Below are 57,671 nucleotides of genomic sequence, written 5' to 3'. Positions count from 1 at the left end.
CTGAAAAGTTGCCTAAGGTTACAATAAGCCAAAGGGACTTTTGCATTATGGTCATGAAGTTGTCCTATAAAATAATAATAACGAAATTAACTACCATGTTAGATAATATCACTATTTACTTATTGTTTAATAGCGAATCAGCTAGGCGCTCGTTTTTTATTATAAATAAAAAAGCAATGGCGTTAGTCTCTATATTTGCCACTTAGGGTATTAAACCAATTATGCCCAATTACCCACTTTTACCTGAGGTTTTAAGAAGTTCGCCAATATTAAGCTTAAGTATGCTATTATACCATCTCAACAAGAGTTCTTCTTGCTAGATAGTTTGATAACTTACTCGAACTTTCTACTTTTATTGGTGTTCTATTCACCTGGGCATTTTGTTTATCCTAACAAATACTGTCTATATTTATTACTGTGCCATCAATTATCCGATTTGGCACATATCACTGCGGAAATTTATCACGGGCCTGTTTAGGTCAAGCCGATATTTTCTTCGCATTTAGTCGTCGTGCTGGTTGCATTACCTAAAGCACGATTAAATTCCTTTTAACTGGAGTAACAATGAGTTTTAGAGTTGCCATTTTAGGTGCTGGCCCGAGTGGTTTGGCGCAATTACGAGCGTTTGAAGCAGCCCGCGATGCTGGTGCTGCTATTCCTGAAATAGTTTGCTATGAAAAGCAAAGCGATTTAGGTGGCATGTGGAACTACACATGGCGCACAGGCCTAGACGCTTACGGCGAACCTGTCCACGGTAGTATGTATCGTTACTTATGGTCAAACGGCCCAAAAGAGTGCTTGGAATTAGCCGATTATAGCTTTGAAGAGCACTTTGGTCGCCCTATTCCATCTTATCCTCCTCGCCCCGTATTACGTGATTATATTATGGGCCGCATTGCTAAGAGCAATATGCGACAATACATTCGTTTTAATACAGCAGTGCACTGGGTCGAGCATAACGAGGCGACAGATAAATTCTCTGTTACGGTCAGGGATCTCAAAAAAGATGAATTGAACACCGAAGAGTTTGATCATGTTATTGTGGCGACAGGGCACTTTTCAACACCTAATGCTCCCTACTTTGAAGGGCTAGAACAGTTTCCAGGCCGTGTTTTACATGCCCATGATTTTCGTGATGCCTGTGAATTTGCAGGTAAAGACCTATTACTTATCGGCAGTAGTTACTCTGCTGAAGACATAGGTACTCAGTGCCATAAATACGGTGCTAAATCAGTCACCTTTAGTTACCGTTCAAGCCCAATGGGTTTCGACTGGCCTGAATCTTTTAGTGAAGTACCTTTATTGACAAAAGTTATAGGTAAAACAGCACATTTCAAAGATGGGTCTAGCAAAGATGTCGACGCGATCATTTTATGTACTGGCTACCAGCATCATTTTCCATTTCTCCCCAACGATCTGACCTTAACAACACATAATTGCTTATACCCCAAAGGATTATATAAAGGGATTATTTCTTTAGCGAACCCTAAACTAATATTCCTTGGCATGCAGGATCAATATTACACTTTTAATATGTTCGACGCGCAAGCTTGGTATGCACGCGATGTAATGCTTGGCCGGATTTCACTGCCCAAAAATGATGAGATGCAAGCTGATAGTAAACAATGGGTTGATCGCGAATATAAGCTGGTAAATGCTGAAGATGAAATTGATTTCCAGGCAGCTTACATACTCGATTTAATCGCATCGACTGACTACCCAGCCTTTGATGTAACCCGTGTTGCAGAAATTTTCAAACAGTGGGGTCACGACAAAGAAGCTGACATACTCGGCTATCGCAACAAAAGCTACCGCTCTACATTAACCGGCACTATGGCGCCATGTCATCACACACCATGGATGGAAGCAATGGATGACTCTCTTGAGGCTTTTCTTGGCGATGGTAAAACCCCAGCAGTAAAAGAATAGTACCAGCCCTTTAGCACCTCCCCAGTTGGTAGCAAAATGCTGGGGGGTGCGCTGCTAGCAGATTTTAATAACGTTATTTTTTAATGGTTCTATTTAACATTTTTCTCATAAAAACTTTCAAAAAATCAACTACAAACCTCCAGTTCCATTCGTTTATACAATAACGATTATCAAAGTGCAAAGCAGAAAATCAAATATGGTTGTATAGTGTATAAAGTGTGCTCTATAGCTTAGACCAACCTGTATACTTTTAAGGAGCGATTATGCCACAGTATCTTTAGCGCAATTAATGAAGTGATGCCAATAAGCAAACTGTTTTATGTCGCCCTATCAAATTTCGATCTTGTTATGCTAGTGTAGCTTTATAAGCTTAACCTGATGTGTTTATTTATATAAAATGGAGAGTAACTCATGCCCAATTCAATTCAATGTTTGAAGCAGCTTAAAATTAATGGTGAAACTTGTAATTATTATAGTTTTGATGGTTTAGCTGATAAATATGATCTTTCACGCCTTCCTTTTGCAGCCAAAATTCTCTTAGAAAATTTATTACGACACGCAGATCGCGACTTTGTTCAACAAGCCGATATTGAAACTTTAGCTCAATGGGATGTAGAAAATTGGCAAGACACTGAAATTGCTTTTGTGCCCTCCCGTGTTATCTTACAAGATTTCACTGGTGTACCTGCTGTAGTTGACCTAGCAGCGATGCGTGATGCCATTGTAAAAATGGGCGGTAAAGCAGAAAAAATTAACCCGTTAAACCCGGTAGAGCTGGTCATTGATCACTCGGTGATGGTCGATGTCTTTGGCCAAGCCGATGCAATGGAACAAAACACCGCTATTGAATTTCAGCGCAACCGAGAACGATACCAGTTTTTACGTTGGGGACAACAAAGTTTTGATAATTTTAAAGTAGTCCCTCCTGGTCGCGGTATTGTTCATCAAGTTAATCTTGAGTACTTAGCGAGAGTAGTATTTAAAAAACCCGATGAAAATAATTTACTTTACCCAGACACTTTAGTTGGCACTGACTCACACACCACCATGATTAATGGCTTAGGTATATTAGGCTGGGGAGTTGGTGGTATTGAAGCTGAAGCGGCTATGTTAGGCCAGCCTGTCACTATGCTATTACCTGAAATTGTCGGCTTTGAATTAACGGGTAAACTACCCGCGGGAACTACTGCGACTGATTTAGTATTAACGGTAACAGAGCAATTACGTGCTGCTGGCGTGGTTGGCAAGTTTGTTGAATTCTTTGGCTCTGGGTTAGATCAACTTACCTTAGCTGACCGAGCAACCATTGCCAATATGGCGCCTGAGTACGGCGCAACTTGTGGAATTTTCCCCATAGATCACCAAACGACCGACTACCTAAAACTAACAGGTCGCGACTCTGATCATATTGAACGTATTGAATCTTATTTAAAAACCATGGGCATGTGGGGGCTTGAATCTCAGCAAGGTGCGGTTTATCACAGTCAATTATCATTGAACCTTGAACAAGTAGTACCGTCAATTGCTGGCCCCAAACGACCACAAGACCGAATTTCACTTGACCAAGCTGGTTTAGCTTACCGAGACTGGTTAGCTTTACAGCATGGCGTTAAGCAAACAGACTCGGGCGATAATGCAAACCTAAATGAATGTAGCTTTGAAAGCGAAGGCGGCTCTCCTTCACCACTGCAACCTACAAGCTATGGTGACGCTGGCGTACCTTGTCAATATAACGGTGAAGACTTCATCCTAAAACATGGCTCTGTTGTGCTTGCTGCAATAACCAGCTGTACCAATACCTCTAATCCTTCTGTTTTAATTGCCGCTGGTTTATTAGCTAGGAATGCCAGACAACGAGGACTTAACGTAAAACCTTGGGTTAAAACCAGCTTAGCACCCGGCTCGCAAGTGGTTACCGACTATTTATTTAAATCAGGCTTAAATGCAGATTTAGACGCATTAGGTTTTCAATTAGTAGGCTATGGCTGTACTACCTGTATTGGTAATTCAGGCCCTTTACCAACCGAGATCAGTGAAGCGATTCATCAAGGTGATTTATCAATTACCTCAGTATTATCGGGCAACCGTAACTTTGAAGGGCGCATTCACCCCGAAGTACAGGCCAACTATTTAGCTTCTCCTCCTTTGGTTGTTGCTTATGCTTTGGCTGGTAATATGAAAATAGATATGACTACTGAGCCTTTAGGTAAAGATAGCTTAGGAAAGCCCGTTTATTTACAAGACATTTGGCCTGATAGCCAAGAAATACAGCAGGTTATCGACAATGTGATCAACAGTGATATGTTTACCTCTCGGTATGCCGATGTTTATAGCGGTAATGAAGACTGGCAAGAAATGCAAATAGTTCAAAGCCAAAAGTATGATTGGCCAGACTCTACTTACGTTAAACTTCCGCCATTTTTTGACAATGTTTCAGCCCAAATACCTGACATTAAACCGATAGCGAATGCTCGGTGTTTATTAAAACTTGGCGATAGTGTCACCACTGATCATATATCACCTGCTGGTTCAATTGCGCTCGACAGCCCTGCTGCTGAATACTTGCAAGGTGAAGGTGTTTCACCGAAAGATTTTAACTCTTATGGTTCAAGACGTGGTAATCATGAGGTTATGATGCGCGGCACCTTCGCCAATGTACGTTTACGTAATTTATTAGCACCCGGCACAGAGGGCTGTTGGACACGAATGATGCCAACAGGCGAACAAATGAGCGTATTTGATGCTGCGATGAAGTATCAACGAACAAATGTTGCGTCAATTGTATTGGCGGGCAAAGAATACGGCACCGGTAGTTCACGTGATTGGGCTGCTAAAGGCCCTGCTTTATTAGGCGTTAAAGCTGTTATAGCCCAAAGCTATGAGCGTATTCATCGCTCAAACCTCGTTGGTATGGGTATATTGCCTTTACAATTTATGCCGGGTGACAGTGCTGACTCCTTACATCTGACCGGCGAAGAAGAGTTTAGTATTCCAGCAGTAAGCAAAGGGCAAAAAACAGTCGTTGTGTCTGTCAAGTCTGAAGGTGGCAGCGAACGTTCATTTGAAGCAAACATTCGAATTGATACACCAAACGAGTTTAGTTATTACCAACATGGCGGTATATTGCACTATGTACTGCGTAATTTAGCTAGCTCGCACTAGTCGAGTTTTAGTCATTATTATAGCAACGAGACGATCACAGTTGCTTTGTCACAGTTGAGAGGGAGCAGGTCTCTGATGGTTGACCTGCTCCTTACTCCATTTTTACACGTGTTTGCATTAGGTTTAAGTATCATAAGCGTTCCGTTAAGCCAATATACTTATCAATGTTATTACGCGAATAAATTATAGGTGAGCAATATGTCAATATCCCCCAAAAATAAACATGTTTTATATGGTAGCGAAACAGAAAAAGCACTGGCTAACTTCCCCCTTAGCGAGCTAAAAATGCCCCGAACATTTCTCTGGGCATTAGCAACTATCAAAGGTGCTTGTGCACAAGCAAACTTAGAGCTAGGGTTGCTGGATAATGACAAATCTGTGGCGATTCAACTGGCGGCAAAAGAAATTGCTGATGGCCTGCACGACGATCAATTTCCGGTAGATGTATTTCAAACCGGCTCTGGCACAAGTAGCAACATGAATGCTAATGAGGTTATTACCTCGTTAGTTAAGCTAAATAGTCATGGCCGACTTAATGTTCACCCAAATGATGAAGTGAACCTAGGACAAAGCTCTAACGATATTATTCCATCTTGTATACATATAAGTGCAGCAAAACTTATAGCTGAACATTTACTACCTGCTTTAGCGCACTTAAATAACGCCCTAAATGAACAAGAAAATGAGCACCGTAACACCATTAAAACGGGTCGCACCCATTTAATGGATGCAATGCCTTTGAGCTTCGCGCAAGAAATAAGCGGTTGGAGTGCGCAAATTAACTTTTCGTATGAACAGCTTAAAAAAAGTTTAACAAGCCTTAGAAAACTTGCCATTGGTGGTACTGCAGTAGGCACAGGTGTTAATACGCATCCGGCGTTTGCCGCTATTGTCACTCGGGTCCTAACCGAAAAAACAGCATTAACCTTTACCCCTGCTGACAACTACTTTCGGGCAATTAGTGCTCAAGATACCGCGGTGTATGTAAGCGGTATACTTAAAACCACAGCGGTAAGCTTAAGTAAAGTGGTTAATGATATACGCTGGCTCAGTAGTGGCCCGTTAAATGGATTAAATGAATTACATTTACCTGAATTACAAAAAGGCAGTAGCATTATGCCAGGTAAAGTGAACCCAGTACTCCCCGAAGCGATATTAATGGCTTGTACACAGGTAATTGGTAACGACACCACCATAACGTTAGCAGGACAGTCTGGCAACTTTCAGCTCAATACCATGTTACCTTTAATTGGTTATACTTTGGTGCAAAGTATTCAACTATTGCACTCAAGCAGCACCGAGCTTGCTAATAAAGTTATCAATGATATGTCGGTCAATCATACGATGATCACACAAAATTTAGCAAAAAACCCTATTTTAGTAACGACACTAGCCAACTTAATTGGCTATGACAAAAGTGCAGAAATTGCTAAAAAAGCATACTCTGAAAACAGAACCGTATTAGAAGTAGCATGCGAATTAACTGAGTTAGATGAAGTAACGCTAAGTAAGCTATTAGATCCTAAGCGGTTAACAACTAACAACTGAAGCTAATAGATCAACCTTCTTACTTAGAATATAAATATTTCAAATAATAGTGGGCGATACAGGGCTTGAACCAGTGGCTCGGCGCGGGTGTAAAGAGTAGAAGGTGCTTGACCTTGATCTTACTCACAATATAAATATTTCAAATAATGGTGGACAATAATATTGGTGGACGATACTGGGCTTGAACCAGTGGCTCGGTGCGGGTGTAAAGAGTAGAAGGTGCTTGACCTTGATCTTACTTACAATATAAACATTTCAAATAATGGTGGACGATACTGGGCTTGAACCAGTGACTCGGCGCGGGTGTAAAGAGTAGAAGGTGCTTGACCTTGATCTTACTTACAATATAAACATTTCAAATAATGGTGGACGATACTGGGCTTGAACCTGTGGCCCGGCGCGGGTGTAAAGAGTAGAAGGTGCTTGACCTTGATCTTACTCACAATATAAATACTTCAAATAATGGTGGACGATACTGGGCTTGAACCAGTGACTCGGCGCGGGTGTAAAGAGTAGAAGGTGCTTGACCTTGATCTTACTTACAATATAAACATTTCAAATAATGGTCGACAATAATATTGGTGGACGATACTGGGCTTGAACCAGTGGCTCGGCGCGGGTGTAAAGAGTAGAAGGTGCTTGACCTTGATCTTACTCACAATATAAATACTTCAAATAATGGTGGACGATAATAATGGTGGACGATACTGGGCTTGAACCAGTGACTCGGCGCGGGTGTAAAGAGTAGAAGGTGCTTGACCTTGATCTTACTCACAATATAAATATTTCAAATAATGGTGGACAATAATATTGGTGGACGATACTGGGCTTGAACCAGTGGCTCGGCGCGGGTGTAAAGAGTAGAAGGTGCTTGACTTTGATCTTACTTACAATATAAACATTTCAAATAATGGTGGACGATACTGGGCTTGAACCAGTGGCTCGGCGCGGGTGTAAAGAGTAGAAGGTGCTTGACCTTGATCTTACTCACAATATAAATATTTCAAATAATGGTGGACGATACTGGGCTTGAACCAGTGACTCGGCGCGGGTGTAAAGAGTAGAAGGTGCTTGACCTTGATCTTACTTACAATATAAACATTTCAAATAATGGTGGACGATACTGGGCTTGAACCAGTGGCTCGGCGCGGGTGTAAAGAGTAGAAGGTGCTTGACCTTGATCTTACTTACAATATAAACATTTCAAATAATGGTGGACAATAATATTGGTGGACGATACTGGGCTTGAACCAGTGGCTCGGCGCGGGTGTAAAGAGTAGAAGGTGCTTGACCTTGATCTTACTCACAATATAAATATTTCAAATAATGGTGGACAATAATATTGGTGGACGATACTGGGCTTGAACCAGTGACTCGGCGCGGGTGTAAAGAGTAGAAGGTGCTTGACCTTGATCTTACTTACAATATAAACATTTCAAATAATGGTGGACGATACTGGGCTTGAACCAGTGACCCCCGCCTTGTAAGGGCGGTGCTCTCCCAACTGAGCTAATCGTCCATATAGGATATGAATCTAAGATGTGCTTTGAAAATTTTGATATTGGTGGACGATACTGGGCTTGAACCACTGACTCGGCGCTGGTGTAAAGAGTAGAAGGTGCTTGACCTTGATCTTACTCACAATATAAATATTTCAAATAATGGTGGACGATACTGGGCTTGAACCAGTGACCCCCGCCTTGTAAGGGCGGTGCTCTCCCAACTGAGCTAATCGTCCGAAGTATTAATATAACTTCCATAGGTATACGTGGCGGAGTGGACGGGACTCGAACCCGCGACCCCCGGCGTGACAGGCCGGTATTCTAACCAACTGAACTACCACTCCGCAGTATATACTTACTTTTGAGTTTAAAACTTTAATAAAAGTCTACGGGACTCAAACCCGTGCAACAAATATATGTGGCGGAGTGGACGGGACTCGAACCCGCGACCCCCGGCGTGACAGGCCGGTATTCTAACCAACTGAACTACCACTCCGCTGTATATATTTACTTTTGAGTTTAAGACTTTAATAAAAGTCTACGGGACTCGAACCCGTGCAATAAGTATAAGTGGCGGAGTGGACGGGACTCGAACCCGCGACCCCCGGCGTGACAGGCCGGTATTCTAACCAACTGAACTACCACTCCGCAGTATATACTTATCTACAAATAACCATTAAAAATGCAATGGTGGACGATACTGGGCTTGAACCAGTGACCCCCGCCTTGTAAGGGCGGTGCTCTCCCAACTGAGCTAATCGTCCGTCTCTGTGGTGGCGTATTATAGGCAGATTCAAATGACTGTCAACATAAAAGGTACTAAAATCGCTAGTTTTTTAAAAAAAGCTGATCGTTTGATTTATTTTTGCGCATAACGGTGTTTTTGTCTGCGTTAGGACGTAAATAAAAACCTTACTTGTAAACAAATCCTGTTAAAAGGTGAATTAACATAAACACAGTGATAAAATATCACTAATTTTTGACCTACTTTGTTTCTAGGCTGCTATTCCCTGTTGCCTAATATTTTGATATTGAGAATTTTATGACTTTAACGACTCGTTTTGCTCCTAGTCCTACCGGCTATCTTCATGTTGGCGGTGCCCGTACTGCTTTATATAGCTGGCTTTATGCTAAAAAAAATGGCGGCGACTTTATTCTTCGCATTGAAGACACTGATTTAGAGCGCTCAACTCAAGCTTCAGTTGATGCCATTATGGATGGTATGAACTGGTTAAATTTAGAATGGACACACGGTCCTTACTTTCAAACTGAACGTTTTAGTCGCTACAAGGAAGTTATTGAGCAATTGTTAGCATCTGGGCATGCGTACCGTTGTTACTGTACACCGGAAGAAGTTGATGCTATGCGTGAAGAAGCAAAGGCAAAAGGCGAAATTGAAAAATACAACGGCATGTGGCGTGACCGTACTGATCACCCTGAAGGCCAACCTTATGTTATTCGCTTTAAAAACCCGCTTGAAGGTGATGTTGTCATTAAAGACATGGTAAAAGGCGATATTACTATTAGCAACGAACAACTCGATGATTTAATTCTTGCGCGTACCGATGGCACACCAACATACAACTTAACGGTTGTAGTAGATGACTGGGACATGAAAGTATCACATGTTGTACGTGGTGATGACCATATTAGTAACACGCCCAAGCAAATTAACATTCTTGCTGCATTAGGTGCTGATATTCCAGAATATGCACATATTCCCATGATTTTAGGTGATGATGGTAAACGTTTGTCGAAGCGTCATGGCGCTGTCAGCGTAATGCAATATCGTGATGACGGCTATTTACCTGAAGCGCTTTTAAATTACTTAGTACGTTTAGGCTGGTCTCATGGCGACAAAGAGATTTTCACCCGAGATGAAATGATCGAGTTATTTGATTTAAAAGACTGTAACCGTGCACCCTCCGGCTTTAATACCGACAAACTTATTTGGGTTAATCAACATTACATGAAAACAATGTCGCCAGAGTATGTAGCTGAGCACCTTGCTTGGCATATGAGTCAGCAAGGTATTAATACTGAACACGGCCCTGCCCTAACCGATGTTGTTAAAATTCAAGCCGATCGCGTTAAAACACTAAAAGAGATGGCTGAAATATCTCGCTATTTCTATGAAGATTTTTCTGAACTTGACCCTAAAGCAGTCAAAAAGCACTTGCGTCCTGTGGTGAAAGAACCATTGTTACTTGTTAAAGCAAAACTAGCAGCATTAACGAATTGGCAACCCGCATTAATTCATGCCGCAATTAATGACACTGCTACAGAGTTAGACGTAGGTATGGGTAAAGTGGGCATGCCATTACGTGTTGCTACAACAGGTGGTGGTAATTCTCCTTCGCTTGACGTTACCTTAGCGTTACTTGATAAAGAAAAAGTCCTTGCGCGCATTGACCAGGCTATAGCCGTTGTTGATGAACGAATTGCAGCAGGTTAATTGGTTAATTGGTTAATAAAAAGGTTTACTTTAAAAATTAGCTTAATGGCTAGGAGAAACGAGTGCAATTTAGTGATTTTGGACTAGAAAGACGATTAATGAGTACAGTAGAGCATTTAGGTTTTACTGAACCGACAGAGATTCAGCAACAAGCAATTCCTGCAGCAATAAATGGCCATGATTTAATCGCTTCGTCAAAAACTGGCTCTGGCAAAACGCTGGCATTTATCATTCCTGCTTTGCAACGCTTAACGAAAAACCGTGCTTTGTCCAAGCGCGATCCTCGCGTCGTTATTTTAACGCCAACACGAGAGCTCGCTAAACAAGTATTTAGTCAACTTCGCTTATTTACAGCAAATACGCAGTTTAAAGCAGTATTAATTTTAGGAGGTGAAAACTTTAATGACCAAGTAAAAGTGTTAGAAAAAGAGCCTCACTTTATTGTTGCCACGCCAGGTCGGTTAGCTGACCATTTAAGCCAAGGTCACTTTTATTTGAATGGCTTAGAGCTATTAATTTTAGATGAAGCCGACCGCATGCTTGATCTAGGTTTTAGTAAAGAACTCAGCCAAATAAATCAAGCGGCTAATCACCGTAAGCGCCAAACGCTATTGTTTTCAGCAACGCTTGATCATGCACAGGTAAATGAATTTGCTACCGAGTTACTGACAAAGCCAAAGCGCATTGCCATTAATGCCGGCCATACTGAACACAAAGATATTAATAAGCGTTTTTATCTTGCAGACAACTTAGCTCAAAAAGAAACGCTATTACAGCACTTTTTAGCTAAAGAAGTAACACAGCAAGTCATTATATTCACAGCAACCCGCAGTGATACTGAACGTTTAGCTAAGCTGTTAACAGAACAAGGACTAAATGCGGTAGCGCTAAGCGGTGAGCTAAGCCAAAACCAACGTAACCAAATAATGGACAGTTTTGCCAAAGGGCAACATAAAATATTAGTGACCACAGACTTAGCCTCACGAGGTCTGGATTTAATCAATGTTTCGCATGTTATTAATTTTGATATGCCCAAGCATACTGAAGAGTTTGTGCACCGTATTGGCCGCACAGGCCGAGCTGGAACAAAAGGCGATGCGATCTCGTTAGTTGGACCTAATGACTGGTTAAGTTTTAAGAACGTCGAAGCTTTTCTTCAACAAGAAATTAGTTTTACTAAGGTAAAAGGCGTAAATGTTAAATTTAAAGGCTTAAAACCCAAAAAGGCGACTACAGTGAAAGCTAAGCCGACTATTAGCCAACCTAATAAGACAACAGATAAAAAGCCAAGAAAAGTTATTAAAAAAACCTTTCTGGATTTACAAGATGCTGGCGCTATGAAAGTTATTAAGCGTAAAAAAGCATTGGCACCAACTGAAATTGAAGACAGCACTAAAAAAGAACAAGATTAGTGCTTAATTTTTAATGCGAAGCTACATAAACACTAGGGTTAAAGTTTATGTAGCCTTTTTACTCGCTTACTTTACTTTGCTAGTTTTACCTACATGTTAAGTGCTAGAGAAAAGCATACTAGTAAATAACAAATCTGCCCGTTACACGACGATAACGCTCGTTACTTAGCTTATCGCACCAAACAATACCTAGAGACCCAACGACCATAATGATCTATACCCAAAGTATTTTCTCTTTATTGCCTATAGCACTGCATATTACCGCCCCTATATTTATTTTAATTGCTTTGGGAGGGTGGTTATTTCATATTAAATTTATTAACCAAGAGTTTATTCGTATCTCTTCTAAGTTTATCTTTAATATCGGGTTGCCTGTTATATTATTTACCAGCACAGCAAGCCATGATTTTAACCAGCTTATTAATTTTTCACATATTACTCTATTACTATTAACAACATTGATTGTGTTTTTTTTAAGCCATTTTACTGCGAATAAATTTATTAATGCAAAACGCGATAAAGGGGTTTTTGTTCAAGGTGCTTTTAGAGGTAATTTAATCATCATAGGGTTAGCCTTATGTGCAAATGCTTACCCCGAAAAAGGTATAGCAATTGCCACCATACCTATGGCAATCACTATTATTGTTTACAATTTATTGTCTATTATTACGCTTAACAATAGCTTAAACAAGCATAATGGCTCTGTTAAAAACAGTATTAAAGATATTATCAAAAACCCATTAATTATGGGGATAACAGTAGGCCTGTTAGCCAACCTAGCGGGCTTCTCTGTACCAGAGTTAGTCACACAAAGTAATCAGTACATTAGTCAAATGACACTGCCTCTGGCGCTTATAGCCATTGGTGGCGCACTAAATTTTACACAGCTAAGGGAGAATATAAAGCCCGCTTTCATGGCCAGTATGTGGAAAATAATGTTAAGTCCTATTGTTCTCGTTACCTTATTGTTTTTTATTCCTACAGACCCTACTGCTGCTGGTGTCTTGTTTTTACTCACTGCATCACCTACCGCAACGGCTAGTTTAATTATGGTAGAAGCAATGCACGGAAATTCAGATTTAGCCGCTAAAATAATTATTCTATCAACCTTAATGTCATTGCTCACGGTAACCATAGGCTTTGCTTTATTAATCTCTACTGGGCTAGTCGCTGTTTAATATATCATAGACGACTACAGGGCCTTATAGAGATAGAATAATAATTTGCACTGCATAAACAGACGCTCATCAATAATTCTACCATTCTAACAGCATAACCAACAAAGCAAAAAAAACGCGCTAACTTGTTACCAAGAAGCGCGTAAAACATGAAATATTAAGGGAATAACATTACTATCAAGTAAGAGTGTACTTTTCTTATTAAGTTCAATTTAATTTTGTCTAAAGACAAACTATATTTGAAACTAAGCGCAATTAGGTTCATATTCAACGCTAATCGTTGCTCGTGTATTATATTTAGCATAGACATAAAAAAACCGCCAAACCTTATTTTAAAGGCTTGGCGGTCTGCTTTGTTCTTGTTAACTATATTTAGTGGTGCGGATGGGGGGACTTGAACCCCCACGACCTAAGTCACCAGCCCCTCAAGCTGGCGCGTCTACCAATTCCGCCACATCCGCGATACTAAATAGAGAAATATTTTACTAAGTTAATGTTAATGCTACTGTGGTATATCACTATCATTATTGTTAACACCGCTTTCATCAGCAGCAGGCACATCAGAGTTGTTACTCATAGTGGCTTGTTCAGCACTTTCTGTGTCATTTGGAATAGTATCTGTGGCGACACTTTGCTCACCTACTGGTTGGCTTAAGTCATTCCATTCTTCAACAGCATTGGTGCGATTAGCTGTCAAGTTACCTAACACCAAACTAATAACAAAAAAACCAATCGCTAACCATGTGGTTGCTTTAGTTAAGAAGTTACCTGAGCCACTTGAACCAAACACTGTCGCTGATGAGCCAGCACCAAACGATGCCCCCATATCAGCGCCTTTACCTTGTTGAATTAATACTAAACCAATTAAAGCTAAGGCTATCAGTACATAGGCTATAATTAAAACTTGATACAACATTTTTTACTTTCCTTTCGCTGCTGAGCAAATTGCTTTAAATTGCTCAACTTGTAAACTGGCACCACCAATAAGACCACCGTCTATATCAGGTTGTGCGAATAATTCTTCACAGTTTGACGCATTCACGCTGCCACCATATAACAATGGCACTTTATCCGCGACAGTTTCATTAGCTTGTGCTAGAAATTGACGAATAAATTGATGTGTTTGCTGTGCCATCTCATTTGACGCTGTTTTTCCTGTACCTATAGCCCAGACGGGTTCGTAGGCAATGACAACATCAATAAATTTTTCTATGCCTATTACATCAATAATGGGTTGCAACTGCGATATTAATACTTGTTCTGTTTGCTCGGTTTCGCGTTCTGTCTCACTTTCACCAATACATATAATAGGTGTTAAGCCTGCATTTAATACGGCATTGACTTTATGAGCAACTTGCGTAGAAGTTTCATGATAATAACGTCTACGTTCAGAGTGTCCTATAATAACAAATTCTACAGATAATTCCTGTAACATTTTTGTAGAAATTTGCCCTGTATATGCACCACTTTGATGTTCACTAACATTTTGAGCGCCAACACGAATAACATTACCTAAATTATTCAATTTAGTTTTAGCAACAAATTCAGATAAATAAGGAGAACTAGGGCAAATAACCACGCTAACATTATCTTGTAGTTTAACGTCAGTTAATCCAGAAATCATAGTGTCAACTAATGCTAAGTCACCGTTCATTTTCCAGTTAGCTGCAACGATAGCACGCCTAGTCATATATTATCCCCTATCCACTTTCAAGTGCATTGTAAATCAAGCCGCGAGATATTAACTAACCTGAGTTTAACTTACAAGTATTAAGTTTAAATCAATGTATGATCAATTAAATATTTTAATAAAACGCTGCTTTTTACAACAAAAACATTAAAATTAAGTAATACTAACTTGCTAACTTAACCGCATTTGCAATTTCATTTGCCAACGCTGTTACTTCTTCTAGGTCAGCACCTTCAACCATAACTCTAATTAAAGGCTCTGTGCCTGATTTACGCAATAATACGCGACCACGACCTGCTAATTGAGCATTAGCTTTATCAACTGAGGCTTGGACGCTTGGCGAATTTATAGGATCACTATTACCAGCAAAACGTACATTCACTAACACCTGCGGTAGCATCACCATACTTTGACGAAGTTCAAACAGTGATTTGCTTTGTTGTTTAAGTGCGGTCAACACGTTCAAGGCGGCAATAATGCCGTCTCCTGTCGACGTATGGTTTAAGTTAATAATATGCCCTGAGTTTTCAGCACCGAGCTGCCAGTTCTTTTCGCGCAGTAATTCCATCACATATCTGTCGCCAACATTGCTACGCGCAAATGGTATATCAAGCGCTTCTAAAGCTAGCTCAAGCCCCATATTACTCATTAACGTACCAACCACACCACCTTTTAAACTACCTGATTTCAAATCGTTATAAGCAATAATATAAACTATTTCATCGCCATCTAAGATATAACCGGTATGGTCAACCATCATTAAACGGTCTCCGTCACCATCAAGCGCAATACCCAAATCAGCTTTATGTTCAACAACGGCTTCACTTACCATGCTCATTGATGTGGCACCACAACCATCATTAATGTTGGTCCCATTCGGAGATGTGCCAACTTCAATCACTGTTGCGCCTAACTCACGAAACACATTAGGCGCAATGTGGTAAGTAGCACCATGAGCACAATCAACAACTATGGTTAAGTTTGCCAGCGATGCTTTACTTGGAAAATTACTTTTACAAAACTCTATATAACGCCCTGCTGCATCAGCAATTCGGTTAGCTTTACCTAAGAGCGCTGACTCAACACAAACCATAGGTTTATCAAGTTCCGCTTCGATAGCGAGTTCAACATCGTCAGGTAGTTTTTTACCGTCTTGTGAAAAGAACTTAATGCCGTTGTCATAATATGGGTTATGAGAAGCACTGATAACTATACCAGCCTCTGCCCGGAAAGTTTTTGTTAAATAAGCAATCCCTGGCGTAGGCATGGGGCCTAGTAGACCAATATCAATACCAGCCGCTGAAAAACCGGCTTCTAAGGCAGATTCAAGCATATAACCTGAAATACGTGTATCTTTGCCAATTAACACTTTTTTAGTGCCTTGGGCTGCCAATACCTTCCCTGCGGCATAGCCTAATTTCATCACAAAATCAGGTGAAATTGGGCTTTGCCCAACCAAGCCACGTACACCATCGGTGCCAAAATATTTACGGTTTGCCATTGTTTTTTCCTTTAATATTGTTCTTTTGGTCGTTAGCTCACACTAAGCTAAGCCCTGACCAGTTGCCTATTCAGTGTGATGGGCAACCGCGGTTAAAATTTTTATCGCATCAACAGTTTCTGCAACATCATGTACGCGTATTATACTCGCACCTTGTTGGACAGCAAGAATTGCCGTCGTTAAACTTCCCGCTAAACGTTGGTCAACCTCACGATTAAGTAAATTACCTATCATAGATTTACGTGACGTACCGGCTAGCAAGGGTAAATTAAACTGTTTAAATAATGCAAATTGCGCCAGTAGTTGATAGTTATGCGCTAGCGTTTTACCAAAGCCAAAGCCTGGGTCTAAAATTAGGCGTTTTTCATTGATGCCTTTTTCTTTACAACAGTTAATACGCTGTGTAAAAAACGCAACAATGTCGTTAATAAGATCAGTATAGTGAGGGTTCTCTTGCATTGTTCTTGGCATACCTTTCATATGCATTAAGCAAACTAAAACATCACTTTGGGCAACAGTGTCAAGGCAGTCCTTGTTTTGCAGCGCTCTAACATCGTTAATGATATCTGCGCCATTAACGATAGCTTCACTCATGACTGCCGCTTTACTGGTATCAATAGAAACAGGGATATTAAAGCGTGATTTGATTGCACTAAGTAACGGAATAACCCGTGCAATTTCATCTTTTTCGCTAACGTCACTCGCACCTGGACGTGTGGATTCGCCACCAATATCAATTATATCAACACCACTATTTATCATTAATTCAACTTGCTTTAATGCAAAATCAATGTTGCTAAACTTACCACCATCTGAAAAAGAGTCAGGGGTTACATTTAAAATCCCCATCACTTGCACACGCTTTATTTGTTGTAAAGTGGCTTGTTGAGATGGTAATGAAGCACTTGAGTGACTCATTTTTGAGTTAATTATATTTTTGCACATAAAGTTACAACTAGAAGTAAAAAATAAAGCCCCGGTAGTTCACTTTAACTAAGTAAACATCGAGGCTTGTAGATTAACGTTGAGCCACTAATTATTTCGTGGGTGTATCACTTGCAGGTTCTGATAAGTCAGGGGTTATGCCGGCTTCAGGCTCTACTGCTTTTTTAGCTGAGCCTCCTTTACTTGAGCCCGAATTAGAATCTGAACTAGAATCACTATCGTCCCAATCAGACGGTTTTCTTACATCGACCCTAGCCATTAAGTCATCAATTTGCAAGGCATCAATGGTTTCATATTTCATTAATGCATCTTTCATTGCATGTAAAATATCAAGGTTGTCTTTTATTAATTTTTCAGCGCGGTCATAATTACGTGTAACAACTGCTTTAATTTCTTCATCAATTAATTTAGCCGTTTCATCCGACATATGTAATGACTTTGCTGAGGTACGACCTAAAAACACTTCACCTTCTTCTTCAGCAAAAAGCATTGGCCCTAATTTTTCTGAAAGCCCCCACTGTGTTACCATTTTACGGGCAATATTAGTAGCACGCTCAATATCGTTAGAAGCGCCTGTTGACACTTGATCACTACCATAAATAACTTCTTCAGCAATTCGGCCACCATAAAGGGAAGACAAGTTGCTTTCTAGGTGCTGTTTTGAATGACTAAACCTGTCTTGCTCAGGTAAATACATAGTAACACCAAGCGCACGACCACGAGGTATAATACTCACTTTATAAACAGGGTCATGGTCTGGCACTAAACGGCCTACAAGTGCATGACCGGCTTCATGATAAGCTGTCATTTCTTTTTCTGACTCGCTCATTACCATGGTTTTACGTTCAGAGCCCATCATAATTTTATCTTTTGCTTTATCAAACTCATGCATACCTACGGTACGACGTGAAGTTCGAGCTGCCCATAATGCAGCTTCATTAACTAGGTTGGCTAAATCGGCACCTGAAAAACCGGGTGTACCACGGGCAATAACACTGGCTTTAACATCGTCACCTAACGGTACTTTACGCATGTGTACTTTTAAGATTTGTTCACGGCCACGGATATCAGGTAAGCCAACGGTTACTTGACGGTCAAAACGGCCTGGGCGCAATAACGCAGGGTCTAATACGTCAGGACGGTTAGTGGCTGCAATAACAATAACGCCTTCATTGCCTTCAAAGCCATCCATTTCAACTAACATTTGATTTAATGTTTGCTCTCGCTCGTCATGTCCGCCGCCCATACCTGCGCCACGTTGGCGACCTACGGCATCTATTTCGTCAATAAAAATAATACAAGGCGCTGCTTTTTTAGCTTGATCAAACATATCACGTACGCGTGATGCACCAACACCAACAAACATCTCCACAAAGTCTGAACCAGAGATGGTAAAGAAGGGTACTTTAGCTTCACCTGCAATGGCTTTAGCTAATAAAGTTTTACCTGTACCTGGTTGACCTACAAGTAAAATACCTGAAGGAATACGACCACCTAACTTTTGAAACTTGGTGGGTTCTCTTAAATAATCAACTAATTCAGCTACATCTTCTTTGGCTTCATCACAACCAGCAACATCAGCAAATGTTGTTTTAATTTGCTCTTCACCTAATTGACGTGCTTTTGACTTGCCAAATGACATAGCACCTTTACCGCCACCGCCTTGCATTTGGCGCATAAAGAATATCCAGACACCAATCAGTAAAATCATCGGGAACCAAGAAACAAAGATTGTGGTTAAAAAGCTAGTTTCTTCGGGGAGTTTCCCTTTTGCGCGCACGCCCTCTTTAACAAGGTCGTTAATCAAATCACGATCGTAACCACCTGGGATTGTGGTCGTGTATGCTTCGCCACTACGCTTTTCACCCGTAATAACACCGTTTCTATCTACGTTTGCCTCACGAATTTGTCCTTGGCGAACATCAGTGATAAAACGCGTGTAGTCCATTTGTGTTTCGTCGGCTGTATTAGGAGAAAAACTCTGAAAAACAGACATTAAAACAACGGCTATTACTAACCATAAAATAAGATTTTTTGCCATATCGCTCAACTTAATGACCTCGTTGGGGGGTGTAATTTAATATAAATTGGCCAGAGTTAGTTCCAACCTTACCTGTTATGTTGTGTCTAATTTACTACAATTCAAGCTTAGTCGCTAATTAACTTTAGTCGGTACTTATGCCCTGCCCGCATAAAGCGGTATGTGCAACTGAAATTAAGCTTGTGTATCACTCGATATATCTTAACGTATCTAATATAAATAAAGTAGAAGCAAACTGATATTTACTTGCAGTTTTATCCATTAAACCCTGTCGCAACTAGATAGACTTCACGTGAACGTGCACGTGATGATTCAGGCTTTCGGGTTTTTACTGTTTTAAACACACTGCGTGCTGTTTTCATAAACTCTTCAAAGCCAGCACCTTGAAATACTTTAACAACAAAGGCACCATTAGGCTTTAATACTTGGTGACACATATCTAGCGCTAATTCTACTAAATACATGCTGCGGGCAGAATCAGCACTTTCATTACCTGTCATATTGGCGGCCATATCTGACATCACCACATCAATAGTCTTACCGTTTATTCTTGTTAATAATGCCTCGAGTACAGCTTCTTCTCGAAAATCACCTTGCAAGAAATCAACCCCGACAATCGCATCCATTGATAAAATATCACAAGCGATCACTTGCCCGTTGTCACCTACTGCTTTCACAGCATATTCAGACCAACCGCCAGGGGCTGCGCCTAAATCAACTACTTTCATACCTGGTTTGATTAGCTTGTCTTTGTTGTTTATTTCTTCAATCTTAAAAACAGCACGAGAACGTAAACCCAATTTTTTTGCTTTTTTAACGTATTCATCTTCAAAGTGTTCATCAAGCCAGCGTTGTGAACTATTAGTGTGTTTTTTCTTTATTGGGCCTTTTGCCGTATTTTTTGCCATTTTTTACCCTAAAAAGCGCTTTACCAACGATGGATACTTATTATAACAGTTTACTGCGCTTCGCTAAAGTGAGTACGCTAAAGTAAGTACTTGGCCTAAGGAATTGAATTGATATTCCCCCTTAGATAAGGGTAAAATAGCGATAATTCAAGCTAACCACTATCGAAATTTTTTAATGACTATAAATAAGAAACAAATACAATATTTAAAAGGTGTTGCTCACCCACTAAAACCTGTTGTTTTACTAGGAAACAATGGCTTAACTGAAGCTGTTGTTGCCGAGATTGATTATGCGCTGAATCATCATGAATTGATTAAAGTAAAAATACCAACAGAAGACAGAGAAACAAAAGGCTTAATTGTTGATGCTATTTGTCGTGAAACTAAGGCAACAAAAATACAAGTGATAGGAAAAACTCTGGTAATCTACCGTCAAAGTGAAGAGAAAAAAATTCGTATCCCTAAATTATAAGTTTTATTGTACTCAACTCGTGCCGTTATGTTACTTAGCACTTGTACATAAGTGGGCTCAAGCATAAGTTTGAGCACTAAAAGCTGAGTGTTAAATACCTTCTGTAATTGTTCCAATAATTAATAAAAAACCCAGTATTAAATTAATGTGTTTTATTAAGTTAATACTGGGTTTTTTAGTGTTATGTCACACTGGCAGTCTACTTAATGTAATGGCTAACTAGCGTTAGCCATTGGTAAGCCCGTCTTAATAAACCAGCGACTTACTGAGATATTTTAGCCCAGGTATCACGCAAGCCAACCGTTCGGTTAAAAACAAGCTCCCCTGAGTTTTCAATTTTATTGTCTAAACAAAAGTAACCTTGACGCTCAAATTGAAATGCTTGCTCTGGTTTTGCATTGTTTAATGATGGCTCTACTTTTGCGTTATTAATTGTGACCAAGGACGTTGGGTTAATCACCTTTTTAAAGTCATCTTCTGCTGCTGGGTTTGGCACAGTAAATAAACGATCATATAAACGTACTGTAGCATCAAGTGACTTGTCAGCGTCTACCCAATGAATAACACCTTTGGGTTTAGTGCCGTCTGTTGGATTTTTGCCTAAAGTGTCTTCAAGGTAATTACAGTAAACCGTCGTTATGTTGCCTTGTTCATCTTTATCACAGCGCGTAGCGGTTACTACATAGGCACCACGTAAGCGCACAGCTTTATCTAGCACTAGGCGTTTATATTTTTTATTGGCTTCTTCTTTAAAGTCTTCTGCCTCAATATAAAGCTCTCGGCTAAATGGTACAGTACGAGTGCCTTGTGTGTCGTCACTAGGATGATTTTTAACTGTTAATGATTCTGTTTTGTTTTCAGGGTAATTTTCTATCACTAACTTAATAGGGTCTAAAACGACCATAGCACGTGGTGCATTATCATTTAGGTCTTCACGAATACACGCTTCTAATACGCTCATTTCAACGGTATTTTCCATTTTGGTAACACCAATGCGTTTAGCAAATTCTCTCATTGAAGCAGGTGTATAACCACGACGTCTAAAAGCAGTGATGGTCGGCATACGCGGATCGTCCCAACCATCAACCAGCTTTTCTTCTACTAGCGTATTTAATTTACGCTTACTCATTAATGTATATTCAAGGTTTAAACGCGAGAACTCATATTGATGCGGCTTACTCTCGACAGAGACATTATCAATAACCCAATCATATAAGCGACGGTTGTCTTGAAACTCAAGAGTACAAAGTGAATGAGTAATATTTTCAATCGCGTCTGATAAACAATGGGTGAAGTCGTACATTGGGTAAATGCACCATTTATCGCCTGTTTGGTGATGATGCGCAAAGCGTACACGGTAAATAATAGGGTCGCGCATACACATAAAGCTCGAGCTCATATCAATTTTAGCGCGTAAAGAACATTCGCCTTCTTTAAATTCACCATTACGCATTTTCTTAAATAATGCTAGGTTTTCTTCTACCGAAGTATCACGGTAAGGGCTATGTTTACCGGGCTTATTTAATGTGCCGCGGTATTCCCGCATTTCATCGCCATTTAAAAAACAAACAAATGCTAAGCCTTTTTCTATTAGTTCAACGGCAAAATCATGTAGTTGCTCAAAATAGTCTGAAGAATAACGAACCTCCCCTGCCCATTGAAAGCCTAACCACTGCACATCTTTTTGAATAGCATGTACGTAGTCAATATCTTCTTTTTCTGGGTTTGTATCGTCAAAACGTAAGTTGCACAAACCATTGTAGTCTTGCGCAATACCAAAGCTTAAGCATATTGCTTTTGCATGGCCTATATGTAAAAAGCCATTAGGCTCAGGTGGGAAGCGTGTTTGCACTGAAGTATGCTTGCCGCTAGCAAGATCAGCATCAATAATTTGACGAATAAAGTTTGTTGGGCGGTTTTCAATTTCCGACATTCACAGAGCCTCTAAAGAAAAATAATAACGTAATTCATTTCATTATATCAATAAAAAAGGCCCTAATGAGCCTTTTATTATAAATAATTAACAAGGCTACAGTTAATTTTTTAAAATGCTGTCAATCGTGCCTTGTGCTAAACCATGATAACCCGGTCTTGCTGTTTTATAGACCTTAAGCGCCCATGCTTTTCCTGATACTGTTTGTGTGAGTTCTTTATATAAAGGGACTATTAATTTGCGACGACCAATCGAAATTAAATATTCAGACATAGCAGGATAAACAACATCATAGCCAGCACGTATTGATAATAAATACCAAGCATGAGCAATTTCAGTATTTTGACTATGCGTTAAATTAAAGACTTCATCAAGTGCCGCCATGCGTTGAGTGCTTATATTGGTTGGTAAATTATTAATAAAATGTAACCACTCGTGCAAGGTCCAGCCCGCTGTTGGTAATTGCGCTAAAGTGGTATTATCTGCTAACCAAGTTGCTATTTGCTGGTCAATAATATTAAACGCATTAGACGTTGGCTTAGGTACTGTGTTTGGCAAGCCTTGCCCGTAAATCCATTCATTAATTTCGGCATCACTCACAATATTGGGGAATTTATGTGTTAAATTTTCTTTCAAGTATTTAATAAAGTTGGCCGTACCAAGGCTTTCAAAGGCATGGTTGTCAAAATACTCTGAGACAAAGGCGTCGAAGCGATCACGGCCAAACTGTTTCTCTAAATAGATCAAAAACAGTTGGCCTTTGGTATACGGCACACCAGAAAAAGCATCGTCTGGATCTCGTCCTTTCAAGTCAATATAAAGCTGTGTATCAGCAGGTGGTAGTTGAGCAACTTCACTCTTTATATCTTGTGCATCAAGCGCCTGTTCCATAACAGCCCTTTCTGTACCAAAAACGGCTTCCATAATGCGGTTTTCAACATAACTGGTAAAGCCTTCATTTAGCCATAGGTCACGCCAGCTTTCATTGGTCACTAAGTTACCAGACCATGAATGTGCTAATTCGTGAGCAATTAAGTTGACTAAGCTTTTATCACCCGCAATAACGGTTGGAGTGATAAAGCTTAAACGCGGGTTTTCCATACCACCAAAAGGGAAACTTGGGGGTAATATCAATAAGTCATAACGACCCCAACGGTATTTGCCATACATTGCTTCAGCTTTGTTGATCATTGCTTGGGTATCGTCAAATTCGGCCACTGCCGCATCTAAAATATAGCGTTCAGCATAAACACCTGTTTGATGACTCATTGCTTTAAAGTGTAAGTCACCTACTCCAATAGCAATTAAGTAAGCGGGAATCGGTTGTGGCATAGAAAAGAAGTAGTCGCCATCACGCTCTGTGTTAGGTTCATTATTAGCACTCATTACGGCTAACAAGTCTTTGTCTGTGGTTATTCTAGCGGTATACGTTAGTCGAACACTTGGCGTATCTTGAATAGGGATCCATGAACGTGCATGTATTGCTTGATTTTGGCTAAACAGAAAAGGCTTTTTTTTGCCCGCAGTTTGTTCAGCTGATAACCATTGTAAGCCAGACGCTTTTTCTGTTGAATTATAATAAACACGTATTTTTTTTGCTTTAAATGGGGTGTCTATGGTCAACTTTGCCCCTAACACAGGGTCACGCTTAGCTAACTTAAAGTTAACGTTTTTCCATTGGCCTTGGTTGGTTTGTGCCAATACGCTATCAACCACTAAATCACGGGTGTCTAAAATAACCTTTTGGGGTTCATCTGTTAGCCATTCTAATGACAATTGGGCAAAGCCCGATAACATTTTTTGTTCAAAGTCGACGGCTAAGTCTAAATAAAGGTGTGTAGTGACCACTTGATCATAATTAGCATAAGTATAAGTATCATTTAATGGTGGCTTTTTTGCTGCTGTCGCTACTTGCGAAATTGTTAATATTGCTATCAATATAAAGCGTTTAACATTGTTCATTTAGATTACCCTAAAACACAAAAAAAATAGGCTTGTAGATTACTTCGAATCAACAAGCCTATTCAACTCATTCGTATTATTTATCTGTGTAATAAACTAAGAATACATAAAGAAATATTTACAGTACTTATAATTTTTGCATTTGAATTACTACGCGGCGGTTTTTACCACGTCCAAGGGTTGTAGCATTAGAAGCTATGTGTCGCTTTTCCCCATAACCTTTCGCTTCAATACGGCTGGCATCAATGCCATTTTTAACAAAGTAATCACGTATTTTATAGGCGCGACGCTCAGATAACTTAAGGTTTGGCCAACGACCGCCATAGCTATCAGAGTAAGCATCAATCAACACCAACTCAAGTTCAGGGTCTAAACTCAAATATTCTTTGATCATATCGATACGTCGTTGTGATGCTTTAGTAAACTGATCACTATTAGATTGATAATTTAAAACCGTGTAGGCTATATCATCAAAACTATAATTTAATAACCCTGCTACACAGGAAACAAAGTTTTTATAAGCACTTTTAAAGCGTGCCGTTGATAACCCCACAGAAATCTTGTCTTGCTCACTGTGCCAATCATTATAATAAAATGTTGGGCTCATACCTCGCTCTAACTCATTTAGCATTGCCCAAGCCACTTTTTTAGGTAGACTAGGGTTAAACTGCTTATGCAATTTCATGTCTGCCAGCACTTTACCCCCATGACCAGGCCGCCAGTTAGGTGATTCACTGCGAACTTGCGCAAGGGAATAATTGTCAGGTAAAAGCAACATATCAAGTTCAAATTCCATATTTAGTTTACGGCTTGCTTTAGCTGAAAAACGTGCTTGCCCATAGTTAGGAATTTGATGTGCTAATGTGCACTGTAAACGAGACTCATCTGCCAGTTGCCACTTTGAGCTGCCAAGGTCTGCACTATATTGGCGAATATTTGCCTGTGTTTGATTGGTTACAAGGCTAAAAAAAAGCGCCACTGAAACTGCCATAAAAAATGATGGTGAGAATAGTAATTTATATGTATTTGAAGCGTTTGTTTTCATAATATTTATTACATAATTAATTAGTGACAACCCTTGTATCGCCTAGCACTCAAATAACTTTAATATTTTATCGATTATTTTCGCTTTCTTGTACTCTGTTTATGCTATTAGTTTAATGATATTGAGGCTAGTTTGACTAACATTATAGCAGTTAAACTAGCTATCACTCTCTTTTTACACACCTTTAACTTTCTTCTCTACCTACTTTATTTAAACCACGCTATTGGAAAACCTGGTCAAATCGATGCTCTCATCAATTAAAGAACTGCCATATAATTAATGAAGTGGTGCTTGCTATCGTGTTTAATGTATTTTTCTGAGATAATTGCGCTAAAGCATTTCTAAATGAGTACAGTTGATAATATGCCAGACACAGTAGAAATAAAAGCAGAACAAGAAACTGAAGAAATAAACAAGCCATTATTAGCACAGCGTTTTCGTGGTTATTTCCCCGTTGTTATTGATGTTGAAACGGGAGGTTTTAACGCGCAAACCGATGCACTATTAGAAATAGCCGCGTCGGTATTAACGCTAGATGAAGATTCTGGCAAACTTTCAATTGACGAAACAATACAGTTTAATGTTCACCCTTTTAAAGGGGCTAACTTAGAACCTAAAGCGCTAGAGTTTACCGGCATTGACCCCACCAACCCATTGCGAGGCGCAGTTGAAGAAGAAGAAGCCTTAAAAACTATATTCAAGTTAGTGAGAAAGAAAATGAAAGCTGCTGGGTGCCAACGCGCTATTATTGTTGCGCACAATGCGGCCTTTGACTTAGGCTTTTTAAACGCTGCCACAGCGCGTAATAATATTAAACGCAGTCCTTTTCATGCTTTTGTAAGTTTTGACACCACCACTTTAGCAGGATTAGCGTTAGGGCAAACTGTTTTAGCTAAAGCTTGTGAGGCGGCTCAAATTGAGTTTAATAACAGTGAAGCACACACTGCGCTTTATGACACAGAAAAGACGGCTGAGTTATTTTGTCATATTGTCAATAAATGGCAGAGCTTAGGTGGCTGGCCATTAGCGCCGGCAGTGAGTGATGAATAGCAAAAAAACGGTAAAAAAAAAGCTAACGTCAAAAAACGCTAGCTTTTTATTAACAATTCAGTACATCCCTAATGGGTTAACAAACTGAATTACACATTAAGGTTGTCAGTGTAATATTAAAGTTTATCAGCGTTATCTGTTAGGTAAGAAGCAACGCCTTCTGGAGAAGCTGTCATACCTTTGTCGCCTTTATTCCAACCGGCTGGACACACTTCACCGTGTTCTTGGTGGAACTGTAATGCATCAACCATACGTAACATTTCGTCTACGTCACGGCCTAAAGGTAAATCATTAATCACTTGATGACGAACTACACCTTCTTCATCAATTAAGAAAGAACCACGAAATGCAACGCCTGCTTCTGGATGTTCAACATCATAAGCTTGACAAATTTCATGTTTAGTGTCGGCAACTAAAGTATATTGTACTGGGCCAATACCACCTTCGTTAACTGGGGTGTTACGCCATGCGTTATGTGAAAATTGTGAATCAATTGAAACACCAATCACTTCAACACCACGGCTTTTGAATGCTTCGATACGGTGGTCAAAAGCTAATAGCTCTGATGGACAAACAAAAGTAAAGTCTAATGGATAGAAGAACAATACAGCTTTTTTACCTTTTATAGTTTCGCTTAATGTAAAGCTATCTACAATCTCACCACTACCTAATACTGCCGCTGCTGTGAAATCTGGTGCTTGACGACCAACTAATACGCTCATTTTATGCTCCGTTATTTTTGTATAAAGCTATTTAGATAGCTTTAACGATGAAAAATTTATTGTTAGATTTACTACTTCACTACCAATGTAGTGATAATTTAACAAATATCAATTGCACTGCTGATATTTATTTTTACTCTTATTCAGCACTTGGCTGTTCAGAAGTGTTTTTAGCACTTGCTTCTTTTACTAAGGTTTGTAGCTCACCTTGTTGAAACATTTCTAAAATAATATCACAACCGCCAACTAACTCACCTTCAACCCAAAGCTGTGGAAAAGTTGGCCAGTCTGCAAATTTTGGTAATTCAGCTCGAATGTCTGGGTTTTGTAGAATGTCAACATAAGCAAATTGTTCACCGCATGAGATCAACGCTTGAGATGCTTGTGAAGAAAAACCACAGCTTGGTAATTTGGGTGAACCTTTCATGTATAGTAATACGGTATTTTCGCTGATTTGCTCTTTAATGCGTTCAATAGTTTCCATGATAACCCCTAAAAAATAATTAGTTCTAAAAATAATACTCATTACACTGAGTTGAATACACTGAGTTGAATTTTTAGTTAAACTTGCATTGAAAATATAGTGGTGACGAAATTTCACTTTTCAATTCAATATAATAAATACTTAAAAAATAAGTTTATATACTTGAAAAGCTAGTAAGTAGTCCCTATATCTATACATTAGTTATTCAAGATAGTATAAACTTAATACTTGAGTATTTTACTCAAGTTTTATTGGAAAATATACCCCTATTCACGAATAGACTGTAACTTTAAAATAAAGAACTTGGAGAGCACGATGGCTATTGAATTACCTGCATTACCTTATGAACAAAATGCCCTAGAACCGCATATTTCTGCAGAAACCTTATCATTTCACTACGGAAAGCATCACAACACTTACGTAGTAAAATTAAATGGTTTAATTGAAGGTACTGAATTTGCTTCTAAATCATTAGAAGAAATAGTTAAAACGTCTTCTGCGGGCATTTTTAATAATGCCGCTCAAATATGGAACCATACTTTTTACTGGAATAGCTTAAGCCCAAATGGTGGCGGTGAACCAACGGGCGCTTTAGCTGACGCTATTGTAGCAAGCTTTGGCTCTTTCGCTGACTTTAAAGCGAAATTTACTGACAGTGCAATTAATAACTTTGGTTCAAGCTGGACTTGGTTAGTAAAAAATGCTGATGGCAGTTTAGCCATTGTTAATACATCTAATGCTGCAACACCATTAACTGATGAAGGTGTTACACCATTACTTACTGTAGATTTATGGGAACATGCTTATTACATTGATTACCGTAACTTACGTCCTAAGTACATGGAAGGTTTTTGGGCATTAGCTAACTGGGATTTTGCAAGCGAAAACTTTTCAGCTTAATAGCAAAGCTTAAAAAATTTAATAAAAAACGAGCTGTAAAGCTCGTTTTTTATTTCTTTTACTCAGGTTAGCCAGATAACCTAGATTTGGGTTAACACTTGTACTTTAACAACTATTGTTTTGATTTTATCGTTGGTTATGCTTGGTATCAATTGACAACGAACGTAACGGTTTTAATCTTCCGTTAGCTCTTTAAGCACATCAGCTTTTAGTTCTCCCCAAAGCTTCCCAGATTCAACACCGTATTTTCGTACCGCAAAAATGGCTTCATCAAAACGGTTTTCTTGCGCTAGCTCTATTAGTTTTTGGTAGTAGGCTCTAGATATTTCTCGCCCCGTTGGGTGGGCAAAGTATAAACTACCAATGCGTGAATATAGGCCTCTAAAGCCATTTAAGATAAGTAAGTATATTGCGTTTTGTGAAGCAACGACGAGTTCTTTATTTAATTTATAATCAAATTCAGCAAATGCTTCACCACTGTCTTCAACATCAAGGTAAGCACTTAATAATTCGATCGTTTTTTTAGGATTGTTTTTAATAGCGCCACGCACATATATCGCACTAATATTGGTGCGGGCAGATAATAAGTTATCGACTAAATCTGGCACGCCTTCTTGGTCGAGGTGGGCTAATGTTTCTAAAATGTTTAAGCCTGATGTTTCCCAGAAGTTATTCACCTTGGTGGGTTTACCATGCTTTATTGTTAGCCAACCATCACGTGCCAAGCGCTGCAGCACTTCTCTGAGTGTTGTTCTGGTAACACCTATCAACTCTGATAATTCTCGCTCTGCTGGTAAAATTGAGCCAGGAGGAAAACCGCCATTCCAAATAGATTCAACAATATATTGCTCGGCAAATCCGGCAGGGCTTTGAGCTTTTATAACCATACTTGGTAACGACCTAAAAAAAATTAAGGCACTGATTGTACCAGAAGAATATTTTGGTACAAGCCCAATAACAGGCGATAATGTAAACTATACATAAAAAATAACAAATAATTGCTTATTTTCTATAATGAACCATTATTGCGCCAGACACTTTACCCACAGTTAAGTCTTTAATGAATTCATAGTTTGCGCTTTCAAAAAAAGCCCTGAATTTTCCTGAAGTCGCATAAACTGCTACCCCTTGACTGTCACTATGTTCTTTAAGAACAGTATTGACTGCTGCCATTAAGTAATGACCAAAGCCATGATGTTGATGTAAAGGGTGGACGGCAATAAAAGCGAGCATATGAAATTTTTTTAATGGGACTGCTGCAAGTACTGTTTTTTCTTTTTCGATCATTTGCTTAGTACTTAAATAACCCGCAGTAAGTAACATTTTAAGGCGCCAGTGCCAAAACCTTTCGCTGCCTACACTATCGTCAGGGCTATTTAAACAAGCGACACCCACCATAGAATCACCAAGATACAACCCTATGATAGGCTGTTCTGCTTGCCAGAAAGTATTTAGCTCTTCTCTGATAGCCGCTCTTAGCCTTTGTTCATACCCCTCTTTGTCACTGTTAAATATCTCTAAAAATACGGGATCGTCATGATAAGATTGAAACAGCAACGAGGCTGCTAACTTTAGCTCTTTTGCACTAAGGTAGGCTGCTCTTATATCTCGTTCGTTATCTGGCGAAACAGTCTCAGACATAGTAGTTCTCCAATAAAATTACATTACTTGTTAAAACACATATTACCTTAACAGCTTTTTTTAATAATAGGGCAATATAATTAAATACTAAAAACATAGCTAAACTTAAACAAGATGATGCTATTATCGGCTAAAATAGTAGAAAATAATGTATCAGCGATGACAATAAAAGATGAAATATTAATTTTAGCAAATCAAATTGCCAATAAAGGCAATAAACCAACAGTTGCCTTGATCAAAGCGAAATTAACTAAAAGTGTCCCCTTACCCACGATTATTGCAACATTAAAGGTTTGGCAACATGAGCCTGACTTTGCCCTTTTACCTGAAACTAAGCAGGGTAATCTCTCAAAACAAACCAGCAATGACTCAATAGCACCAAGTAGCTTTGTAGATGAGTTACCAAGCGAGTTGCTGGAGATGAAAAATGAATTGATGAGTATGAAAAAAGAAATCCTTGAAGTAAAATCACTTGTTACGCAATTAGTAAAGCAACACACTGTTGACTAACCGATAAGTGATAGTAAGTGAATATTTATGCTAAATTAACATTAAGGCGATACTAGTTATCTTAGCTTGCGCCTAGCTCATGAGTATTCACCTTAAAAAGTGTCGTTACTCACATACTGGTGTTAGTTGAGTAATAAACTCACCAAGGGTGTCAGCTAATTTTTTATGCGGCTTACAGCCGACACGCTCTACCCAGACTGCGCCGGTATTATTGTCAAGAGAAATAATAATATCCTCTTCGTCTGTCACCGCAAAAAATATAGTTTCTGTTTGTTTTAACCGCCGTTTCATTAAAATATGGCCAATTAAATTTTCTTGTAAGCGTTCAAAATCAGCTTTATTCCATGCAAACAATAACGACAGCCCGCCTTCTTCACATGTTGCTGTAAGGCTGTCGCTAAAAAATGTAGTAAAGTACGTTTTAATATCTTGATGTAAGGTTATTGCTAACGCAGTTTCTACGTTATCAAAACTTAACGCTTGTTCAACCTCCATATTTATCGGTTGCCAATACACCTCTCCCGGTAATAACTTTGTTGTGTCTTTCACGTTAGAAACTTCACAAGGCGAAGGCCACTGTGTGTCGTGCTCTATTTTAGGTAAATGCGAATGCCTATTTTGGTATTGATTGACGTATTCTCTAGAGAATTGCTGCAATATTTCGACTAAACCGGCTTTATCTTGATTTGATGATGTCATCTAATTCAGAGATCCTTTAACATAGGGTATGAACATTTTCATAGCATAAGAAAAAATATGGCAACCTACCAAAACTCAAAAGAACTTAGCAATCTAACGCTTGGTAAAGCGACCGAATATTGTAGTGAATATAACCCAAATTTATTACAAGGGGTACCAAGAAGCTTAAATAGAGATGAATTATCACTAGCGCCCGACTGTTTGCCCTTTATTGGTGAAGATGTTTGGTATGGCTATGAATTATCGTGGTTAAACAACAAGGGAAAGCCTATAGTGGCCGTAGCCGAGTTTCGTTTTGCCTGTTCTAGCCCCAATTTAGTTGAGTCTAAGTCATTTAAATTGTATTTAAATAGTTTTAATCAAAGTAAATTTGCTAATGTTGATGAAGTGCAAAACATACTGGTCAAAGATTTATCGGCGACTGCTGGCACACAAGCACAAGTAAAGCTATTCTCAGTTGAAGAGTGTTCCGCGCTAACGATTAATACTAATAAGCCAGACGTTATTTGCATTGATGATGCAGATATCACTGTAGATAACTACCACTATAACGCAAAACTGTTGAGCCAAGCACAAAAAAACATTGTCGATAGCGCCCCTACTGCCGATGTTGTTAGTGAAAACCTTGTTAGTCATTTACTTAAATCAAACTGCTTGATTACCAACCAACCAGACTGGGCAAGTGTTTATATCAGCTATAAAGGACGGCCAATCGATCACAGTGTTTTATTACAATATTTAATATCGTTTCGCCAACATAATGAATTTCATGAGCAATGTGTTGAGCGAATTTTTTGTGATTTACAACAATATTGCCAGTTAACAGAATTAACGGTATTCGCCCGCTATACCCGCCGTGGCGGTCTAGACATAAACCCCTTTAGAAGTACTCATATCAGCTCTGCTCCAGCAGCAAGAACATTAAGGCAATAGGGCTTTTGTTTCTCGTTAGAGGTAAGTGATTAGCTTTGCTTACTTCTAACTTGTTATCAGTACTTTTAAGCGTTGACTTAGCCTACTCTGACTCAAGGCTCAACTTTTATTCTCAACACAGATAGTTAGCATTATTAAGCACCACCTTTTGGGAAAGCCACTCCTGTCCAGTATTCAAAGAACGCTTTTTGCACTTTACTTGCATTAGCTAACGGCATAACCCTTAATTGTTTTTTTGGCTTATTGGCTAAGGTTATTTTCTTAGTTTCTAACTTATCTCGGCGAAAAAAGGTGACACTAACTTGATCTTCCGGCTTATAGTCATTTAACCTGTTTGCTAAGTGTGTATTTGCTATGCGCAAACCATCAACAGCCACAATAATATCACCTAAGGTTAAACCGGCCTGCCAAGCAGGACTGTTTTTTTCAACAGCGAATGTGCTCAGTCGCACCACGTGCTCCACTCGTTGCATGTACCATAAATACATAACGCTTAAAGGGAGTATCATCCCAAATATATTTACTTTGCTGCACTAACGTTTTTAAATCAGCCACGATTTTTGCACTGTTATAATTGCCTTCACCCCAGATAACTAACTCATAATTACGCCCTTCTACCGAGAATTGATGATGCTCGTTGAGCCCAGTTTCAATGGGGGAGTCCACTAGAATGTCATAATTTTTAGCAATAAATCGCTGTATATTGTTGTTGCGTTGTTTACTGCTTGGTTTTTTACGTATATTTTGACTACTTTCAAGCCCAGAAACACTGCGCCAATTCGCAGGAACCTGCAAGTCGACAATATGCTTTGTATCACGAAAAGCGTCGTGATACATCACCACCGCTGAAGCATCGAGAAAAGCATGGCTGTCATCAATATGGCGAGTTCTCAGGGCTAACTCATTAGCATAGACCTGATAGCTCAACTGAACTTTTTTATTTAGCGTACCCCGAACTTGCCAAGTGTCTTTATCTACTTTATCCCACTGTAGTTGATTACCATTACCATCCATAGCTGCAAAACCACGAATACCATTGGCCAGGTTAAGTATCTCATAACGTCCTGTCCGCCATGCAGGCAAATGAAAACTCGCGCGTTCTGTAGCTAAACTGTCAAATATAATATGTACTTTTGCGTAATGATGTTGGGGTTCGTCAATCGTGATAGCAACGAAAACACTCGCGTATATATTTGTAGAAACCAAGCTGCAAACAACGGTTAAAAACGTTTGTAATAAAAGAGATTTTTTAATCATTTTCAACTAAACTTCCTTTAAGGTACTAAACGGAACTAGGACGGAACGCGATAAGGTTAAGCTTAGCTAACTTACTAAAAATAAATTAAGTCAACTCAACAATAAAGTACGACTAAACCACTAGATTTACATTTTAGTCATAACGACCAAGAATACTGTTGATAACCCTACGCGTTATACTGTAAATTATGAGCTGCATAAGTAATCACCTTGGCTGCTAGTTGTGACTAGATAAAACATAAGGAATGCCCTGCAAAATGATACCTAAAACTGTTGCTGATAAAAAATCAAAAACATTACAAAATCGACTTAATGCAGCAATAGCATCTAGAGCTTCGCTTGAGGAAGACTTTAAAGCGCAGTCAACTATGTTAATTGAGTTTATTAATAAGTTATCTCAAGTGTTAAAAGGTATTGACTTAAAACTCGATAATCGTCTGGCGCAACTGCGAGGGTTATTTGCTAGAACAGCCCCTGTATCTGATGTTGAATTAAAGATTAATGAAATATCTAAGTTATTACAAAAACACACTGCAGCCAACGAAATAAACATTACTCGGTTGCATACACAGTTTAATAATGCAGGCCAAAACTTACAAAAAATAACGGGGTTACCCAATAGTTTACGAAGAGATTTACGTGAATTATTAACTGAAAACCAATCAACAAAAGAAAGCGTAACCCAATATGCTCCTCTGTTTAGCCAGCTACTAAACTTTTACCACTTAACGTTGCAAACAAAGCTTAATACTAGCGATAATAATCTAGCAGCGCAAAAAAAAGCTAATGTAGCAAAGAGCGCTTCATTGCCTGAGCATACTAGCGCTAGCGCTGTAAACAGCAAACTGATAAAAGAAATATCCTCATGTTTAAGTAAGTTACCATTATCAACTCAGCACACGAAAGAGTTATTAGCCATCAATAAAAAGCTGGTAAAAGATACAAAAAATGATGATGTATTACAAAGATTTATTGAAATATTTGACATAATCGTTGCCGACTTACAAGATGAGAGAGACCACGCTAAGAACTTTTTAAATACATTAAGCGAAACACTAACAAGGGTGCAAGATGCCGTAAAAAGCACGTTATCAACTTGTGAAACTGCGAAAAACACTAACGATAAAATTAATCAAACCCTGCAAGGGCAGTTGCTTGACATGAGAACCTCAGTTAAAGAAGCGCTTTCTCTCTCGCAAGTAAAAGTTGATATTAATAGCAAAATAAGCAATATAGCCAAAACATTAGAAGAGAAAACCAAATTAGAGCTAAATAACCAACAAGTATTGTCTGAACAACTCCATGATATGGCTAAAAAGGTTGAGCAGCTTGAACAACAAAGTAAAGAGTTTGAAAGTAAGCTAGCCGAACAACAGCGTAAGAGCATGCAAGACTCTTTAACTAAGTTAAGTAATCGTGCAGCTTTTGACGAATACTTCACCCAGTGTATGGTGAGCTACCACCATAAACCTATTGATTTAGCTATAGCTGTGATGGATATAGACGACTTTAAGGGTATTAATGACACCTACGGCCATACAGCTGGTGATAAAACCTTACAAGTTATTGCCAATACTATACAAAAGAAAGTAAGCAAAGGTGTCTTTGTGGCGCGCTATGGTGGTGAAGAGTTTGTACTGATCTACACAAACCATAAAGAAGCTGATTTTATCAATGAATTAAACGTATTAAACAAGAGTGTTGCCCGCTTACCGTTTAAGTTCAAAGAAAATAATGTCAGTATTACCTTATCTATCGGTGCTACGCATATTAACCCAGAAGACAATATACATACCGCATTTGAACGCGCTGATGAAGCAATGTACAAAGCGAAAACACAAGGAAAAAACCAAGTTGTTTATTTTAAATAACATAACACGCGTTATTAAAACTTGGTTTAATATTCACTCTACAAAATAAAGGAGTTCCCCATTCAAACTCAACTAAATCCTGTCGGAAACATGAACATTCTGTCACAAGCAGAGGTTGACCAATTACAACAATCTTCAGCTAGTGAACTTTATAACCTTTATCGAAACTGCTCGCTTGCCGTGCTCAATGCTGGCAGCCACACTGACGACGCGGAGCTAATATATCAGCAACACAAAGCGTTTACTATTGAAGTGCTCAGGCGTGAGCGTGGGGTTAAAATAGACTTAAAAAACCCTCCTGAACACGCGTTTGTTGATGGTAAAATAATACGGGGTATACGTGAACATTTATCAGCTGTTTTGCGTGATATTTTATTTATCCATAACCCTTATCAGCACATGCATTGCGCTCCTGACTCACTAACGGATGCTACGTTTGGTATTCTTCGTAATGCTAATGCTATTTTGCCAGAAACAGAGCCTCGTTTAGTAACCTGCTGGGGCGGACACTCTATTCCTGAAAACGAATACAAATATACCAAAGCTGTTGGGTATCAATTAGGTTTACGTCACTTTAATATTTGTACCGGTTGCGGGCCAGGTGCTATGAAAGGCCCGATGAAAGGCGCAACGATAGGCCATGCGAAACAACGCAACAAAGAAGGCAGATACTTAGGTTTAACCGAGCCTAGTATTATTGCTGCAGAACCACCTAATGCGATTGTAAATGAGCTAATTATAATGCCTGACATTGAAAAACGTTTAGAAGCGTTTGTGAGAATGTCACATAGCATTATTATATTCCCAGGTGGTGCTGGCACCGCTGAAGAACTATTATATATTTTAGGCATTTTGCTCAACAAAGAAAATAAAGACCAAGTACTCCCTATTATTTTAACGGGCCCTGAGAGCGCTAAGGAATACTTTAACGAAATAGATGCCTTTATTGGCGCAACCTTAGGTGAAGAAGCACAAGGTTTATATAAAATTATAATTAACGACGCTGAGCAGGTTGCTCAGTCTGTAACAAAAACGCTTGATAGTGTGCTGACATATCGCAAAGAAACTGGTGATGCTTTTCATTTTAACTGGTCTTTAGTGATCGAGGATGACTTTCAACAACCCTTTGAGCCAAGCCATGAGAATATGAAAGCATTAAATATAAGTCACGACTTGCCTACCGCAGAGCTTGCGGCAAATTTACGTAGAGTCTTTTCAGGTATTGTTGCGGGCAATGTTAAATCTGAAGGAATAAAAGCAATTAGAGAGCATGGCCCTTTTCAAATATCAGGTGACAATAACATTATGGTATTAATGGATAAATTACTCGCCTCTTTTGTCAGCCAAGGGCGGATGAAACTACCTGGTAGTAACTACGTTCCTTGTTATCAAGTATTAGAGAGCTAGGCATGTCTGCTCACTTGGTGTTAATTGACGCGCTAAATTTAATCCGCCGAATTTATGCGGTACAAGAGCGTCCATTTGTTCAGAGCCAACTTGACGGTGATTTAGCAGAAAAAACACAACAACAGGTTTTATTTAATACGTTACAAGCCTGTAGTAAAGCGCTAGAAAACATACTCAACGCCCAGCAAGCGAGTCATGCGCTTGCTGTGTTTGATAGCCAAAACCCTTGCTGGCGTTATACCTTATACCCTGATTATAAAAAAGGTCGCAAAAAAATGTCTGTGCATCTAGCAAATGCACTGCCAAGCATACAAGATGCCTTTTTTAACCTTGGTGTAGACTCATTACTTTCTGAAGAAGATGAAGCGGATGATCTGATTGCGACTATCGCAACTAAAATGGCGTTGCACGGCCAAAACGTGACTATTATTTCTACTGACAAAGGTTTTTTACCCCTATTAAGCCCAAATATTCATATTTATGACTATTTTAACCGCCGCTATTTAGATGAAGATTATGTTAAAGATAAGTTTGATGTTAAACCAACACAACTGATTGACTTATGGACATTAACTGGTGATAACACCAATAAAATCCCCGGTGTTATGGGTATTGGTCAAATCACCGCGGCCAGTTTACTTAATGAATATGGCTCTCTTAATGCGCTATTAAGTAGTGAAACATTAAAACCGACAATAAAAGAGAAGCTCGCTGCCAGCGGTGAGCAAATAACACTCAGTAGAAAACTACTCACACTTAAACAAAATATTCCCCTTGGTTTTAACCTGAAGGATATTAGGTTAAAACCAGCAGCTCCCAAAGACGAAAGCCAACAATTAACAGCATTATAAAAAAACACCAAGGCGGCATAATGAATAAAAAAATTTTAACGCGCATATTTATTGCGTTGGCTGTTTACGGTATTTTTGTGTTATTGGTGGTGTCATTCTACGACGACAGTCCCAACAAAATGCAATGGGAAGATAGAGAAGCTTACAACAAACAGTTTATAGCTAAATTACAGCTTGACAACTTCACTTTTGAACAGGCATTAAACCAGCTTGGTAGCCCTGACATTACGGAAGCAAGAAAAAGTGGCAATAATTATTTTCAAGTGATGTTCTATCGCACCCAACACGTTAAATCAGACGGAATAACCACCCAAGAAGAGTGTACTTTTTTATTCTTTGTTAACGGCGTATTGAAAGAGATAGGTTTAGGCAGTAATTACCCTAAGCACTGGGCTATTATTGACCGCCATCAATAATGGAAGGCAACGCTGCTTAATGCAAACACAAACAACAGTGTTAAATAAACCTAGCATTAAAACAACTTATTATGCTGCGTATATGAATAATTATCTTAGCATTCAGTAAGTAAATATTACAAATAAAAACACCGAATACGTAACAGCGTTACTTACATGATATAAAGCACAGCATAAATACTAGATCAATAGCCTTTTAGTGCCTCCTTGCCTAGTATTGTACAAAAACATTACTTTATTAACTATAGTTAGTTAAGTAGCCCCCCTTTTTACCACAAGGCAAAAACACATGACCAAACAAACTATTACTGTGATCCCTGGCGACGGGATTGGCCCAAGCATTATTGATGCAACAATTAAAGTTTTAGATAAGGCCGGTTGTGACTTTACTTATGAATTTGCTGATGCTGGCTTAACCGCATTAGAAAAACATGGTGAGTTAGTACCACAAGAAACAATGGATCTTATCGAAAAAAACAAGATCACCTTAAAAGGCCCATTAACGACCCCTGTTGGTGAAGGCTTTACTTCAATTAACGTAACTTTACGTAAGCAGTTTAAGTTATACGCGAATTTACGCCCTGTATTATCATTTAAAGGGACTAAAGCGCGTTATGACAATATAGATATTCTCACCGTTCGTGAAAACACCCAAGGCATGTATTCCGGCGCAGGCCAAATTACCTCTGAAGATGGTACGCATGCAGAAGCAACAAGTATCGTTACCCGTGATGGCGCAGAAAAGATTTTAACCTTCGCCTATGAAACAGCTCGTAAAGAAGGCCGCAAAAAAGTAACCGCAGTACATAAGGCGAATATTTTAAAATCAACCTCTGGTTTGTTTTTAAAAGTAGCGCGTGAAGTTGCGGCGCGTTACCCTGATATTGAATCAACCGAAATGATTGTTGATAACTGCTGCATGCAATTAGTGATGAACCCTGAACAATTTGACGTTATTGTTACGACTAACCTTTTTGGTGATATTTTATCTGATCTATGTGCTGGTTTAGTCGGCGGTTTAGGTATGGCTCCAGGTGCTAATATTGGTGAAAACTGTGCAATTTTTGAAGCTGTGCATGGAAGTGCTCCTGATATAGCAGGCAAAAACATCGCTAACCCTACTTCTGTTATTTTAGCGGCTTTACAAATGCTTGAATATTTAGAGATGAGCGATAAAGCCGACAAAATTAGACAAGCGTTAACAGATGTTATCGCCAGCGGTGATCGCGCGACCCGTGATTTAGGTGGTACGCACGGTACAACTGATTTTACTGAAGCGTTACTGGAAAGACTATAAACTCAAAGTTTTTTAAGTGGCAAGGTTATAAGTAGCGTTCAAATAAACCATTGACCATAGCGAGTTGCTCCCAGGGCAACTCGCTTACAAACACGCTATTTACAGTAGCCTTGCATGGACAGTGATTTCTTCACGGTCGTAATACAAGTGCTTGGCATATAACTCATACTTTACTTGATGCTCTGAAAACATATCTTTAATTGTTTGTAAGTCTTTACTAACTTGCTGGTAGCGCCCTTTCATCGGCAGTTTCAAGTTAAATATAGCTTCTTTACAATAGCCATTTAATAGCCATTCACTCATTAATTTGGCTACTCGTTGTGGTTTTTCTATCATATCACAAACAAGCCAATAGACATTTTGCTTCATTGGGAAGTATTTAAAGCCATCCATCATTTTGTGCTTCACTTGTCCTGTGTCCATTAACGACTCAGCCATTGGGCCGTTATCTATTGCGGTAACCATCATACCGCGACGCACTAATTGATAGGTCCAGCCACCAGGTGCAGCCCCTAAGTCAACCGCGTTCATTCCTGAAGTCAAGCGAGTAGTCCACTCGTTGCGTGGAATAAAATACAAAAAAGCTTCATCCAGTTTCAACGTAGAGCGGCTAGGTGCCTGGCTTGGAAACTTAAGACGCGGAATGCCCATAACATGTAACGAACTATTATGTGCTAATGAATAACCTAAAATCACTTCTTGACCAGAAAGAAATAAGGCGTGCAAGATAGCGCCCGCCTCTTCAACATTAAAGTCTTTGCTTTTAGCCGTTAATACTTTCGCTTTACGCAACCCCTGCCGTAGTGGCACTGATAGTTTGCGACAAAACTTACTTAACGCTTTACCCTCATTAGTATCCGGCATTTCCATACGCAAATCGTCATACTGCCATTCATCGCCAAGCGACTCAACTATAGCTTCAACGCGATTATATTGAGGTAAGTCAATTTTTTCGGTTAGAGTAACAAACCATTGACGTGTAAAAACAAGGCGTCTAAGTGGCAATTTTTCTATTAACACTTCACCATGCTCTGGTACGTGTAAGTGAAAAAAAACTAAGCCTTGGTTTTGTTTTAACTCTAGATAGCCGTAAACCTCATTCCATGAAGCTTTTTCTTGAATTTCAGCTCCGCACTCTTTTTCAAAGCCCGGACGACAATATAATACGATAGATGTCATAAGTTTTTTTTACCTGCAATTGACAAAAGTAGCCAAGCGACTGCCAATGATATTCCGCCAAACGGTGTAAGTTGTCCAATAAAGGAAACACTAAAAAATGTTTTAATATAAATGCTACCACTAAAGAGTACAATACCAACAATAAAGCCGATACATGCCGCTAACAATAGCGTGGACGGCTTGCTAATAGCCACGTTAGCTTTAAGCCAAACTAACACTACTAATAGGGCTAGGGTATGAAATAACTGGTATTGCAAGGCTGTTTTTAATGTTGCCTGTACGTTAACAGGCAATGCTTGCCCTGCGTGAGCAAGGTAAGCGCCGAATAGTACAGAGAAGCAGCCACTAAGGCCAACAAAAATTAGTAAATATTTTAGTAGACTGTTTTTTTTCATAGTCGTTTTTATATTTTTATCCACTGGTGATCTGCTCCTGAATAAATTGGCCGATAACCTGTATTGCACTTTTTATATGCTGGGCGTGGGTAAAGCCTGATTTTACCCTAGGCTTTAAACTGTGATCACCATCACTTAAGAAGAAGCACTGACACTGGCTTGATAGTTCATAACTTAACACTTCTGCTTGCGTACCTAATGTATCACGTTCTCCTTGTACTATTTGAATCGGAAGCTGGGTATTTTGCAACGGCTCAAGCCGAAGCTGCGCCACTTTATTTGCCGGATGGAATGGGTATCCTAAACAAAAAACACCTTGCACTTGGCTTAAAACTGTTTCATCGCTCGCCAATGTTGCCGCTACGCGAGCACCCATCGACTTACCGCCAATAAATAAAGGAAGTGTTTTATTATTACCTGCCGTATTATTTCTGGTTGTGCTAATGTCTTTAATCACTTTTTTATAACAAGCAATTAACATTGGCATTCTGTCGGGCGGATAACGTTTACCTAGCGCAATACGCTTGTCCATATAAGGGAAATTAAACCTAAGCACATTAATATTAGCTTGATTAAGCAAAGCCGTTACCTGCACCATAAAGTCATGATGCATGTCGGCACCAGCACCATGAGCAAAAATAACTTGCGCGATGGGTGCTTCTACATTGTTAACAATGGTGCTAATAGGGTTACTTACCTTATTATTTAGCTTATGAGCAAGGGGGTCGCTGTGTGCTTTCATTGTGGTGGTGACCTATTTTTTATTGTTTATCACGAAAACCCATTAACGCCATGGGCTCAGTGATTAAGTGATTAAGTGATTTGGCCATCTTTAACTTGCGCTTGCTCTGACTCAACCATGTTCAGTAGCCAGTCTCTAAATGCTGCTATTTTACCAATTTCTTTTTGAGACTCACGGCAAACAATAAAATAGGCATTTTTACTAACCAGTACATCATTAAACGGACAGACCAAACGGCCTGAATCAATATCTGGTTTTGCTAGCACATTATACGCTAACGCAACACCCTGGCCATATAAAGCCGCCTGCAGTACCATAGCCGAATGGCTAAAAATAGGCCCATGATTAACATTAGTTCCTTTTACTTGAACTTGCTTAAACCAACGTTTCCAATCGCGACGAGACGTATCATGAAGTAAAGTATGGTGTTGTAAGTCATCTAAAGATAATAAGGGTGGCTTACCGCTGGCTGCACTTTCTTGTAAAAGCAAGGGAGAACAAACAGGAATTAAATACTCGGTTTGTAACTTATCGGCATGTACATTAGGCCACCGACCTCGCCCATAATAGATCGCAACATCAACATCTTCCGTTAGCGAGTTCTCTGCTTGGTCAACAGCTTTAATACGAACGTCTATATCAGGGTGCAAGGAATTAAAAGCACTTAACCTAGGCACAAGCCATTGTATGGCAAAACTTGCTTGTGAACTCACGGTAATTGAGCCTTTAGCGCCACGAGCAAGCAATCTTTCTGTGGCTTCATATAAGGAGGTAAAAATACCTTTTATATCGAGATAATAAGATTGCCCTTCTTCTGTTAACAATAAAGAGCGATTTTTTCGCATAAACAATTTTATGCCTAAATGCTCTTCTAATGCTTTTATTTGGTGGCTAACAGCGGCTTGAGTTACAAATAACTCCTCTGCTGCCTTGGTAAAACTCAACTGTCTAGCCGAAGCTTCAAATGCCCGCAATGCGTTTAATGGTGGTAGTCGAGTAGCCAAATTACACCCAATACTTGTAGAAAACAAAAAAAAGTAAAACGTTCAACATACACAACACAGTATAAACACTATGCATTAGTTTTTCTAATGAATAACATGATTATATGTCATTTTTAAGTGTGTTCGTTATTGCGTATTATAGTGAACGTAGATTAAGGACACCACCTCAACGTTTTAACAGCAAAAAGTAGACCGTGTAAGTAAAAATAGCCGTAGTCAAAATAATAAACGCGAGAAAGTCCTAATAAATCTATCTGCCAAACAATGGCACCATACAAATATTAGGCCCAAAGGATTAACAAAATGAAAAGCATTAACGTATACAAACTTGCCCTCGTCGCTACCTCCGTAGTAATGATTTATTTTACTTCTGGTTTAGCATCTATCGCGCAAGCTGCTGAGCTAGTAAAAGCAGAGCCAATTAAACAAGAACGATTAATTAGCCAAGCACAAACAAGCTTAGCATTAACGTTTTCAACACTGGCATTACCTGCCAATTCAATACAAAACAAGGCAAGTAACCTGTTAGCAAAAGAAAATATTAACACCAACAATAAAGACAACACGCTTGTATTTAATAATATGGCAAGAATGGCTGAATAAAAGCAGACCTAGCACTGTATTAGCAAAGACTTTAAGACAGGCGCTTTAAAAAAACACCACAAAATGCTCGCACATTTTCTAAGTCTAGGGGGAGAAATCCCCCTTTTTTTATCTGCAGTGTTGATCAACCTGTGATAGAAAACCACCACCAATATACGATTTTATTTTAGTAAGGTTAAATGCGCACTAATCAGTGATTAGCGGGGCAAAGCCTTTCACCAAGTCATCGATCGCTTTCATTTGAACTAAATAGGGTTCTAGTTTATCAAGCGGCAAGGCACAAGGGCCATCACACTTAGCGGCAGCAGGCTCTGGGTGAGCTTCAATAAACAAACCAGCGATACCTACAGCCATACCACTGCGTGTTAATTGCGCAGCCTGTGCTCGTCGGCCATCTGCACTATCACTACGACCACCAGGCTTTTGTAACGAATGTGTGGCATCAAAAATCACTGGGGCATAATTACGCATTTCATCCATGGCTAGCATATCAACCACTAAGTTATTATAACCATAACAACTGCCGCGCTCACAAAGAATAATATTTTCATTTCCCGCTTCGGCAAACTTATTAATAATATGCTTCATTTCATGCGCTGCTAAAAACTGCGGTTTTTTGACATTGATAGCGGCACCCGTTTTAGCCATTGCGATAACCAAGTCGGTTTGCCTAGCAAGAAAAGCAGGTAATTGAATAACATCAACAACTTCGCTTACGGGTTGTGCTTGGTATGGCTCATGTACATCAGTAATAACAGGTACATTAAAAGTTTTTTTTATTTCCTCAAAAATTCTTAAACCTTCATCTAAACCTGGCCCTCTGTAGGAATGAACTGAAGACCTATTGGCTTTGTCAAAGGATGCTTTAAACACATAGGGAATATTAAGCTTTTGTGTCACTTCAACATAGTGTTCAGCAATTGTCATCGCTAAGTCACGCGACTCTAGCACGTTCATTCCACCAAATAAAACAAATGGCTTATCATTCGCCACTTCAATGCCACTTACCGCAACTGATTGTATTGTCATAATTTTTCCTAGTAAATTGCCATTATCTTAGCCCCTAAGCCTGACACCTAATAAATTTAAGGTGCAAAGCTACTGGCCGTGCTGCAAATTAAGCGCCGATAATGCGTAATAATTGTCCACAAAGCCAAGCCATATAAGTACCTAATGCGTACCCTAATACTGCTAGCAATACACCAACCGGTGCCAATGAAGGATGAAAAGCCGAGGCAATAACAGGTGCAGAGGCAGCTCCACCAATATTCGCTTTACTACCTACAGCCAAATAAAATATTGGGGCTTTGATCATTTTGCCAACAATAAAGAGTAAAGCAACATGAATAGCCATCCATAGTAACCCAATAACTACATACTTGGGCGCTTCAACGACTTGTGTAATATCCATATGTAAACCAATGGTTGCCACTAAGATGTAAAGAAAACTACTCCCTACTTTTGATGCGCCGACACCTTCTAAACGTCTAGCTTTAGTAAAAGAGAGTAACAAGCCAACCGTTGTCACCAACACAATAATCCAGAACAACTTGCTGTGTAAGCTAAATTTTTCTAATTCTGGGTAATTAATTTTGAAAAAAGGCACTAACAAGTCTGCTGCTAAATGGGCGAAGCCGGCAGCACCAAAACCGACAGCTAAAATAAGCATAAAATCTTTTAATTCTGGCTTTTTTGCGTGCTCACGTTCAAACGCTTCAACTTTATTGATTAGTTTATCAATACCCGATGTATCAGCGCCACTTTTTGCATCAATACGTTTATGGTTGGCGGCGAAGTAAAGTAAGCAAGCCATCCATAAGTTGGCGACAACAATATCTACCGTGACCATAATAGTGAATATTTTTCCGTCAGCACCATAAATTTCTTTCATCGCAAGCATGTTTGCCCCACCGCCGATCCAGCTACCTGCTAATGCCGCCATACCACGCCATACTGCGTCAGGGCCGGTAACGCCGAGTAATTCAGGCCAAATTGCCGAGATCGCCAGTAATGCTATAGGCCCACCAATAACAACGCCAACAGTGCCGGTTAGAAACATTATAATGGCTTTATTACCTAAAGCGGCAATGGCTTTAAGGTCAATACTTAAGGTCAATAGTACTAAACAAGCCGGTAGTAAATAGTATTTTGCAACCTCATCAACCTGGCTGACCTCTGCACTAACAATACCAAACGTGTTTAATAACGAAGGCAATAAATAACACATCAATAATGCAGGTACATATTGATAAAACTTTTTAAAGGCGGGATGCTCACTGTTTGAGCTATAAAAAACAAAGCCTAAAATTAAGCAAAGTAACCCTAATACGGCTACATCATTGGTTATTAGTGGGGCAACTATGGAGCTTGACATTGGTTTGTCCTATTATTTTAATTATATAAATTGCTCAATATAAATTATTTGTATTACATTGTTATCTGTTACCTGTAACAATGTAACTTAGTGAAAAGTAGGGTCCGTTAGCGTTATGTTATCAAGTTGAATTTTTAACAATTGTGCTGCAGGATCTTTTGGACACTTTTCGACAAAATAACGATAGTCATCAACCGCCACTTTAAAGCATTCTAATTGGTGAAGCAAAAATCCACGGTCACGCCTTTGCAGCGGATCGTCAGGATTTAATGACAGTAATAAGTCCACGCAGACTAAAGCTTGCGCAAATGCTTTCTCACGAATTAAGGTCGCTTTTAAGCCACTTAAATATTCTGCTAAAATAGCTTGCCTGTTCATCGCCGAAAACTCTTGTTGGCTAGGGTCACCCGATAGCTCTTCAAGGCGTAGATCTAACTCTTGCCAATTTAAAGACTCTCCCGTTACTGCATCAAATACAATAGCATATTGCTCATCACAACAAAGGCGAACCATAACTTTATTCGGGACAAAAACCAAATCTGCGCTAAAGCCACATGCGCTGATAATTTCACAAACAATAATAGCTTTCACTATAGGCGACATTAAACGTTGGTTTAAGCTGGGGGCAACTTTATAAGCACTAATTGGCCAATTTGTTTTCTCACTATCAATAAATAGATGCTGATAATAAAGCTCATTCATTAACACTTCTGCTTGTTCTAAGGGAGACTCTATTTCAGCAATAACCGCTTGGCACTGGGCTATAATTAGCTCTAAAGCATCAAGTGACAGTTCAAGCTCAGTGTCATTAACGTGAGCTAAAGATAAGTCACCTTGAAAAATAGCCTCTTCAAGTAAGACCAGTGTTTGTAATAAACATTTGTCTTGAGATTGAAGTTCTAAAAGCAACAATGTATTCATAAGTTTTAATTAACGCTAATAAAGTTTTTTAAAAAGGAAGTAATGCAAAAGTCACTGAATCAGTTGATTATAAAAATAAAATTGGCTCTCGTGTGATAGCTAAGCGTACAATTAACATAATCCAACCCATAGCACCTAAGTAGCCCATAACACGAAGAGGTTTATTTCGAGCAAGCTTAAGTGTGTAATATCCTGTTAAAATATAGGCAATTATTGCAATAATTTTTTCACCTAACCATAGTTGCTCCATGGGGTTCATTGAATATTGCACCGCCATAAAAACGCCAAGCCCTAGCAATAGGGTGTCAATAATATGCGGGGTGACTTTCACCCATTTCGCTTGTAGTTTATTTGAATTAGCCAACAACCATACAAAGCGTAAAGTAAATAAAGTAACGCTTATGACAGCTAAGGTTATATGCAAGTGTTTAAACAAAATGAACTCCTCTGTGAATTTATTTTAACTCTCGGCCACAAACGTTGCCCAGGTAATACGGTCATGGCCATTTAAGTCTTTTTCTGTTTGTGGATTAGCGTAACCCAAACTTAATAATATATTTCGTACATCACTAGCTTGTGCAAAGCCATGTTCAAAAAATAAGTGCCCGTTTAATGCCAAAAAGTTACGTGCTTGATCAGCAATATGTTTTATATCAGCTAAACCGCCCTCGTTTGCAATAAGTGCTGACGCTGGCTCAAAACGAACATCACCTTGTGTTAAATTAACATCTTGGCTGTCAATATAAGGTGGGTTTGACACAATTAAGTCAAACTTTTTACTTGTTGACACTTGAGAAAACCAGTCACTTTGAAAGAAGTTAACCTGTGTTAATTGACAGTTTTTTGCATTTTGCTGTGCAAGTTGCACCGCTTCAAGGCTAAAGTCTATTGCATCAATATGCCAAGTGGGTTGTTCGCTTGCTAAAGCCAGTGCTATTGCTCCTGTGCCTGTGCCTAAGTCTAAACAGTTAATATTTGCACTGTTTTGAAGTGTTTCTAGCACCAATTCAACCAGTGTTTCAGTGTCTGGCCGCGGAATGAGTGTCGCTTTAGAAACAGCAAGAGGCAATGACCAAAACTCTTTCATACCGGTAATATAAGCAATTGGTTCGCCCTGAATACGGCGAACCAATACTTGTAAAAAAACGTGTAAATCAGTATTGCTGAGTATTTTTTCAGGCCAAGTTAGCAGGTAACTACGCTCTTTATTAAGCACCAACGACAATAGTATTTCAGCATCAAGCTTGGCGCTATCTGAGCTAGCCTGCAATAGTTTTTCGCCTTGAATCAATAAGTTAGAAATTGCATTATCGCCCACTAACCTTATTTGATATGAACTTGATAATAATGAACTACTCACAGATTAATGTTGCTCAGCAAGTTCAGCCAGAAGATCAGCTTGGTTTTCTTGCATTATAGGCTCAAGAATCAATTGTAAATTACCTTCCATAATTTCATTTAATCGATAAAGCGTTAAATTAATACGGTGGTCGCTCATGCGGCCCTGAGGAAAGTTATACGTACGAATGCGCTCAGAACGGTCGCCACTTGCTACTAAATTACGACGTGATGACTCTTCTTCACTACGGCGCTTTTCATCTTCCGCTTGTTGTAACCTTGCTTGTAAAACAGACATCGCTTGAGCACGGTTTTTGTGTTGCGAGCGTTGATCTTGACATTCAACAACTACACCAGAAGGAATATGAGTAATACGAATGGCTGAATCTGTTTTATTCACGTGCTGACCACCGGCGCCTGACGCACGAAAAGTATCTACTTTTAAGTCAGCCTTGTTTATTTCAATGGCTTGCGACTCAGGGATTTCAGGCATCACAACTACAGTACACGCTGAAGTATGTACGCGCCCTTGCGACTCAGTTTCAGGTACACGTTGGACACGGTGCCCCCCTGACTCAAATTTCATTTGCCCATAAACACCTTCACCGTTAATTTTTATAATCAGCTCTTTATAACCACCTTGCTCACTTTCGTTCGAGTTCATCACTTCAATTTTCCAGCCTTGCTTTTCAGCATACCGACTGTACATTCTGAACATATCACCCGCAAAAATAGCCGCTTCGTCCCCTCCGGCACCGGCACGAATTTCAACAAAGCAGTTATTATCATCATTAGGATCACGAGGTAGTAATAATATTTGCAGCGCTTCTGCTAAATCAGTAACTGCTTGTTTAGCCTCTTTAAATTCTTCCTGTGCCATTTCTCGCATATCAGGGTCATCGTCTTTTAGCATTAATTCTGCCGTAGCAAAATCGTCCTCAGCACTTTGGTAGTTGTGAAAAACTGTCGTCACTTCGTCTAAGCGTTTAAACTCTTGCGATAAGCTACGAAACTTGTCTTGGTCGTTTATAGTTTCAGGATCAGATAATAAGGCTTGAACTTCTTCAAAGCGCTCAGCTAACGCTTCAAGTTTATGATAAACAGAGGATTTCATTAAAATAATCTTTTTTTAAAAGGAATAATTAAGCTAGGAAAAAATTAACGCCATGGCCATGGTAATTAGCGCTATTCTAGCACAGGCGCTATTTTTCTACAGTAGGTAGTAGATTGTCAATAAAGATTTACCATTGTGATGACAAGTGTTATTGATATATTACCCTATATTACAACTTGAAAGCCGTTACCAACCTTGACAACATGCCACAGCTAATTTATTGGTTTTACGTGTTCACAGCGATGTTACTTTTCATTATCAATATTAAAAATATCACGAAGATAAATTAACTTGTCTAATTCGCCACCTTGCGCAGCAGACTGTATTGCGCTAGTAGGTGCATGCATCAATTTATTCGCTAATTTAGTTGCCAACTCGCTAACAACAGCTTCAGCATCTTTACCACTTTTCAACTGTATTATTGCTTTTTCAAGTAATAGGTCACGCTCACTTAAACACTGGTTTCTAAAGTTAACTACGGTATCTTGCGTATTTAGGCCACGTAGCCACGCCATAAAAATACCTGATTGATTATTAACAATGTTTTCGGCTTCAACTGCTGCTTTACGGCGGTTTTCTAGGTTTTGTGCAATAATATTTTGTAAGTCATCAACGGTATATAAAAACACATCGTCTAAATCACCCACTTGTTCTTCAATATCACGAGGCACAGCTAGGTCAACCATAAAAATAGGCTGGTGGCGTCGTTTTGTTAAAGCCTGCTCTACCATTCCCTTGCCTATAATAGGTAAAGTTGAGCCAGTAGAACTGATGACAATATCAGCTTTACTCATGTGTTCAGGAATTTGCGCTAAAGTAATCACTTGTGCGCCAATTTTGTCGGCCATTTTTGACGCGCGCTCTATGGTACGATTAGCAACAGTGATTTTACCAACATTATTTTCATATAAATGTTTCGCCACTAGCTCAATGGTTTCACCTGCACCAACAAGCAATACTTTAGTTTTATGTAAACTGGCAAAAATATGCTTTGCTAAGTTAACACTAGCAAAAGCAACCGACACAGCGTTGGCACCTATGTCAGTTTCAGTACGAACTTGTTTAGCAACGCCAAAAGTACGTTGAAATAGTCGGTCCATTACCAGCGCCATAGAGCCTGCGGCTTTCGCTTGACTATAGGCTTGTTTCATTTGCCCTAAAATTTGAGGTTCACCTAAAACTAAAGAGTCTAAGCCGCAAGCTACTCGCATTATATGGTTGACCGCTTGTTGGTCTTGGTGCCAGTAGAGGCTAGGCAAAATAATAGAGGCTGGAACATTATGGTAATTTTCTAACCATTGCACTAAACGCTCTTGCGTTACTTTAACATCCCCTTCCTGAACAATATATAATTCAGTTCTGTTACAAGTTGATAAAATAGCAACTTCACGGCACTGCACTACCGACAACATTTCTTTTAGGGCAATAGAAAGGCGGTCGGGGTTAAAGGAAATTTTCTCCCTTACCGCAACAGGGGCAGTTTTGTGATTAATTCCAACAGCAACTATGGACAATGTAATAAACCTATTGATATTTTACTTATTAACAGAGTAAGTATAATGCAAGCTCTGTTGGGAAAGTATGATCTGTGATAAAAATCACTTAAAATGAAACAACCATTTTACAAAATAACAGCAGTAATTAAAAGGGATCAGCGCTAAGTAAAAAGCTTGCACAGTTGAATTGCATAAATTGCTGTGTTCCAATACTTACCTATTTTATTGGTGTTAGTAAAAAATGATCAAATCATTCACTCTGTTTTTCTACTTATTATTCACTGCTAGTATTTTGTTGTCGGGTTGTACAAGCCCGTATATCAAGCCGTTAGCAGACAAGAACAAAATAATTCCCCTACAGCAAAGAGCTCAAAAATTAAAAGAAAAAGCAGTTTGGCAATTACACGGGAAAATAGCGTTTATTCAACAAACTAACGCACAAGATAAACGTGAAAGCGCCTCGATAAAGTGGCAAGTTGATGAAAATGCGAAAACACAAACGTTGAATTTAACTAGCTACCTAGGTATTAATGTCCTTCATTTAACCTCTAACCAGCAACAACATTTAATTAAAGTAGATGGCAAAGAATACCGAAGTACTAACCTTTCAGATTTAATATACTCACTTACAGGTCTTATTTTACCGACAAAAGCACTCAGTTTTTGGTTAAAAGGCTTGCCTTATACAATAGATGACACACTGCAAGTAGACCAAGAAACACAATTACCCATAAGTATAATAAGTTACCACCATAATGCTACTTGGCAAATTCAATATAAAAAATACCAACGTTTTAATGGGATAGATATGGCGACACTGTTTACAATTAAAAAAGCAGACTTACTAATAAAAATAGCCGTAAAGGATTGGTCATTTAGCGATACACTATAATGGATTGGTAGTGTAATGACATAGCATCACCTGTAACAGTCAATAGCAATAATTAACGCCTGAATTTAAGTAGAAATTAATGAACAAAAGCAGCAAGATAGAGCAATTCTTTCAATTTCCCTCACCCGCAAAGCTTAATTTATTTTTGCATGTTGTTGGACAACGTACTGACGGTTATCACGAGTTAGAAACCCTATTTCAGTTTTTAGACTATAGCGATACCATTGAAATATCTGTTACAGACCACTCAACAATCGCGCTATTAACCCCCATCACTGGCGTAAAAAATGATGATAATTTAATTATAAAAGCTGCTCATTTACTGCAAAGCGCCATAACAAAAGAAGCAGACAAGCCAAAAAAAAGTGCCGCATTAAATTTACCTGGAGCCAACATTCGCATAAAGAAAAAGCTCCCCATGGGTGGTGGTTTAGGTGGCGGTTCATCAAATGCGGCAACTGTATTGGTGGCCTTAAATCATCTTTGGCAATGTGGTTTTACTACTGATGAGCTTGCCGAATTAGGGTTAAGTTTAGGGGCTGACGTACCTATTTTCATCCATGGTTTTTCTGCATTTGCTCAAGGCGTGGGCGAAAAGCTTACAGCGGCAAAACCTGATGAATGCTACTATCTGGTTTGTAAACCTAATATTAGTATTGCAACAGCCAGTGTTTTTGCGTCACCTGATTTACCAAGAACCACAGCCAAACTCGATAGTAAAGACATTAATAGCTTTTATGATGATTTATTCCAAAATGATAAATACCGTAATGATTGCCAAACGATGGTAATAAAACATTACGACGAGGTTGCCAAGTTACTCGCTTGGTTGGTAGAATACGCACCGGCTAGAATGACGGGGACAGGTGCGTGTGTATTTTCACGTTTTTCTAGTAAAAAAGCAGCTTATGAACTACAAAGAAAGCTCCCTCTTGGGATAGAGTCTTTTGTTGCGAAAGGTTTAAACAAATCGCCACTGCTTTGTGTTATTGAGCGTTTAAAAAACAAATAAACTTAAAAATTGGCTATTATAAACATACTTTATTTATGTTTACTGTAGCTACTACTATTAATGTCAAAAGTTTCTGAGGAACTGACTGTGCCTGACATGAAAATCTTTGCGGGTAATGCCACCCCTGAACTGGCAAAACAAATCGCAAATCGTTTGTATATTACGTTAGGCGAAGCCACTATAGGCAGTTTTAGCGATGGCGAAATTAGCTTTGAAATTAATGAAAATGTTCGCGGCAGTGATGTTTTTATTATCCAATCAACTTGTGCGCCGACTAATAATAACTTGATGGAACTAATTGTGATGATCGACGCCTTTCGTCGCGCATCAGCCGGCAGAATCACTGCGGTTGTTCCTTACTTTGGTTATGCCCGCCAAGACAGACGAGTACGTAGTGCACGTGTACCAATTACTGCCAAGGTGGTCGCTGACTTTTTATCGAGTGTTGGTGTTGATCGCGTATTAACGGTTGATTTACACGCAGAGCAAATTCAAGGTTTCTTCGATGTACCTGTTGATAACGCTTTTGGTACACCAATTTTATTAGAAGACATGAAAAATCGCGATCTAGACAACCCTGTGGTCGTTTCTCCTGATATTGGCGGTGTTGTTCGTGCCCGTGCGGTTGCTAAATTACTAGATGATGCCGACCTTGCTATTATTGATAAGCGTCGCCCAAAAGCTAATGTTGCACAAGTTATGCATATCATTGGTGATGTTCAAGGACGAGATTGTATTATTGTTGATGATATGATCGATACCGGTGGAACCTTAGCAAAAGCGGCCGAAGCATTAAAAGAACACGGCGCAAAACGTGTTATTGCTTACGCGACTCACCCTGTTTTATCAGGTAATGCGGCTGAAAACCTTAAAAACTCAGTTATTGACGAAGTTGTGGTTACCGATTCTATTCCTTTATCTGCAGAGATTAAAAAGCTTAAAATGGTACGTCAGCTAACCTTAAGTGGTATGTTAAGTGAAGCCATTCGTCGTGTATGTAATGAAGAGTCTATCTCTGCGATGTTTGATCACTAACGTTTAGTGCTTACACCATAACAAGTACACCAATAAAAAACAGATATTACTTGTAATATCTGTTTTTTATTCAGAAGTACAAAAGACTGTGTTTGATCAATTTTGCTGACCCTCCACCCACTAATGAAGCTTTGAGCCAAGAATAAGTTTAAGGAAATAAAGATAAATATAATAATAAATAGCTTTACTTCCATGCTAGTGTTATCATGCCGCGCCTTTTTTATCTAGCTAACTTTCTTTATTACTTCTTTATTGATTCTTAGCACGTTAAAAAAAAGCAACATCCTTGTTTTTGGTCGCAAAAAACAAGACTTAATTAATTATACAATATAAGAGTATATATCATGACTGATTTATTTACTTTGGATGCTGAAGTACGTACAGACTTGGGGAAAGGTGCGAGCCGCCGCCTACGTCACGCGAATAAAATTCCAGCGATCCTTTACGGTGAAGGCAAAGAATCAATTTCTTTAACCTTAGAACACAAAAATGTTTTACGTGCTCAACTTGAAGAATCATTCTACTCAAGCGTTTTAACGTTAAATGTAGATGGAAAGCCAGTTGAATGTTTGATCAAAGACATGCAACGTCATCCGTACAAAAACATTATTATGCATTTAGATTTCATTCGTATCAATGCAAAACACGTTATTCAAGCGAATGTTCCAATTCACTTCAATAATGAAGAAAGTGTTGTAAAACAAGGCGCAATGATCGTTCGTCACATGACAGAAATTGCAATTACTTGTTTACCAAAAGATTTACCTGAGTTTATTGATGTTGACGTAGCTGAATTAGAAGTTGGTCAAACAATACATTTATCTGATGTTAAATTCCCGAAAGGTGTTACATCTGATGAGTTAGTGAAAGGCGAAGAATATGACCAAGGTGTTGTTACCGCCAATGCACTTAAAACTCAAAGTGAAGAAGATGAAGATGATGCCGCTTCTGAAGAAGCAGCTACTGAATAATCAGCCTTTATTCAGTTAGCTATTCAATTAAGTGAATAATTAAGATGAATAGTTTATATGACTATTAAGTTGATTGCGGGGCTGGGAAATCCTGGCCCCGAATATACAAAAACACGCCACAATGCCGGTGTTTGGTTTGTTGAAGAACTAGCACAGCGCAATAACATATCGCTTCGCCCAGAAAAAAAATATGCCGGACTCTATGGCAAAGGTTTAATTGGTGGCGAACTAGTACATTTATTAATTCCCACTACTTTTATGAACCGAAGTGGTCAATCTGTCGCTCCTCTAGCAAATTTTTTCCGAATTACTGTCGATCATATACTGATTGCGCATGATGAATTAGACATGCTCCCTGGTACTGTAAAAATAAAACAAGGTGGCGGTCATGGCGGCCATAACGGCTTAAAAGATATTATTGCTCGCATGGCAAATAATAAAGAATTCTATCGTTTACGTATTGGCATAGGCCACCCAGGCCACCGAGATAAAGTGACTGGCCATGTATTAGGTAAAGCACCAAGCAGCGAACAAATCCTTATTGACAATGCCATAGATGAAGCAAGCCGTTGCTTTGACATCTGGCAAACTGACAGTTTACATAAAGCACAACAGCGTTTACATGCCTACAAAGGGGTGTAAATTAGCACTTATTTTGGCATCGTTTGTTTTAAATGAATAGTTTAATTGTATCGTTTAATGTCACTATCTTAAATATATTCACTCAGACACACGGTTTGCCGTAACAATCAAATTGACATCAATAAAAGCAGGTAAAAACTATGGGTTTTAAATGTGGTATCGTTGGCTTACCCAACGTTGGTAAATCAACATTATTTAACGCACTGACTAAAGCAGGCATTGAAGCTGCTAACTTTCCTTTTTGCACTATAGAACCAAACACTGGTGTAGTGCCTGTACCCGACCCACGTCTTGACCAACTTGCCGCAATTGTAAAGCCTGAGCGCGTACTTGCAACCACCATGGAGTTTGTTGATATTGCAGGCCTAGTTGCAGGAGCATCTAAGGGCGAAGGTTTAGGAAATAAGTTCCTCGCAAACATTCGAGAAACCGATGCTATTGGTCATGTTGTACGCTGCTTTGAAAATGACAACATTATTCATGTTGCTAATAAGGTGAGCCCTGTTGACGATATAGAGGTAATTAACACTGAATTAGCGTTATCTGATATGGACACTGCAGAGCGTGCTATTACTCGTTTAGCCAAAAAAGCAAAAGGGGGTGATAAGGATGCCAAGTTTGAAGTGCCTATTTTAGAAAAAATATTAAAGCATGTTGAAGAAGGCAATATGATTCGCTCTTTAGCATTATCTAAAGAAGAGAAAGCAGCCATTGGTTACTTAAATTTTTTAACCATTAAACCAACTATGTATATTGCTAATGTGAATGATGATGGTTTTGAAAATAACCCCTATCTTGATCAAGTAAAGAAAGTAGCAGATGCTGAAGGCGCTATTGTTGTTGCTGTTTGCGCTGAAATTGAAAGTGAATTATCTGAAATGGATGATGAAGACCGCCTTGAGTTTATGGCTGATCTTGGTTTAGAAGAGCCTGGCCTAAATCGAGTGATTAATGCTGGGTACTCTTTATTACATTTACAAACTTATTTTACTGCCGGTGTTAAAGAAGTTCGTGCGTGGACGGTTAAGCAAAATGCCACGGCTCCTCAAGCTGCTGGGGTAATCCATACAGACTTTGAAAAAGGTTTTATTCGTGCTGAAGTTATTGCTTTCGACCATTTTATTGAGTTTAATGGTGAGTCTGGTGCTAAAGATGCGGGCAAATGGCGCTTAGAAGGTAAAGAGTATGCAGTTAAAGATGGCGATGTTATCCATTTCCGCTTTAACGTATAACGAACAATCGGCTAATCGCGGTTATTAATTTATTATACCGCGAATTTTTTGTGTAGTTAACGGACAAATTGCACACCCATTAGCCAAATAAGCAAAAAGAAGTAATTTTTATAAAAAAACGGTTGACGTATGGCAGCCAGATTAGCATAATACGCGCCACTTGCTGAGAGGCAAGATGGAATGGCTACATAGCTCAGTTGGTTAGAGCACATCACTCATAATGATGGGGTCCCAGGTTCGAATCCCGGTGTAGCCACCATTTCACTCAACTTAGGTTTTGTGAAGTATAAAAAATATAATGCGGGTTTGGCGGAATTGGTAGACGCGCTGGATTTAGGTTCCAGTATCGCAAGATGTGAGAGTTCAAGTCTCTTGACCCGTACCATTTTTTATACAAGTAAAGACATTGCAGGGATATAGCCAAGCGGTAAGGCAGCGGGTTTTGATCCCGTCATTCAGAGGTTCAAATCCTCTTATCCCTGCCATTTTTTAAAAACATATTTATTGATTTTTTAAAATGGAATAGTAAAATCAAAACGGTTTTGCTCCGCAGTGATGTCAGAGGTTAAAATCCTCTTATCCCTGCCATTTACTTAAATCGGTTAAGTAAATACAATGTCATAACTCCCCCTGTAGGGATATAGCCAAGCGGTAAGGCAGCGGGTTTTGATCCCGTCATTCAGAGGTTCAAATCCTCTTATCCCTGCCATTTTTTAGATGGAAAAGCATAAACATCAAAACGGTTTTGCTCCGCAGTGATGTCAGAGGTTCAAATCCTCTTATTCCTGCCATTTTTAGATTGGAATAGTAAAAGTTCAAAGCGGGTTTGGCGGAATTGGTAGACGCGCTGGATTTAGGTTCCAGTATCGCAAGATGTGAGAGTTCAAGTCTCTTGACCCGCACCATTTCAACACACTAGTTCAAAAACCCCTAGGCGGCATTGTAGACGCGCTACTTATGTTAGAAAAATACGTTCCAGTCTCGCTATCACTTTATGTGA

At 39.2% G+C, this 57,671-nt stretch carries 51 protein-coding genes and 12 tRNA genes (1 of these 63 only partly in view); 28 read left to right on the top strand and 35 right to left on the bottom strand.

The window, feature by feature from the left end; translation table 11 throughout:
* A protein-coding gene (locus AC0UA9_RS08830) for an FMN-binding glutamate synthase family protein (protein WP_475659324.1) crosses the window boundary here: on the bottom strand, positions 1 to 55 show its beginning. 1,607 nt of this gene lie to the left of the window's left edge; the window shows 55 of its 1,662 coding nt (coding positions 1–55); the start codon lies at positions 53 to 55; its stop codon lies off the left edge, out of view.
* A 509-nt stretch (positions 56 to 564) separates the two neighbouring features.
* On the opposite strand from AC0UA9_RS08830, the gene AC0UA9_RS08825 reads away from it, so the two are divergent.
* From AC0UA9_RS08825 to AC0UA9_RS08815, 3 genes are all read left to right on the top strand, one after another.
* A complete protein-coding gene (locus tag AC0UA9_RS08825; protein WP_475659323.1) occupies positions 565 to 1,929 on the top strand; it encodes an NAD(P)-binding domain-containing protein in 1,365 nt (454 codons plus the stop codon).
* Positions 1,930 to 2,340: 411 nt separating this feature from the next.
* Positions 2,341 to 5,091 (top strand): aconitate hydratase AcnA, encoded by a 2,751-nt coding sequence (acnA, locus tag AC0UA9_RS08820; RefSeq protein ID WP_475659321.1) that lies wholly within the window; start codon positions 2,341 to 2,343, stop codon positions 5,089 to 5,091.
* Positions 5,092 to 5,289: 198 nt separating this feature from the next.
* Positions 5,290 to 6,639: a class II fumarate hydratase gene (locus AC0UA9_RS08815; RefSeq protein WP_475659319.1), complete on the top strand. Its 1,350-nt coding sequence runs from the start codon at positions 5,290 to 5,292 to the stop codon at positions 6,637 to 6,639.
* Between the two features lie 1,443 nt (positions 6,640 to 8,082).
* On the opposite strand, the gene AC0UA9_RS08810 is transcribed toward AC0UA9_RS08815, so the two are convergent.
* The 6 genes from AC0UA9_RS08810 to AC0UA9_RS08785 all read right to left on the bottom strand — a co-directional run bounded on the left by AC0UA9_RS08810 (position 8,083) and on the right by AC0UA9_RS08785 (position 8,905).
* Positions 8,083 to 8,158 (bottom strand) — tRNA-Val (locus AC0UA9_RS08810).
* 143 nt (positions 8,159 to 8,301) lie between these two features.
* Positions 8,302 to 8,377 (bottom strand) — tRNA-Val (locus AC0UA9_RS08805).
* A 31-nt stretch (positions 8,378 to 8,408) separates the two neighbouring features.
* Positions 8,409 to 8,485: transfer RNA gene (locus AC0UA9_RS08800), tRNA-Asp, on the bottom strand.
* A 75-nt stretch (positions 8,486 to 8,560) separates the two neighbouring features.
* Positions 8,561 to 8,637 (bottom strand) — tRNA-Asp (locus AC0UA9_RS08795).
* A 75-nt stretch (positions 8,638 to 8,712) separates the two neighbouring features.
* Positions 8,713 to 8,789, bottom strand: a tRNA-Asp gene (locus AC0UA9_RS08790).
* Between the two features lie 40 nt (positions 8,790 to 8,829).
* Positions 8,830 to 8,905 (bottom strand) — tRNA-Val (locus tag AC0UA9_RS08785).
* Positions 8,906 to 9,183: 278 nt separating this feature from the next.
* Between AC0UA9_RS08785 and gltX the strand changes: the two genes are divergently transcribed.
* From gltX to AC0UA9_RS08770, 3 genes are all read left to right on the top strand, one after another.
* Positions 9,184 to 10,596 (top strand): glutamate--tRNA ligase, encoded by a 1,413-nt coding sequence (gltX, locus tag AC0UA9_RS08780; RefSeq protein WP_475659317.1) that lies wholly within the window; start codon positions 9,184 to 9,186, stop codon positions 10,594 to 10,596.
* A gap of 62 nt (positions 10,597 to 10,658) precedes the next feature.
* A complete protein-coding gene (locus AC0UA9_RS08775) occupies positions 10,659 to 12,008 on the top strand; it encodes a DEAD/DEAH box helicase (protein WP_475659316.1) in 1,350 nt (449 codons plus the stop codon).
* Positions 12,009 to 12,217: 209 nt separating this feature from the next.
* The gene (locus tag AC0UA9_RS08770; protein WP_475659315.1) at positions 12,218 to 13,186 is read left to right on the top strand and encodes an AEC family transporter; all 969 of its coding nucleotides are present in this window, start codon (positions 12,218 to 12,220) and stop codon (positions 13,184 to 13,186) included.
* A gap of 376 nt (positions 13,187 to 13,562) precedes the next feature.
* On the opposite strand, the gene AC0UA9_RS08765 is transcribed toward AC0UA9_RS08770, so the two are convergent.
* The 7 genes from AC0UA9_RS08765 to rlmE all read right to left on the bottom strand — a co-directional run bounded on the left by AC0UA9_RS08765 (position 13,563) and on the right by rlmE (position 20,271).
* Positions 13,563 to 13,647, bottom strand: a tRNA-Leu gene (locus tag AC0UA9_RS08765).
* Between the two features lie 41 nt (positions 13,648 to 13,688).
* Positions 13,689 to 14,102 (bottom strand): preprotein translocase subunit SecG, encoded by a 414-nt coding sequence (gene secG / locus AC0UA9_RS08760; protein ID WP_475659313.1) that lies wholly within the window; start codon positions 14,100 to 14,102, stop codon positions 13,689 to 13,691.
* A gap of 3 nt (positions 14,103 to 14,105) precedes the next feature.
* Positions 14,106 to 14,876: a triose-phosphate isomerase gene (tpiA, locus tag AC0UA9_RS08755; protein WP_475659311.1), complete on the bottom strand. Its 771-nt coding sequence runs from the start codon at positions 14,874 to 14,876 to the stop codon at positions 14,106 to 14,108.
* A 163-nt stretch (positions 14,877 to 15,039) separates the two neighbouring features.
* A complete protein-coding gene (gene glmM, locus AC0UA9_RS08750; RefSeq protein WP_475659310.1) occupies positions 15,040 to 16,377 on the bottom strand; it encodes a phosphoglucosamine mutase in 1,338 nt (445 codons plus the stop codon).
* A gap of 66 nt (positions 16,378 to 16,443) precedes the next feature.
* Positions 16,444 to 17,226, bottom strand: coding sequence for a dihydropteroate synthase (gene folP / locus AC0UA9_RS08745; RefSeq protein WP_475659358.1), 783 nt, complete (start codon positions 17,224 to 17,226; stop codon positions 16,444 to 16,446).
* A 187-nt stretch (positions 17,227 to 17,413) separates the two neighbouring features.
* Positions 17,414 to 19,372, bottom strand: coding sequence for an ATP-dependent zinc metalloprotease FtsH (ftsH, locus tag AC0UA9_RS08740; protein WP_475659309.1), 1,959 nt, complete (start codon positions 19,370 to 19,372; stop codon positions 17,414 to 17,416).
* Positions 19,373 to 19,617: 245 nt separating this feature from the next.
* On the bottom strand, positions 19,618 to 20,271 hold the full coding sequence (gene rlmE / locus AC0UA9_RS08735; protein WP_475659307.1) for a 23S rRNA (uridine(2552)-2'-O)-methyltransferase RlmE: 654 nt from the start codon (positions 20,269 to 20,271) through the stop codon (positions 19,618 to 19,620).
* A 175-nt stretch (positions 20,272 to 20,446) separates the two neighbouring features.
* Between rlmE and yhbY the strand changes: the two genes are divergently transcribed.
* The gene (yhbY, locus tag AC0UA9_RS08730) at positions 20,447 to 20,743 is read left to right on the top strand and encodes a ribosome assembly RNA-binding protein YhbY (protein WP_475659306.1); all 297 of its coding nucleotides are present in this window, start codon (positions 20,447 to 20,449) and stop codon (positions 20,741 to 20,743) included.
* 262 nt (positions 20,744 to 21,005) lie between these two features.
* Here yhbY and glnS read toward each other — a convergent pair whose 3' ends face one another.
* From glnS to AC0UA9_RS08715, 3 genes are all read right to left on the bottom strand, one after another.
* Positions 21,006 to 22,676 carry a glutamine--tRNA ligase gene (gene glnS / locus AC0UA9_RS08725; RefSeq protein ID WP_475659305.1) on the bottom strand — a complete coding sequence of 557 codons (1,671 nt, stop codon included), beginning with the start codon at positions 22,674 to 22,676 and terminating at the stop codon, positions 21,006 to 21,008.
* Positions 22,677 to 22,778: 102 nt separating this feature from the next.
* The gene (locus AC0UA9_RS08720) at positions 22,779 to 24,638 is read right to left on the bottom strand and encodes a M1 family metallopeptidase (protein WP_475659303.1); all 1,860 of its coding nucleotides are present in this window, start codon (positions 24,636 to 24,638) and stop codon (positions 22,779 to 22,781) included.
* Between the two features lie 127 nt (positions 24,639 to 24,765).
* On the bottom strand, positions 24,766 to 25,629 hold the full coding sequence (locus AC0UA9_RS08715; protein ID WP_475659357.1) for a flagellar protein MotY: 864 nt from the start codon (positions 25,627 to 25,629) through the stop codon (positions 24,766 to 24,768).
* Between the two features lie 417 nt (positions 25,630 to 26,046).
* Here AC0UA9_RS08715 and rnt point away from each other — a divergent pair, with 417 nt between their 5' ends.
* Positions 26,047 to 26,733, top strand: a complete 687-nt coding sequence (gene rnt, locus AC0UA9_RS08710; protein ID WP_475659356.1) for a ribonuclease T — start codon at positions 26,047 to 26,049, stop codon at positions 26,731 to 26,733.
* Between the two features lie 116 nt (positions 26,734 to 26,849).
* Here the strand turns inward: rnt and AC0UA9_RS08705 are convergent, their stop codons facing one another.
* Both AC0UA9_RS08705 and AC0UA9_RS08700 read right to left on the bottom strand, forming a co-directional pair.
* A complete protein-coding gene (locus AC0UA9_RS08705) occupies positions 26,850 to 27,455 on the bottom strand; it encodes a peroxiredoxin (RefSeq protein ID WP_475659301.1) in 606 nt (201 codons plus the stop codon).
* Positions 27,456 to 27,594: 139 nt separating this feature from the next.
* Complete coding sequence (locus AC0UA9_RS08700; RefSeq protein WP_475659300.1) at positions 27,595 to 27,939, bottom strand: Grx4 family monothiol glutaredoxin; 345 nt, start codon at positions 27,937 to 27,939, stop codon at positions 27,595 to 27,597.
* 315 nt (positions 27,940 to 28,254) lie between these two features.
* Here AC0UA9_RS08700 and sodB point away from each other — a divergent pair, with 315 nt between their 5' ends.
* On the top strand, positions 28,255 to 28,839 hold the full coding sequence (gene sodB / locus AC0UA9_RS08695; protein ID WP_475659299.1) for a superoxide dismutase [Fe]: 585 nt from the start codon (positions 28,255 to 28,257) through the stop codon (positions 28,837 to 28,839).
* Positions 28,840 to 29,012: 173 nt separating this feature from the next.
* Here the strand turns inward: sodB and fadR are convergent, their stop codons facing one another.
* The gene (gene fadR / locus AC0UA9_RS08690) at positions 29,013 to 29,726 is read right to left on the bottom strand and encodes a fatty acid metabolism transcriptional regulator FadR (RefSeq protein WP_475659298.1); all 714 of its coding nucleotides are present in this window, start codon (positions 29,724 to 29,726) and stop codon (positions 29,013 to 29,015) included.
* Positions 29,727 to 29,841: 115 nt separating this feature from the next.
* Positions 29,842 to 30,480, bottom strand: coding sequence for a GNAT family N-acetyltransferase (locus AC0UA9_RS08685; RefSeq protein ID WP_475659296.1), 639 nt, complete (start codon positions 30,478 to 30,480; stop codon positions 29,842 to 29,844).
* A gap of 114 nt (positions 30,481 to 30,594) precedes the next feature.
* Between AC0UA9_RS08685 and AC0UA9_RS08680 the strand changes: the two genes are divergently transcribed.
* A complete protein-coding gene (locus AC0UA9_RS08680) occupies positions 30,595 to 30,990 on the top strand; it encodes a hypothetical protein (RefSeq protein WP_475659294.1) in 396 nt (131 codons plus the stop codon).
* A 105-nt stretch (positions 30,991 to 31,095) separates the two neighbouring features.
* Here the strand turns inward: AC0UA9_RS08680 and syd are convergent, their stop codons facing one another.
* Positions 31,096 to 31,689, bottom strand: coding sequence for a SecY-interacting protein (gene syd / locus AC0UA9_RS08675; RefSeq protein ID WP_475659292.1), 594 nt, complete (start codon positions 31,687 to 31,689; stop codon positions 31,096 to 31,098).
* A gap of 57 nt (positions 31,690 to 31,746) precedes the next feature.
* Here syd and queF point away from each other — a divergent pair, with 57 nt between their 5' ends.
* Entirely contained in the window at positions 31,747 to 32,622 is an 876-nt protein-coding gene (gene queF, locus AC0UA9_RS08670; protein ID WP_475659291.1) for an NADPH-dependent 7-cyano-7-deazaguanine reductase QueF, read from the top strand.
* A gap of 134 nt (positions 32,623 to 32,756) precedes the next feature.
* Here queF and AC0UA9_RS08665 read toward each other — a convergent pair whose 3' ends face one another.
* Together AC0UA9_RS08665 and AC0UA9_RS08660 are read right to left on the bottom strand one after the other, a co-directional pair.
* Positions 32,757 to 33,074: a PDZ domain-containing protein gene (locus AC0UA9_RS08665; RefSeq protein WP_475659289.1), complete on the bottom strand. Its 318-nt coding sequence runs from the start codon at positions 33,072 to 33,074 to the stop codon at positions 32,757 to 32,759.
* Positions 33,049 to 33,879, bottom strand: coding sequence for a M61 family metallopeptidase (locus tag AC0UA9_RS08660; protein ID WP_475659287.1), 831 nt, complete (start codon positions 33,877 to 33,879; stop codon positions 33,049 to 33,051). The genes AC0UA9_RS08665 and AC0UA9_RS08660 overlap by 26 nt, the downstream gene beginning before the upstream one ends.
* A gap of 257 nt (positions 33,880 to 34,136) precedes the next feature.
* On the opposite strand from AC0UA9_RS08660, the gene AC0UA9_RS08655 reads away from it, so the two are divergent.
* The 5 genes from AC0UA9_RS08655 to AC0UA9_RS08635 all read left to right on the top strand — a co-directional run bounded on the left by AC0UA9_RS08655 (position 34,137) and on the right by AC0UA9_RS08635 (position 39,721).
* Entirely contained in the window at positions 34,137 to 35,750 is a 1,614-nt protein-coding gene (locus tag AC0UA9_RS08655) for a GGDEF domain-containing protein (RefSeq protein ID WP_475659286.1), read from the top strand.
* A gap of 60 nt (positions 35,751 to 35,810) precedes the next feature.
* Positions 35,811 to 37,157 carry a nucleotide 5'-monophosphate nucleosidase PpnN gene (ppnN, locus tag AC0UA9_RS08650; protein ID WP_475659355.1) on the top strand — a complete coding sequence of 449 codons (1,347 nt, stop codon included), beginning with the start codon at positions 35,811 to 35,813 and terminating at the stop codon, positions 37,155 to 37,157.
* Positions 37,158 to 37,159: 2 nt separating this feature from the next.
* Complete coding sequence (xni, locus tag AC0UA9_RS08645) at positions 37,160 to 38,008, top strand: flap endonuclease Xni (RefSeq protein ID WP_475659285.1); 849 nt, start codon at positions 37,160 to 37,162, stop codon at positions 38,006 to 38,008.
* Positions 38,009 to 38,028: 20 nt separating this feature from the next.
* A complete protein-coding gene (locus AC0UA9_RS08640; RefSeq protein ID WP_475659284.1) occupies positions 38,029 to 38,424 on the top strand; it encodes a DUF3192 domain-containing protein in 396 nt (131 codons plus the stop codon).
* Between the two features lie 289 nt (positions 38,425 to 38,713).
* Positions 38,714 to 39,721 (top strand): isocitrate dehydrogenase, encoded by a 1,008-nt coding sequence (locus AC0UA9_RS08635; protein ID WP_475659283.1) that lies wholly within the window; start codon positions 38,714 to 38,716, stop codon positions 39,719 to 39,721.
* Positions 39,722 to 39,820: 99 nt separating this feature from the next.
* Here the strand turns inward: AC0UA9_RS08635 and rlmM are convergent, their stop codons facing one another.
* The 4 genes from rlmM to AC0UA9_RS08615 all read right to left on the bottom strand — a co-directional run bounded on the left by rlmM (position 39,821) and on the right by AC0UA9_RS08615 (position 43,041).
* Positions 39,821 to 40,900, bottom strand: coding sequence for a 23S rRNA (cytidine(2498)-2'-O)-methyltransferase RlmM (rlmM, locus tag AC0UA9_RS08630; RefSeq protein WP_475659282.1), 1,080 nt, complete (start codon positions 40,898 to 40,900; stop codon positions 39,821 to 39,823).
* Positions 40,897 to 41,319 (bottom strand): DUF423 domain-containing protein, encoded by a 423-nt coding sequence (locus AC0UA9_RS08625; protein ID WP_475659281.1) that lies wholly within the window; start codon positions 41,317 to 41,319, stop codon positions 40,897 to 40,899. The genes rlmM and AC0UA9_RS08625 overlap by 4 nt, the downstream gene beginning before the upstream one ends.
* Positions 41,312 to 42,037 carry an alpha/beta family hydrolase gene (locus AC0UA9_RS08620; protein ID WP_475659280.1) on the bottom strand — a complete coding sequence of 242 codons (726 nt, stop codon included), beginning with the start codon at positions 42,035 to 42,037 and terminating at the stop codon, positions 41,312 to 41,314. Before AC0UA9_RS08620 ends, AC0UA9_RS08625 begins: the two co-directional genes overlap by 8 nt.
* Before the next feature lie 71 nt (positions 42,038 to 42,108).
* Complete coding sequence (locus AC0UA9_RS08615) at positions 42,109 to 43,041, bottom strand: transcriptional regulator GcvA (protein WP_475659279.1); 933 nt, start codon at positions 43,039 to 43,041, stop codon at positions 42,109 to 42,111.
* A gap of 303 nt (positions 43,042 to 43,344) precedes the next feature.
* Here AC0UA9_RS08615 and AC0UA9_RS08610 point away from each other — a divergent pair, with 303 nt between their 5' ends.
* Positions 43,345 to 43,644, top strand: a complete 300-nt coding sequence (locus tag AC0UA9_RS08610; RefSeq protein WP_475659278.1) for a hypothetical protein — start codon at positions 43,345 to 43,347, stop codon at positions 43,642 to 43,644.
* Positions 43,645 to 43,830: 186 nt separating this feature from the next.
* Here AC0UA9_RS08610 and kdsA read toward each other — a convergent pair whose 3' ends face one another.
* The 7 genes from kdsA to hemA form a co-directional block, all read right to left on the bottom strand.
* Positions 43,831 to 44,673 (bottom strand): 3-deoxy-8-phosphooctulonate synthase, encoded by an 843-nt coding sequence (kdsA, locus tag AC0UA9_RS08605; protein WP_475659277.1) that lies wholly within the window; start codon positions 44,671 to 44,673, stop codon positions 43,831 to 43,833.
* 88 nt (positions 44,674 to 44,761) lie between these two features.
* A complete protein-coding gene (locus AC0UA9_RS08600) occupies positions 44,762 to 46,018 on the bottom strand; it encodes a DUF819 family protein (RefSeq protein WP_475659276.1) in 1,257 nt (418 codons plus the stop codon).
* 87 nt (positions 46,019 to 46,105) lie between these two features.
* Positions 46,106 to 46,939: a SirB1 family protein gene (locus AC0UA9_RS08595; protein ID WP_475659275.1), complete on the bottom strand. Its 834-nt coding sequence runs from the start codon at positions 46,937 to 46,939 to the stop codon at positions 46,106 to 46,108.
* Positions 46,940 to 47,006: 67 nt separating this feature from the next.
* Positions 47,007 to 47,375 (bottom strand): SirB2 family protein, encoded by a 369-nt coding sequence (locus tag AC0UA9_RS08590; protein WP_475659274.1) that lies wholly within the window; start codon positions 47,373 to 47,375, stop codon positions 47,007 to 47,009.
* A gap of 24 nt (positions 47,376 to 47,399) precedes the next feature.
* Positions 47,400 to 48,299: a peptide chain release factor N(5)-glutamine methyltransferase gene (gene prmC / locus AC0UA9_RS08585; protein WP_475659273.1), complete on the bottom strand. Its 900-nt coding sequence runs from the start codon at positions 48,297 to 48,299 to the stop codon at positions 47,400 to 47,402.
* 3 nt (positions 48,300 to 48,302) lie between these two features.
* Positions 48,303 to 49,391: a peptide chain release factor 1 gene (prfA, locus tag AC0UA9_RS08580; protein WP_475659272.1), complete on the bottom strand. Its 1,089-nt coding sequence runs from the start codon at positions 49,389 to 49,391 to the stop codon at positions 48,303 to 48,305.
* Positions 49,392 to 49,636: 245 nt separating this feature from the next.
* The gene (hemA, locus tag AC0UA9_RS08575; protein WP_475659271.1) at positions 49,637 to 50,905 is read right to left on the bottom strand and encodes a glutamyl-tRNA reductase; all 1,269 of its coding nucleotides are present in this window, start codon (positions 50,903 to 50,905) and stop codon (positions 49,637 to 49,639) included.
* Positions 50,906 to 51,128: 223 nt separating this feature from the next.
* On the opposite strand from hemA, the gene lolB reads away from it, so the two are divergent.
* The 11 genes from lolB to AC0UA9_RS08520 all read left to right on the top strand — a co-directional run bounded on the left by lolB (position 51,129) and on the right by AC0UA9_RS08520 (position 57,576).
* Positions 51,129 to 51,779 (top strand): lipoprotein insertase outer membrane protein LolB, encoded by a 651-nt coding sequence (lolB, locus tag AC0UA9_RS08570; protein WP_475659270.1) that lies wholly within the window; start codon positions 51,129 to 51,131, stop codon positions 51,777 to 51,779.
* A 79-nt stretch (positions 51,780 to 51,858) separates the two neighbouring features.
* A complete protein-coding gene (gene ispE / locus AC0UA9_RS08565) occupies positions 51,859 to 52,791 on the top strand; it encodes a 4-(cytidine 5'-diphospho)-2-C-methyl-D-erythritol kinase (RefSeq protein WP_475659269.1) in 933 nt (310 codons plus the stop codon).
* A gap of 87 nt (positions 52,792 to 52,878) precedes the next feature.
* Positions 52,879 to 53,826 carry a ribose-phosphate pyrophosphokinase gene (locus tag AC0UA9_RS08560; protein WP_475659354.1) on the top strand — a complete coding sequence of 316 codons (948 nt, stop codon included), beginning with the start codon at positions 52,879 to 52,881 and terminating at the stop codon, positions 53,824 to 53,826.
* Positions 53,827 to 54,170: 344 nt separating this feature from the next.
* On the top strand, positions 54,171 to 54,797 hold the full coding sequence (locus tag AC0UA9_RS08555) for a 50S ribosomal protein L25/general stress protein Ctc (protein ID WP_475659268.1): 627 nt from the start codon (positions 54,171 to 54,173) through the stop codon (positions 54,795 to 54,797).
* A gap of 57 nt (positions 54,798 to 54,854) precedes the next feature.
* A complete protein-coding gene (gene pth, locus AC0UA9_RS08550; protein ID WP_475659267.1) occupies positions 54,855 to 55,439 on the top strand; it encodes an aminoacyl-tRNA hydrolase in 585 nt (194 codons plus the stop codon).
* Positions 55,440 to 55,579: 140 nt separating this feature from the next.
* Positions 55,580 to 56,671 (top strand): redox-regulated ATPase YchF, encoded by a 1,092-nt coding sequence (gene ychF, locus AC0UA9_RS08545; protein ID WP_475659266.1) that lies wholly within the window; start codon positions 55,580 to 55,582, stop codon positions 56,669 to 56,671.
* Positions 56,672 to 56,853: 182 nt separating this feature from the next.
* Positions 56,854 to 56,930 (top strand) — tRNA-Met (locus AC0UA9_RS08540).
* A gap of 41 nt (positions 56,931 to 56,971) precedes the next feature.
* Positions 56,972 to 57,056, top strand: a tRNA-Leu gene (locus tag AC0UA9_RS08535).
* A 25-nt stretch (positions 57,057 to 57,081) separates the two neighbouring features.
* A tRNA-Gln gene (locus AC0UA9_RS08530) sits at positions 57,082 to 57,156 on the top strand.
* A 149-nt stretch (positions 57,157 to 57,305) separates the two neighbouring features.
* A tRNA-Gln gene (locus AC0UA9_RS08525) sits at positions 57,306 to 57,380 on the top strand.
* Positions 57,381 to 57,491: 111 nt separating this feature from the next.
* A tRNA-Leu gene (locus AC0UA9_RS08520) sits at positions 57,492 to 57,576 on the top strand.
* Positions 57,577 to 57,671: the final 95 nt, after the last annotated feature.

The organism is Colwellia sp. F1 (genome assembly GCF_056238625.1).
The sequence above is the reverse complement of the archived record's forward strand: the minus strand, read 5'-3'. Positions and strand labels throughout refer to the sequence as shown.

Excerpts from the sequence above, each read along its gene's own strand:
- AC0UA9_RS08660 (WP_475659287.1), bottom strand. The coding sequence starts at position 33,879 with ATGATTAAAAAATCTCTTTTATTACAAACGTTTTTAACCGTTGTTTGC.
- AC0UA9_RS08815 (WP_475659319.1), top strand. The coding sequence starts at position 5,290 with ATGTCAATATCCCCCAAAAATAAACATGTTTTATATGGTAGCGAAACA.
- gltX (WP_475659317.1), top strand. The coding sequence starts at position 9,184 with ATGACTTTAACGACTCGTTTTGCTCCTAGTCCTACCGGCTATCTTCAT.
- pth (WP_475659267.1), top strand. The coding sequence starts at position 54,855 with ATGACTATTAAGTTGATTGCGGGGCTGGGAAATCCTGGCCCCGAATAT.
- xni (WP_475659285.1), top strand. The coding sequence starts at position 37,160 with ATGTCTGCTCACTTGGTGTTAATTGACGCGCTAAATTTAATCCGCCGA.
- ychF (WP_475659266.1), top strand. The coding sequence starts at position 55,580 with ATGGGTTTTAAATGTGGTATCGTTGGCTTACCCAACGTTGGTAAATCA.
- syd (WP_475659292.1), bottom strand. The coding sequence starts at position 31,689 with ATGACATCATCAAATCAAGATAAAGCCGGTTTAGTCGAAATATTGCAG.
- AC0UA9_RS08825 (WP_475659323.1), top strand. The coding sequence starts at position 565 with ATGAGTTTTAGAGTTGCCATTTTAGGTGCTGGCCCGAGTGGTTTGGCG.
- AC0UA9_RS08770 (WP_475659315.1), top strand. The coding sequence starts at position 12,218 with ATGATCTATACCCAAAGTATTTTCTCTTTATTGCCTATAGCACTGCAT.
- AC0UA9_RS08705 (WP_475659301.1), bottom strand. The coding sequence starts at position 27,455 with ATGAGCGTATTAGTTGGTCGTCAAGCACCAGATTTCACAGCAGCGGCA.
- rlmE (WP_475659307.1), bottom strand. The coding sequence starts at position 20,271 with ATGGCAAAAAATACGGCAAAAGGCCCAATAAAGAAAAAACACACTAAT.
- AC0UA9_RS08680 (WP_475659294.1), top strand. The coding sequence starts at position 30,595 with ATGATGCTATTATCGGCTAAAATAGTAGAAAATAATGTATCAGCGATG.
- kdsA (WP_475659277.1), bottom strand. The coding sequence starts at position 44,673 with ATGACAATACAATCAGTTGCGGTAAGTGGCATTGAAGTGGCGAATGAT.
- AC0UA9_RS08700 (WP_475659300.1), bottom strand. The coding sequence starts at position 27,939 with ATGGAAACTATTGAACGCATTAAAGAGCAAATCAGCGAAAATACCGTA.
- AC0UA9_RS08715 (WP_475659357.1), bottom strand. The coding sequence starts at position 25,629 with ATGGCAGTTTCAGTGGCGCTTTTTTTTAGCCTTGTAACCAATCAAACA.
- AC0UA9_RS08635 (WP_475659283.1), top strand. The coding sequence starts at position 38,714 with ATGACCAAACAAACTATTACTGTGATCCCTGGCGACGGGATTGGCCCA.
- fadR (WP_475659298.1), bottom strand. The coding sequence starts at position 29,726 with ATGGTTATAAAAGCTCAAAGCCCTGCCGGATTTGCCGAGCAATATATT.
- queF (WP_475659291.1), top strand. The coding sequence starts at position 31,747 with ATGGCAACCTACCAAAACTCAAAAGAACTTAGCAATCTAACGCTTGGT.
- prfA (WP_475659272.1), bottom strand. The coding sequence starts at position 49,391 with ATGAAATCCTCTGTTTATCATAAACTTGAAGCGTTAGCTGAGCGCTTT.
- lolB (WP_475659270.1), top strand. The coding sequence starts at position 51,129 with ATGATCAAATCATTCACTCTGTTTTTCTACTTATTATTCACTGCTAGT.
- AC0UA9_RS08555 (WP_475659268.1), top strand. The coding sequence starts at position 54,171 with ATGACTGATTTATTTACTTTGGATGCTGAAGTACGTACAGACTTGGGG.
- AC0UA9_RS08720 (WP_475659303.1), bottom strand. The coding sequence starts at position 24,638 with ATGAACAATGTTAAACGCTTTATATTGATAGCAATATTAACAATTTCG.
- sodB (WP_475659299.1), top strand. The coding sequence starts at position 28,255 with ATGGCTATTGAATTACCTGCATTACCTTATGAACAAAATGCCCTAGAA.
- secG (WP_475659313.1), bottom strand. The coding sequence starts at position 14,102 with ATGTTGTATCAAGTTTTAATTATAGCCTATGTACTGATAGCCTTAGCT.
- ispE (WP_475659269.1), top strand. The coding sequence starts at position 51,859 with ATGAACAAAAGCAGCAAGATAGAGCAATTCTTTCAATTTCCCTCACCC.
- AC0UA9_RS08595 (WP_475659275.1), bottom strand. The coding sequence starts at position 46,939 with ATGAATACATTGTTGCTTTTAGAACTTCAATCTCAAGACAAATGTTTA.
- AC0UA9_RS08655 (WP_475659286.1), top strand. The coding sequence starts at position 34,137 with ATGATACCTAAAACTGTTGCTGATAAAAAATCAAAAACATTACAAAAT.
- AC0UA9_RS08610 (WP_475659278.1), top strand. The coding sequence starts at position 43,345 with ATGAAAAGCATTAACGTATACAAACTTGCCCTCGTCGCTACCTCCGTA.
- glmM (WP_475659310.1), bottom strand. The coding sequence starts at position 16,377 with ATGGCAAACCGTAAATATTTTGGCACCGATGGTGTACGTGGCTTGGTT.
- AC0UA9_RS08600 (WP_475659276.1), bottom strand. The coding sequence starts at position 46,018 with ATGTCAAGCTCCATAGTTGCCCCACTAATAACCAATGATGTAGCCGTA.
- glnS (WP_475659305.1), bottom strand. The coding sequence starts at position 22,676 with ATGTCGGAAATTGAAAACCGCCCAACAAACTTTATTCGTCAAATTATT.
- rnt (WP_475659356.1), top strand. The coding sequence starts at position 26,047 with ATGCCAGACACAGTAGAAATAAAAGCAGAACAAGAAACTGAAGAAATA.
- AC0UA9_RS08685 (WP_475659296.1), bottom strand. The coding sequence starts at position 30,480 with ATGTCTGAGACTGTTTCGCCAGATAACGAACGAGATATAAGAGCAGCC.
- tpiA (WP_475659311.1), bottom strand. The coding sequence starts at position 14,876 with ATGACTAGGCGTGCTATCGTTGCAGCTAACTGGAAAATGAACGGTGAC.
- acnA (WP_475659321.1), top strand. The coding sequence starts at position 2,341 with ATGCCCAATTCAATTCAATGTTTGAAGCAGCTTAAAATTAATGGTGAA.
- folP (WP_475659358.1), bottom strand. The coding sequence starts at position 17,226 with ATGGGGATTTTAAATGTAACCCCTGACTCTTTTTCAGATGGTGGTAAG.
- rlmM (WP_475659282.1), bottom strand. The coding sequence starts at position 40,900 with ATGACATCTATCGTATTATATTGTCGTCCGGGCTTTGAAAAAGAGTGC.
- AC0UA9_RS08620 (WP_475659280.1), bottom strand. The coding sequence starts at position 42,037 with ATGAAAGCACACAGCGACCCCCTTGCTCATAAGCTAAATAATAAGGTA.
- yhbY (WP_475659306.1), top strand. The coding sequence starts at position 20,447 with ATGACTATAAATAAGAAACAAATACAATATTTAAAAGGTGTTGCTCAC.
- AC0UA9_RS08640 (WP_475659284.1), top strand. The coding sequence starts at position 38,029 with ATGAATAAAAAAATTTTAACGCGCATATTTATTGCGTTGGCTGTTTAC.